The sequence below is a fragment of the Collinsella aerofaciens genome (assembly GCF_015553355.1).
Taxonomy (GTDB): domain Bacteria; phylum Actinomycetota; class Coriobacteriia; order Coriobacteriales; family Coriobacteriaceae; genus Collinsella; species Collinsella aerofaciens_V.
The window spans coordinates 1-40,897 of record NZ_JADNGN010000018.1 but is presented as its reverse complement, the minus strand read 5'-3'; the positions used below and the strand labels follow the sequence as shown (position 1 = coordinate 40,897).

38 protein-coding genes, 2 tRNA genes and 1 riboswitch are annotated in these 40,897 nt (G+C 60.8%); of the genes, 38 read left to right on the top strand and 2 right to left on the bottom strand.

Translation table 11 applies throughout. The features are described 5' to 3' along the window. Positions 1-144: 144 nt before the first annotated feature. The 13 genes from I2D57_RS05840 (at position 145) to I2D57_RS05780 (ending at position 11,937) form a co-directional block, all read left to right on the top strand. On the top strand, positions 145-996 hold the full coding sequence (locus I2D57_RS05840; RefSeq protein WP_195361810.1) for a type III pantothenate kinase: 852 nt from the start codon (positions 145-147) through the stop codon (positions 994-996). A gap of 83 nt (positions 997-1,079) precedes the next feature. Continuing rightward, positions 1,080-1,604 (top strand): deoxycytidylate deaminase, encoded by a 525-nt coding sequence (locus I2D57_RS05835; RefSeq protein WP_195361809.1) that lies wholly within the window; start codon positions 1,080-1,082, stop codon positions 1,602-1,604. 177 nt (positions 1,605-1,781) lie between these two features. After that, on the top strand, positions 1,782-2,060 hold the full coding sequence (locus I2D57_RS05830; protein ID WP_195361808.1) for a NifU family protein: 279 nt from the start codon (positions 1,782-1,784) through the stop codon (positions 2,058-2,060). A gap of 109 nt (positions 2,061-2,169) precedes the next feature. After that, positions 2,170-2,991, top strand: a complete 822-nt coding sequence (gene lgt / locus I2D57_RS05825; protein ID WP_152073369.1) for a prolipoprotein diacylglyceryl transferase — start codon at positions 2,170-2,172, stop codon at positions 2,989-2,991. 142 nt (positions 2,992-3,133) lie between these two features. Then, on the top strand, positions 3,134-5,317 hold the full coding sequence (locus I2D57_RS05820; RefSeq protein WP_324249208.1) for a DUF6020 family protein: 2,184 nt from the start codon (positions 3,134-3,136) through the stop codon (positions 5,315-5,317). A gap of 165 nt (positions 5,318-5,482) precedes the next feature. Beyond that, a complete protein-coding gene (locus I2D57_RS05815) occupies positions 5,483-6,289 on the top strand; it encodes a YebC/PmpR family DNA-binding transcriptional regulator (RefSeq protein WP_152073370.1) in 807 nt (268 codons plus the stop codon). A 165-nt stretch (positions 6,290-6,454) separates the two neighbouring features. Continuing rightward, positions 6,455-7,000 carry an Asp23/Gls24 family envelope stress response protein gene (locus tag I2D57_RS05810; protein ID WP_195361807.1) on the top strand — a complete coding sequence of 182 codons (546 nt, stop codon included), beginning with the start codon at positions 6,455-6,457 and terminating at the stop codon, positions 6,998-7,000. Beyond that, positions 6,993-7,370, top strand: a complete 378-nt coding sequence (locus I2D57_RS05805; protein WP_226814198.1) for a DUF2273 domain-containing protein — start codon at positions 6,993-6,995, stop codon at positions 7,368-7,370. The genes I2D57_RS05810 and I2D57_RS05805 overlap by 8 nt, the downstream gene beginning before the upstream one ends. A 44-nt stretch (positions 7,371-7,414) precedes the next feature. Next, a complete protein-coding gene (locus tag I2D57_RS05800) occupies positions 7,415-7,939 on the top strand; it encodes an Asp23/Gls24 family envelope stress response protein (RefSeq protein WP_195361806.1) in 525 nt (174 codons plus the stop codon). 207 nt (positions 7,940-8,146) lie between these two features. Beyond that, a complete protein-coding gene (locus I2D57_RS05795) occupies positions 8,147-9,169 on the top strand; it encodes a YitT family protein (protein ID WP_195361805.1) in 1,023 nt (340 codons plus the stop codon). A 47-nt stretch (positions 9,170-9,216) separates the two neighbouring features. Continuing rightward, complete coding sequence (locus I2D57_RS05790) at positions 9,217-10,644, top strand: zinc-ribbon domain-containing protein (RefSeq protein WP_324249207.1); 1,428 nt, start codon at positions 9,217-9,219, stop codon at positions 10,642-10,644. A gap of 194 nt (positions 10,645-10,838) precedes the next feature. Then, the gene (locus I2D57_RS05785) at positions 10,839-11,447 is read left to right on the top strand and encodes a DUF4234 domain-containing protein (RefSeq protein ID WP_195361803.1); all 609 of its coding nucleotides are present in this window, start codon (positions 10,839-10,841) and stop codon (positions 11,445-11,447) included. After that, on the top strand, positions 11,440-11,937 hold the full coding sequence (locus I2D57_RS05780) for a DUF2752 domain-containing protein (protein WP_195361802.1): 498 nt from the start codon (positions 11,440-11,442) through the stop codon (positions 11,935-11,937). The genes I2D57_RS05785 and I2D57_RS05780 overlap by 8 nt, the downstream gene beginning before the upstream one ends. Positions 11,938-12,041: 104 nt before the next feature. Here the strand turns inward: I2D57_RS05780 and I2D57_RS05775 are convergent, their stop codons facing one another. Then, positions 12,042-13,505: a M20 family metallopeptidase gene (locus I2D57_RS05775; RefSeq protein WP_195361801.1), complete on the bottom strand. Its 1,464-nt coding sequence runs from the start codon at positions 13,503-13,505 to the stop codon at positions 12,042-12,044. A gap of 168 nt (positions 13,506-13,673) precedes the next feature. Between I2D57_RS05775 and I2D57_RS05770 the strand changes: the two genes are divergently transcribed. From I2D57_RS05770 to I2D57_RS05715, 12 genes are all read left to right on the top strand, one after another. Continuing rightward, a complete protein-coding gene (locus I2D57_RS05770) occupies positions 13,674-15,311 on the top strand; it encodes an amidohydrolase (RefSeq protein ID WP_229055647.1) in 1,638 nt (545 codons plus the stop codon). 506 nt (positions 15,312-15,817) lie between these two features. After that, a complete protein-coding gene (gene groES, locus I2D57_RS05765; RefSeq protein WP_022094351.1) occupies positions 15,818-16,111 on the top strand; it encodes a co-chaperone GroES in 294 nt (97 codons plus the stop codon). A gap of 96 nt (positions 16,112-16,207) precedes the next feature. After that, positions 16,208-17,845, top strand: coding sequence for a chaperonin GroEL (groL, locus tag I2D57_RS05760; protein ID WP_148345185.1), 1,638 nt, complete (start codon positions 16,208-16,210; stop codon positions 17,843-17,845). Positions 17,846-18,237: 392 nt separating this feature from the next. Beyond that, positions 18,238-18,430: riboswitch (FMN riboswitch) on the top strand. Positions 18,431-18,435: 5 nt separating this feature from the next. After that, positions 18,436-19,026: an ECF transporter S component gene (locus tag I2D57_RS05755; protein WP_229055646.1), complete on the top strand. Its 591-nt coding sequence runs from the start codon at positions 18,436-18,438 to the stop codon at positions 19,024-19,026. Then, positions 19,023-20,927 (top strand): energy-coupling factor transporter ATPase, encoded by a 1,905-nt coding sequence (locus I2D57_RS05750; protein ID WP_195361799.1) that lies wholly within the window; start codon positions 19,023-19,025, stop codon positions 20,925-20,927. Before I2D57_RS05755 ends, I2D57_RS05750 begins: the two co-directional genes overlap by 4 nt. Further along, positions 20,927-21,727 carry an energy-coupling factor transporter transmembrane component T family protein gene (locus tag I2D57_RS05745; protein ID WP_195361798.1) on the top strand — a complete coding sequence of 267 codons (801 nt, stop codon included), beginning with the start codon at positions 20,927-20,929 and terminating at the stop codon, positions 21,725-21,727. The genes I2D57_RS05750 and I2D57_RS05745 overlap by 1 nt, the downstream gene beginning before the upstream one ends. A 30-nt stretch (positions 21,728-21,757) precedes the next feature. After that, entirely contained in the window at positions 21,758-22,204 is a 447-nt protein-coding gene (locus I2D57_RS05740) for a pyridoxamine 5'-phosphate oxidase family protein (RefSeq protein WP_156064463.1), read from the top strand. A gap of 177 nt (positions 22,205-22,381) precedes the next feature. Continuing rightward, complete coding sequence (locus I2D57_RS05735) at positions 22,382-22,792, top strand: pyridoxamine 5'-phosphate oxidase family protein (protein ID WP_195361797.1); 411 nt, start codon at positions 22,382-22,384, stop codon at positions 22,790-22,792. Between the two features lie 265 nt (positions 22,793-23,057). Then, positions 23,058-24,128: an N-acetyl-gamma-glutamyl-phosphate reductase gene (gene argC / locus I2D57_RS05730; RefSeq protein WP_195361796.1), complete on the top strand. Its 1,071-nt coding sequence runs from the start codon at positions 23,058-23,060 to the stop codon at positions 24,126-24,128. Positions 24,129-24,262: 134 nt separating this feature from the next. Next, positions 24,263-25,528, top strand: a complete 1,266-nt coding sequence (argJ, locus tag I2D57_RS05725) for a bifunctional glutamate N-acetyltransferase/amino-acid acetyltransferase ArgJ (RefSeq protein WP_195361795.1) — start codon at positions 24,263-24,265, stop codon at positions 25,526-25,528. 81 nt (positions 25,529-25,609) lie between these two features. Beyond that, complete coding sequence (gene argB / locus I2D57_RS05720) at positions 25,610-26,590, top strand: acetylglutamate kinase (RefSeq protein WP_195361794.1); 981 nt, start codon at positions 25,610-25,612, stop codon at positions 26,588-26,590. A gap of 69 nt (positions 26,591-26,659) precedes the next feature. Then, a complete protein-coding gene (locus I2D57_RS05715; protein WP_195361793.1) occupies positions 26,660-27,943 on the top strand; it encodes an aminotransferase class III-fold pyridoxal phosphate-dependent enzyme in 1,284 nt (427 codons plus the stop codon). A gap of 609 nt (positions 27,944-28,552) precedes the next feature. Here the strand turns inward: I2D57_RS05715 and I2D57_RS05710 are convergent. Beyond that, positions 28,553-28,625: transfer RNA gene (locus I2D57_RS05710), tRNA-Val, on the bottom strand. Positions 28,626-28,812: 187 nt separating this feature from the next. Between I2D57_RS05710 and asnB the strand changes: the two genes are divergently transcribed. The 13 genes from asnB (at position 28,813) to lysS (ending at position 40,801) form a co-directional block, all read left to right on the top strand. Further along, positions 28,813-30,693: an asparagine synthase (glutamine-hydrolyzing) gene (gene asnB / locus I2D57_RS05705; RefSeq protein WP_195361792.1), complete on the top strand. Its 1,881-nt coding sequence runs from the start codon at positions 28,813-28,815 to the stop codon at positions 30,691-30,693. A 111-nt stretch (positions 30,694-30,804) separates the two neighbouring features. Further along, positions 30,805-32,367 (top strand): Mur ligase family protein, encoded by a 1,563-nt coding sequence (locus I2D57_RS05700; RefSeq protein ID WP_195361791.1) that lies wholly within the window; start codon positions 30,805-30,807, stop codon positions 32,365-32,367. 109 nt (positions 32,368-32,476) lie between these two features. Next, positions 32,477-33,388, top strand: coding sequence for an HAD family hydrolase (locus I2D57_RS05695; RefSeq protein ID WP_195361790.1), 912 nt, complete (start codon positions 32,477-32,479; stop codon positions 33,386-33,388). Positions 33,389-33,441: 53 nt separating this feature from the next. Continuing rightward, positions 33,442-34,326, top strand: a complete 885-nt coding sequence (gene murI, locus I2D57_RS05690) for a glutamate racemase (protein ID WP_195361789.1) — start codon at positions 33,442-33,444, stop codon at positions 34,324-34,326. 54 nt (positions 34,327-34,380) lie between these two features. Beyond that, a complete protein-coding gene (rph, locus tag I2D57_RS05685) occupies positions 34,381-35,106 on the top strand; it encodes a ribonuclease PH (RefSeq protein WP_195361788.1) in 726 nt (241 codons plus the stop codon). Positions 35,107-35,248: 142 nt separating this feature from the next. Then, positions 35,249-35,890, top strand: coding sequence for an RdgB/HAM1 family non-canonical purine NTP pyrophosphatase (rdgB, locus tag I2D57_RS05680; protein ID WP_022094898.1), 642 nt, complete (start codon positions 35,249-35,251; stop codon positions 35,888-35,890). 3 nt (positions 35,891-35,893) lie between these two features. Next, the gene (gene dtd, locus I2D57_RS05675) at positions 35,894-36,340 is read left to right on the top strand and encodes a D-aminoacyl-tRNA deacylase (RefSeq protein WP_195361787.1); all 447 of its coding nucleotides are present in this window, start codon (positions 35,894-35,896) and stop codon (positions 36,338-36,340) included. 130 nt (positions 36,341-36,470) lie between these two features. After that, a complete protein-coding gene (locus I2D57_RS05670) occupies positions 36,471-36,767 on the top strand; it encodes a Veg family protein (protein ID WP_006234957.1) in 297 nt (98 codons plus the stop codon). Between the two features lie 2 nt (positions 36,768-36,769). After that, positions 36,770-37,666 carry a 4-(cytidine 5'-diphospho)-2-C-methyl-D-erythritol kinase gene (ispE, locus tag I2D57_RS05665; RefSeq protein WP_195361786.1) on the top strand — a complete coding sequence of 299 codons (897 nt, stop codon included), beginning with the start codon at positions 36,770-36,772 and terminating at the stop codon, positions 37,664-37,666. Between the two features lie 49 nt (positions 37,667-37,715). Then, positions 37,716-37,792: transfer RNA gene (locus I2D57_RS05660), tRNA-Pro, on the top strand. A 112-nt stretch (positions 37,793-37,904) separates the two neighbouring features. Continuing rightward, positions 37,905-38,180, top strand: coding sequence for a twin-arginine translocase TatA/TatE family subunit (gene tatA / locus I2D57_RS05655; protein WP_152073393.1), 276 nt, complete (start codon positions 37,905-37,907; stop codon positions 38,178-38,180). A 106-nt stretch (positions 38,181-38,286) separates the two neighbouring features. Next, complete coding sequence (greA, locus tag I2D57_RS05650) at positions 38,287-38,757, top strand: transcription elongation factor GreA (protein WP_152073394.1); 471 nt, start codon at positions 38,287-38,289, stop codon at positions 38,755-38,757. A gap of 79 nt (positions 38,758-38,836) precedes the next feature. Beyond that, complete coding sequence (lysS, locus tag I2D57_RS05645) at positions 38,837-40,801, top strand: lysine--tRNA ligase (RefSeq protein WP_195361785.1); 1,965 nt, start codon at positions 38,837-38,839, stop codon at positions 40,799-40,801. Positions 40,802-40,897: the final 96 nt, after the last annotated feature.

Here is a 40,897-nt window from a genome sequence, read left to right as displayed (position 1 = left end):
AGATTCGACAAGGGGCGACCATTGTGCAATCGCAAGAAGATGACGGGGCGGAATGTCAATCCTGGTCTAACAGAGCCTTTTTAAATCCCCGTCCCAGAATAATCATCGGGATATACTGCTGGGCAGACGAAAGGAGCGCCGACGATGCTTAATGGGTGCGCATATATATTGACGGTCGACGTGGGCAACACGTTCATTCGCTTTGGCCTGTTTGCCGAGGATTCGGCCGCGGTGCAGGAATGCCCGCTTGCGACGTGCGAGATCACGACACCGTCGAGCATCACAGCAGACGAGGCGCGCATGCGTCTCGTGCAGGTCATGGCCGCACTGGCGGCCGACGCAGGCATGCCGGGTGCGCTTGTGCCCGCGGCTGCTGTGCTGAGCTGCGTGGTCCCGGCGCTCGAGCGCCCGTGGAAGGCGGCTCTTTCCCGTACCTGCACGGGGCGCGTGCTCACGGTGGGGCCGGGCCTCAAGACCGGCATGCCCGTGCACTACGATGACCCGGCCGAGATCGGCCCCGACCGCATCGCCGATGCCGTGGCGGCTCGCGCCGTCTACGGCTCGCCGTGCATCGTGATCGACCTAGGCACCACGACCAATATCGAGGTCATCGACGCGCGCGGCACCTTTGTCGGCGGCGTTATCGCGCCGGGTCTGGCGCTCGGCGCCCGTTCGCTTTCGGCGGCAGCAGCGCGCCTACCCCAGGTTGAGCCCTCGGCGCCGACACACGTCATCGGCCGCAACACGCGTGAGGCCATGCGCTCGGGCGTGGTTCTGGGCGAGGTGGCCCGCATCGACGGCATGCTCGACATGGTGCTTGCCGAGATGCGCGCGACCAAGGCCGCGGGGGAGGGCGATGTGCCCATCGTCATTACCGGCGACGATGCCGAGGCGCTTGCGGCCCTTGTCGGCCATAGCCTGACGGTCGACGACGCGCTGACGCTGCGGGGTCTCGCCGAGCTGTACCACATCAACCAAAAGCCCCGCCGCGCGTAGCGATGGGGGCGATGGGACAAAAACGTCTCCACCTTCCACCTGCTACAATGGGTCAAACTATTGCGATTTCGGAGGTGTCTGCCATGTCGGACGATCTTCATCAAACCGCGTCGGGCAAGCGCCGCGACGTTATTAGCTGGGATGAGTTCTTTATGAGCGTGGCCATCGCCGCGCAGCGCCGCAGTAAGGACCCCAACACGCAGGTGGGCGCGTGCATCGCCAACACCAACCACCGCATCCTTTCGGTGGGCTACAACGGTACGCCCTCGGCACTCAACGACGACTTTTTCCCGTGGGGCACGAGCGACGACCCGTTGCAGGATAAGCACAACTACGTGGTGCATGCCGAGGCCAACGCCGTGCTCAACTACCGCGGCTCGCTCAAAGACCTTGAGGGTTCCACGGTCTACGTCACGCTGTTCCCGTGCCACGACTGCGCCAAGATCCTGGCGCAGGTGGGCGTGGGCGAGGTCGTCTACCTGGACAACAAGTATGCCGATACCGACGACGGCCGTATCAGCCGCCGCATTCTTGACTCTTGCGGCATCAGCTACCGCCAGGTTATCGTCGATGTTCATATTGGTACCGGGGGACAAACTCAGCAGTAGCGGCAGCCTGTGTTAGCGTCGGGCGCCGGCAAAAGCAGCTAAAAGAGCCCCGTCCCAAATTGACTGCTCGTGAAAGTCGTGTCCGCACGCATGGATGGCTCGTGAGCGGGTACATGGCTGTAGTAACATAGCCCCTGTCCGCGGGCGTGCCCGCGTTATTGTGAGAAAGGAGCCCCTGTGGCTGTTAACGAAGAGCTGCTTAAGAAGGTTCTTGAAGAGATTCGCCCCAACCTGCAGGCCGATGGCGGCGATATGGAGTATGTGGGCGTTGACGACGAGGGCGTCGTCAAACTGGAACTGCAGGGCGCCTGCGCCGGCTGCCCCATGAGCTCGCTGACCCTGTCCATGGGCATTGAGCGTATCCTGAAGGAGCATGTGCCCGGCGTTACCCGCGTCGAGCAGGTCAATGTTTCCGGTGAGGCCGACGACCTGTACGACGAGTACGCGCCGTTCTAGGATGCGAAGGCTGCGGGCGACATACTCCGCATAGACGTTACGTCCAAATATGCGGCTGCGAGCGCAAGGCCCGCGGCCGCATTTATATGTAGGGAGTAGGAGGGTCGACATGCTCAACGACTTCTACCATATGCTTGATCCTGTCGCGATTTCGGCGGGGCCCATCACGATTTACTGGTATGGTCTGGCCTATGTGGTCGGCGCCCTGCTCACGGCGGTCGTCATGTACCGCACGCAGCGTCGCTGGGGCTTTAACATCACGATTGACGACCTGACGAGTGTCGTGGTCGGCGTGGTCTTTGGCCTCATTATCGGTGCGCGCCTGTTCTACGTCGTCTTTTACGGCGATGGCTACTATTGGACCCACCCGCTCGAGATCTTTGCCACTAACGAGGGCGGCATGAGCTTCCATGGCGGCTTGGTGGGCGGCATTATCGGCGGCATCATCGTGTGCCGCATGTATAAGCTCGACGCATGGACTTTGGCAGACCTTGCCGTCATAGGCGCGCCGCTGGCCCTGTGCCTGGGCCGTTGTGCCAACTTTGTCAACGGCGAGCTGTGGGGCAAGCCGACCGACCTGCCTTGGGGTGTTGTCTTTGGCGGCACCGCGGGCGATATGCCGCGTCATCCCTCCCAGCTCTATGAGGCATTTCTTGAGGGTATCGTGCTCTTTTGCATTCTGCAGGTGCTCAGCCGCAAAAAGCCGCTGCTGCCCCAGGGCACGTTTATGGGCGTGTTCGTGATGGGGTACGGCATCGTCCGCTTTCTCGTTGAGTTCGTGCGCGTGCCCGATGCCCAGCTGGGCTATCTGCTGGGCGGCGTCATCACCATGGGCCAGCTGCTGAGTTTGCCGCTCGTGATCGCCGGTCTGGCGCTCATCATCTTCGCCCGACACCGCAATCGCCCCCAGCGCATCTACCTGGATGCCTAACCACCAAAACCATCAAAAGGGGACAGGCACCTTTGTGGTGGTTCGCTGGGCAACGATGACAAAACCGTAACGTTTTCCCAGATAAAACCTGCCAAAATAAACCTGTCCCTTTTTGGCAGGTTTCTAGAAAGGCTTTCGGACTGTGAAGGATTCCGACCTCTCCACAACGGCTGCGCGCGACGCTGCCCGCATCGTCTGGTTTAAGCGCTACCCCGCCAAGCAGACGCTCATCGCATTTTTGCTCGCGCTGTTGGCGACCACGGCGTTTTCCATCGGTCCCGCCCCGGTGTCGAGCAATGCAGTCTTGGCGATTGACCCCAAGGCGACGGGTGCGCTGTACGTGTGCTACGAGGTGCTCCTCTCGTTTGCCGGCCATACCGACGCGGTCATGCTGCTTGCGCTTGCCTGCCTGCTCACGCTGCCGTTTCGCTACGTATTCTTTGGCCGCGGCGACGCTTGGCGTCCCTCGGTGGTCCTTCCGTCGCTGTTCTTTGCCGTCTGCATGGTGTTTGGCCGCAGCTACGACCTCACCGATTCGGCCGAGATCGTGCTCGGCGACAAGGCCCGCATCATCTGCGCCTGGATCGGCGGTGTGGGCTGGATGCTCTTGGCGGTCGTTGCCTTCTACCTTGCCTTTGAGTGTCTAGATTGGCTGAGCTCTCGACGCATTCCGTTTTCCGAAGCGCACTTTGGCCGCGTATGGCGTGCGGCTCACGCCGCGCTCTCGGTCCATCCCTTTGCCGGGCCCTTTCTGGTGCTTATGATCGCCTGGGCGCCCACGCTCATCGCTTCGCTGCCCGGCCTTTTTATGGGAGATACGGGTGCGCAGATTCGCCAGTGGTTCAACTACCCCAACGGCACGAGTGACTACCTGCGTCTGCTCAATCCCAATGTGTTGCTCAACGGACATCACCCTGTGGTGCACACGGCTATCATCGGTTCGTGCGTCCAGCTGGGGCTTTCACTGTTCAACAGCGCCAACGCAGGTCTTGCCATCTACACCTGCACTCAGTTCGTCATTACGGCCGCCTGCATGGCCTATTCCATCTCGTCGCTGCGCAAACTGGGCGTGAGCCTGCCGGTCCGCGGCGTGATCTTGCTGTTCTTTGCGTTTATGCCCATGTTCTCCAACTACGCGGCCCTGCTTACCAAAGATGTGCTGTTTGCCGACGCGTTTTTGGTGCTGTTGGTGCAGACCGTGAAACTCGTGGCCTGCGGCCTGCCCCGTCGCTATGCCAATGCCGAGCGTGCGGGCGATCCCAGGCCCGTGCTCTTTGCGCGCCATGACTGGCTGCTGCTCGCTCTGGGCGCCATGGGTTCCACGTTTCTGCGCAACGGCGGCCTGGTGTTTCCCCTGGCAGCATGCGTAATCGCGGCGGCGTTTTGCGCATGGGACGCGCATGTGGCCCATCGTGCAGGCAAGCAGGCTGGTGCTGCGCCTTCGGGCGCCATCCCGCGTTTCCGCTGGGTGGGAGTTCTTGCGGTGCTTGCACTCTGCCTTGCCTCTAATATGTACTTCACTAAGGTCTTTATGCCGGCACACGACATCACGCCTGGTTCCAAGCGCGAAATCCTCTCGATTCCGTTCCAGCAGACGGCTCGTTTCGTCCAAAAGCACGACGGCCTCAACTCGGGCGTCAACCCCACGGTTAAGGAGGACGGCACCATCGTGGAGGCTCCTTGCGACGGCTTGGTGACCGATGAAGAGCGTGCTGTGATCGACCGGGTACTCAAGTACGACAATCTGGGCCACCGTTACGACCCGGATAAGTCGGACGCCGTCAAAAATTGCTTTAACGAGTACGCCTCGCAGGAGGACATCAAGGCCTATTTTGAGGTGTGGGCCCAGATGTTTAAAAAGGATCCCGAGTGCTATATCTCGGCGCTCATCAATAACTACTACGGCTACTTTTATCCGAGTGCCCGCGATGCGTGGGTCTACAGCACGGCGCGCAGTGCCGAGATTATGGCACGCCCCGATAATCTCAAGTACTTCGACTTCCATCCGGTCGATAGCAAGGTCGTGCGCTGGTGCGACCACCTGAGCAACCTGTATCGCGTGGCAGTACAACGCGTCCCGTTTATCTCGCTCACCATGAGCTCGGCCACCTATGTGTGGATCATGATCGCCGTGGTGGTCTATCTGTTACGTCGTCATTCGTGGCGCGGGCTGGCCATTTGGGTGCCGCTGCTGGGCGTGCTCGCCGTGTGCCTGATCGGTCCCTGCAACGGCTCGACCTACATGCGCTACCTGTATCCGGTCATCGTCTGCATGCCCTTTGCCATCGGCGCCACCATCACCCGCAGCGACCTCCTCTGGTCCTAATGTGGTGCAAAGGGGATAGGTTACTTGGCACCAAGGGGTTGCATCATCACGACGCCTTCATTTTGGGGTTTATCTCGCAGACCAGTAGGTATATCATAACGACGTTTGTTTATATTGCCCCGGCATCTGCGCTGGGCTTTAGGTCGAAACCGATAGGAGACACGTATGTCCGGACACTCTAAGTGGGCCACAACCAAGCATCGTAAGGGCGCGCAGGACGCCAAGCGTTCCGCCCTCTTCTCCAAGCTGAGCCGCAACATCACCGTTGCTGCCCGTCTCGGCGGTGACCCGCTGCCCGAGAACAACGCCAGCCTCGCCGCTGCCGTTGCCAAGGCCAAAGCTCAGTCTATGCCCAAGGACAAGATCAAGTCCGCTATCGACAAGGCCTTCGGTTCGGGTGCCGATGCCGCCGTCTACGAGAACATCGTGTACGAGGGCTATGGCCCTGCCGGCGTTGCCGTCTACGTTGACTGCCTGACCGATAACCGCAACCGTACCGCCGCCGATGTCCGTTCCGCCTTCTCCCACGCTGGCGGCAACCTGGGCACCTCCGGCTCCGTCGCCTTCCAGTTTGAGCGCAAGGGCCAGATCGTCGTCGCCAAGGAGATCTTGGACGAGAACGCCAAGAAGGAGATCATGATCGCCAACGGTGCTGCCGGTGACGAGGATGAGTTCATGATGGCCATCGCCGAGGCCGGCGGTGAGGACTACGAGGACGCCGGCGAGGAGTGGATCGTCTGGACCGCCGCCAATGACGTCATGGCTGTTTCCAAGGCGCTCGAGGAGCAGGGCGTCCAGGTCAAGGGCTCCGAGACCACCATGGTCCCGACCACCCCGACCGAGGTCTCCGGCGCCGACGCCAAGAAGGTTCAGCGCCTCATCGACCGTCTCGAGGAGCTCGACGACGTCCAGGATGTTTACAGCACCATGGACATGACCGACGAGGTCATCGCTGCCCTCGAGGAGGAGTAGCGCCTGCACGGGTTAAGCCGTGCATATCTGGGCATAATGAAACGAGCATGCAAGTCTCGTGGAATAGATGAGCCGGATCCGCGTGCGTACAGCACCGGACCCGGCTCTTTTATAATGATGCGAATCGTTTTGCATTCTGTGGACCGAAACCTGAAGGGAGCGCGCGTGCGCGTACTCAAACGAGCCCTAGCGATTGTGTATCTTGCCGCCGCCATCGTGGCGCTGGGCACGCTTGTCTGCCAGTTTTGGGGGCCATACACCTATCGCTTTATGCTGCTGATGCGCGATGCTGCGCCGCGTATCGTTGTTACGGTGTGCGGCGGTGTCGTGGCGCTCGGCGTGCTCGTGGGTTTCTTCCGCCTGATGTTTGCTCGTCGCGAGCCGTCCTGTGTGCATCCGGCGGGGGAGCGCAATATCGAGGTCACGCTCGCGGCCCTCTCCTCGTGTGCTCGCGCTGCGGCAGAGCGCGACGACCGTGTGATGATCGAGCATGTCGAGGCACGCGTGCAGGGTTCCGACGAATCGCGCGTCCGTTTTAAGGTCGACGCCATCGCGCTCGATGATAAAGACGTCGCTTCCCTTGCCACCTCGATGCAGCAGCGCATCGAGAAGGCCTGCGACACCATGCTCGGCACGCCGGGCACGACCGCGCGCGTCCGTTTTTTGCCGTCCAAGACTACCGTCCAGACCGTGGAGGTTTCCGGTGAGTGATACCAACCAAGACAAGACCGCCCGCACGCCGCGCTTGACGATCGACCAGAACGCTACGCCGGCAGGCGAGTCCGCCGACCCCAAGCCCGAGGCCGGCGAGCAGCACGACAGCGCCGCCAACGACTTTGACGAGGCCATGGGTCTCATCAAAGGTACGGGCGCTGCCATCTGGAGCTACGCCGTACGCCATCCCAACACCACGCTCGGCGCCGTCGCTGGCTTTATCCTCGCCGTGCTGGTACTTACGTTGGGCCTGTGGGATACGCTCGTCATCGCATTCTTTGTGTTGATCGGTGCCGTGATTGGCCAGATTCGTGATGGCGAAAACGGCATCGTCAACTTCTTCGGGCGCCTGTTTAGCGGCCGTTAATACGTATTCGACTGTCGCATCTGCGGCAGGCATAAGGAGGAACCATGGCTTTTAACACGAAGGTCGATGTAGCCGATACCGAGCTCGAGGCGAACGAGGCCATCGCCGATGCCGGGGACGTGACGCTCGAGGACGAGGAGCTCGTCGAGGCCGAGTCCGATGCGGACGAGGACAACGAGGAGATGGACGAGGAGGCGGACGAGTCCGAGGACTCGCTGACCTATTCCAACGGCGTGATCGAGAAGATCGTCGCCATGGCCACTCGCGAGGTGCCGCACGTTTTGGGCATGAAGGGTAACCTTATGCACTTTGTGCAGGAACAGTTTGGTGCCGAGAACCTGACCAAGGGCGTGACGGTCGAGGTCACCGACGACAACCGCGTGGTCGTCAACATTTCGGTCATCATCGAGTACGGTGCCTATGCGCCCGCAATTTTCGACGACGTTAAGGCACGCGTCACCGAGCGCTTGGCTGCAATGACCGGCCTTGAGGTGGCAGGCGTCAACCTGCGCATCGAGGACGTCATCACCCCCGAGGAGTACGAGCACCGCACCAACCAGCATGAGTAACCTTCCAAAAAGGGACAGGTTTATTTTGGCAGGTTTTATCTGCGGAAATACTAAACGGTCGGCCGCACGGATGCATGTGCGGCCGACCGTTATTTGTATGCCCCCGATGCAGGCATACCGCTCATCTAACTAAGGGTTGCAATCGCTGCGTTCCGCGTTATCCTAATGGGCGCATTGTTTCCACATTGCTAACGAGGGGTTGCCGTAATGGCTGACGAGCACGAAACAGAAAGCGAGGCATGGGCGATAGAGGCCGCCGCGACAGAGGCGGCATCGCGTGCTGCCGAGGAGGCGCATCGTCCTCCCGTGGTGCCGATGGAGTGTGTGGTCGATCGCGCCGATATCGAGCGTGGCGAGCGTGCCGGCCAAAAGCGCAGCCAGGAGCCAGGCTTCCCGCGCTTTTTCGCCGAGCTCAATCTGGGCCTGATTCTTACGGCCTTTGCCATCGTTGCCTTTAAAACCCCTAATCACTTTGCTTTTGGCGGCACCTCGGGCGTGTCGGTTATTCTGTCCACGTTGTTCCCGACCCTGCCCGTCGGCGTCTTTATGTGGATCATCAATGCGGTCCTGGTCGTCTTGGGCTTTATCTTTTTGGAGCGCAAGGCAATCCTGTGGAGCGTCTTCGCCTCGTTTGCGCTGTCCGCCTATGTTTCGCTTTTTGAGCTCTTTATCCCGACCGATGTCTCGATGACGGGCGATATGTGGCTCGACCTGTGTTTTGCCGTCATCTTGCCGGCGCTGGGCAGTGCCATTGTCTTTGACATTGGCGCCTCGACGGGCGGCACGGACATCCTCGCCATGATCCTCAAGCGCCGCACGACGCTTGAGATCGGCCGTGCCCTGTTGCTGGTCGATATCGGCATCGTGACCATCGCGGCTTTCCTGTATGGCCCGCGCGTCGGCCTGTACTGCGTGCTTGGCCTGTTTGCCAAGACGCTCGTCGTCGATAAGGCCATCGAGGGCATCCACCTGCGCAAGGTCTGTACGATTATTTGCGCCGAACCGCTCAAAGTCGAGGAGTTTATCGTCAAGCATCTCAACCGCACGGCAACGATCAGCCGTGGCTACGGCGCCTTCTCGGGCAAGTGCGTCACGGTGATTATGAGCGTGCTGAGCCGTCGCGAGGCGGTACAACTGCGCCGCTATGTCCGCGAGATCGACCCGGGCTCGTTTATCACGATCGTCGATAGCTCCGAGATTGTCGGCAAGGGTTTCCGCGGAACGAATTAGCGGTCGGCTCACTTTAAACTGCTGCGACAGACCCTTTACATTGCCTCATGGCCATTCGGGCACATTTGTCCTCATGTTGGGCGATAATGGTGCAAAACATTGGTTCCGATTTGAGGATTGGCTCAAGATACGAAGGGATGATTTCGATGTTTTGCTCGCAGTGTGGCGCCCCCATGGGCGACAACGATAAGTTCTGCGGCGTGTGCGGTGCTCCCAATACCGCGGCCCCTCGGGCTGCTGCCTCTGCTTCGCAGCCCCAGTTTCAGCCCCAGCCGTTCGTTGCGCCCCAGCCGGTCATGAACGTGCCCAAGGGCTGCATGACACAGGCTTTCAACGACATGATTAAGGTTCCCGGCGCCCTGGTTCGCGTGTGCCAGATCGCCTTTTTGCCGGCGCTCATCTGCGTCGTGTCGGTGCTGGTGCTGTTCATCCCCGTTACCGGTGGCATTGCGGCGGCCATTGGCTTTTTGCTCGCTTACGTGGCAAGCGTGTGCGGTGCCGGCTTTGCTATCGAGTGGGGTCGCGACCTGTCGCTCAAGGATGATGACGGTATGGAGCGTCCGCTGCTGCGCTCGACCTCGTTTGGACTAGGCATCTTCTCGTCTGTCATTACGGGTGTGCTCGAGTTCATCGCGGCTATCCCGGTGATTGGCGGGGTGCTCTCGGTGATTGAGAGCACCGTGATCGGTGCTGTCGGTTCGTATTATTTCTATGGTTCGAGCGGCCTTGAGAGCACCCTCATCGCCTCGATGGGGTGGCTCGTCTTTGCCCTGTTCGTCTCGTTTGTGCTGGGCATCTTCTTTAGGATGTTTGGCGATGCCGCTGTGATGCACTTTGCGGTCGCCGGCCGCATGGAGAGCGCGTTTTCGCTCAAGAAGGTTTGGAAGCCCTACAAGGCCAATTTGGGCAAGTTGTTCTGCGCCTCGATTCTTCCCGAGGTTTTGACGGGCATTGTTTCGAATATCATCATGGGGGTCTTCACCGTCATCTTTGGCTCCTTTGCAGCCCTTGGTCTCAGCAGCTATGGCTATTACGGCTATTACTCTCCTTCGGGCCTCGAGGCGATTTTTAGGGGCGGCGGCATCGTGCTCATCTTGTTCCTGATGATCACTGCCTTTGTCTCGGTGTTTTTCATTGTGTTTGGCAAGATGCTCAAGTATCGCGCCGTTGGCTATTGGGCGGCACGTCATGCCAGTGAGTGGGCCGACGAGGATGCCGACGATGTCCTGACGTTTGTGCTTCCGGGCGAGAAGAAGCCTACACCTACGGGCTTTAATCCCATGGCCGCTGGTGCTGCACCTGCACCCGCACCTGCGCCTGCAACGTCGCCCGCGCCGACGTCTGCTCCGGCACCGGCCCCTACACCCGCACCGGCGCCCGAGGCCACGCCTGCAGAACCCGATTGGAATGCCGTTGCCACGCCGGCGGATGAGTCGGGCGATAACCCTGCTGCCGAAAACAATCAAACCGAATAGTCGGTCGAGGCGCCCTGGGCAACTGAACCCGGGGTGCCTTTTTCTACGGCGAAAGCAAGCAAATGCCTGGAAAACGGTCGCGGCAATATTTCTCGGAAATTGATCAATGTTGCGCAGCAACGTCGCGGCAATTGTTGAGAACATAGACATGTAAGATTTGAAGGCGTGCGACGCCTTAGGAAAAGGAGAAGCTAATGTTCTGTACCACTTGTGGTTCTCCTATTTCGGATGATGCCAAATTCTGCCCTGTTTGCGGATCTGCCGTTGGTGCCGCTTCTGTCGCTGCGGCCCCGCAGGTCCAGCCCGCTCCGGCCCAGGCTATTCAGCCCGCGCCCCAGCCTCAGCAGCAGTACACCGGTCAATACGCCCAACAGTCCGCATCCGCTCCGATGGACTATGGCCCCGTCAAGGCTGACCGCAGCCTGATCGGCTGGCTGCTGCTCTCTCTTGTGACCTGCGGTATCTATTCGTTCTACTTCCTGTATTGCTTGGCCCGCGACATCAATGTCATGTGCCAGGACGACGGCGATTCCACGCCGGGTCTGGCGGCATTCATCCTGCTGTCGTTTGTGACCTGCGGCTTCTACGCGTACTACTGGTATTACAAGATTGGCAACCGCCTGCAGGCCAACGCTCCTCGCTACGGCCTGGTGTTCCAGGAAAACGGCACCACCGTTCTTCTGTGGCAGATCATCGGCGTGCTGCTGTGCGGTCTTGGCCCCATCTTTGCCATGAACATCATCATCAATAATACCAATGCCATGGCAACGGCTTTCAACATCCGTCTTGGCGCTCATGCCTAACAATAAGGGCGGCGTGAACAGCTCCCAGGGACATAAGGGCACGGCGGAGCTCCTTCGCCGCGCCCTTTCTTGCACCGGCGCGCTCTTTGTCGCCTGGCTCGCGCTCTACCTGCTCGACATCGGCTGCATTTTTCGATTGATGACGGGCATTCCTTGTCCGGGATGCGGCATGACGAGGGCGTGGCTGGCGGCGCTGCGCCTCGATTTTGCGGCGGCCTTTGCCTACCATCCGCTGTTTTGGGTGGTGCCGATTGCGTTCGTGCTCGCGTTCGTGCGCGAGGAGGTGGCATCGAGCAAACGAAAGCGTGGTATCGACATTGCGGTCACCGTGTTGTGCGTGCTGGTTGTCGCCGTGTGGATCGTGCGCCTTATCAACCCGGCAGACGCGGGCCTGTTCTTTGGTGGTCACGCTCCCGCCGGAGTTCCCACCGATATCATCCACCTCGAACAACCGCGATGGCTTGCCTTCCTAAGCGCTTGCCTGTCGTGACGGGGGATGAGCTAAAAAAGCTACCGGCACATAAGCGGGGGCGAACGCCGAAGTAGCGTCCGCCCCCGCTTTGTTGTAGCCGGATGGCTGTGGGCGCGCGACGACTACTCGTCGCGCTTCTCCTCGCGGCGGGCGGCAGCGCGGGCGTCGTGAATGCCCTTAATCGCAGCATGGCGGGCGGTGCGGGCATCGTGCATGGCGTCGCGCGCCTCAGCGGCCGTTGCCTTGGCAGAGCGCAGTTTGGCGGCCAAGTCGGGGTTGGTTTCGGCAACCGCGGCGATCGTGGGGCCGTCGAGCTCCTCTTGCGTGGGCTCGGCCAAAAAGTCGATGGCATACTGGGCGGCTACCATGGAACCCTTGGACAGTACCGACTCGTCAATCTTGTAGAAGCAAGAATGTTGGGCGTACGTGGCGCCAATCTGGGGGTTGCGTGTGCCAACAAAGGCGAGCACGCCCGGTACGCGGCGCAGATACTCCGAGAAGTCCTCGCCCGAAAGCGTGCCACGGTAATGGCCTTCGCCGGCCGCACCCAGGCACTTGACCACGGCCTGACGACAACGCTCGCTCGAGGCGGCGTCGTTTTCGACCTTATAGTTGGCGATGGTGTAGTCGGTAAGTTCGGCCTCGGCGCCCAGGGCCGCCGCAGTATGCTCCACGATGCGGCGCATGAGCTCGGGCATTTCCTCGTGCGTCGAATCGCCATAGGTACGCACCGTGCCGGCGAGGTAGGCGGTGCCGGCGATGACATTGCGTGCGGTGCCGCCGTGCAGCTCGCCGACAGTGATGACAGCAGGCTCGTAGGGGCTGATTTCGCGTGAGACGATGGTCTGCAGGGCGTTGACAATCTCTGCCGCCACCATAACGGCGTCGTGGCCGCGCTGGGGCATGGCGCCGTGGCATGAGGTACCGCGAACGTCGATGCGGAACCAGTCGGTATTGGCCATGCGCGGGCCGGGCTCGCAGCTCACGGTGCCGGCATCGACCTCGCTCCAAATGTGCGCGGCGTAGGCGCCGTCGACGCCGTCGAGCACACCCGTGCCGATCATGAGTTTTGCGCCCTGGCCGTTTTCCTCACTGGGCTGGAAGACGATGCGGATCTCGCCGTGGATGTCGTCGGTCATATGGCGCAGGATTTGCAGCGTGCCGAGCATCATGGCGATATGGCAGTCGTGACCGCAGGCGTGCATGCAACCCTCGTTGACGCTGGCGAACTCCTCGCCGGTCTGCTCGGTGACGGGCAGGGCGTCGATATCGGCGCGCAGCAGGATACGGCGGCGCGGCGTGCCGTCCTCGCGATAGGCGTCGGGCGCGGTGCCGCGAAGCGTTGCCACCAAGCCGGTCTTGAGCGGACGCTCGTAGGGGATATTCATGGCGTCGAGCTGGTTGGCGATGTCGGAGGTCGTGCGCTCCTCGGCAAGGCTCAGCTCCGGGTGCTTATGGAAGTGCCGGCGCTGCTTGATGATATAGGGCTCAAACTCGGCGGCGATATCTCGGATGGCCGTGGTGACGTCGTCTGCCGCGCGAACCTCGGTTGCCGCCATAATCTGCTGTGCCTTGGTCTTCGTCATGGTCGATTTGCTCCTTGCTGGGTCGATCGCAAAATCATACAGGCTCATCCAAGTATGCCACCTGCCGCTAGGGCTGGTAAAGTTGCCATTTGCCGCTTGGGGCTTTGTTGCAAGGGCGGGGGAGTACACTCGGGGTTGTTGAATTTCCTACCAGAGATGGGGATGCTCATGCAGCATATCGATCGGATTATCCGCTCCAAGAACGTTTTTACCGCGCAAGACGGCATCGATGCCGCCCGCGAGCTGGCGATTGCCATTGCAGGCGATCGCATCGTCGCGGTCGGTGCGCCCGATGACGTGATTGCCGCCGCCCCTGCCGCCGTGCCGGTTGTCGACTATGGCGAGCAATTCATCTGCCCCGGTTTCCACGATGCGCACCTGCATTTCTTCCATACTTCGGTTGCCTCCTCGCCGTACATGCTCATGGATATGGGCACATCCGAGGCGGCATTGGTGCAGCATGCACGCGAGTTTTCCCAGGGCTTGCCCGATGACGCCTGGGTCGTGACCCAGGGCTGGCGCGATTACCGCTGGGATCCGCCCGAGCACCCTACCAAGGCCTCCCTCGACGCCGCCTTCCCCGGTCGCCCCTGTGTTATGTATTCGGGCGATGGGCATACGCTGTGGCTCAACAGCCGCGCACTCGAAGCCCTCGGCGTGACGCGTGACAGCGAGCCTCCGGCGGGTGGCAGTTACGACAAAGACTCAAACGGTGAGCTTACGGGTATTGCCCACGAGGCAGCTGCTATGCAGCTGCTGCCGCGCTGCCTGGAATGGCTGGGCGAGGACCGCATCGCGAGCGCTTACGGCGACCAGATGAAGCGTATGGCCGAGCAAGGCATCACCTCAATCTGCGATATGTCGCTCATGCCCATGCCGGGCTGCGACTTTATCCGCGACGACGTCTATGGCCAGCTGCAGGCTTCCGGCAGGTTGGGCCTTCGAGCCCATCTATTTCCCACGCTGCTCGACGATCAGTCTCGCTTGGAAGAACTGCAGGCACGTTACGCGAACAGCGCGCTGCTCTCGGCACCTGGTTTTAAACAATTCTTCGATGGCGTGTCGAGTGCACACACGGCATATCTCACCGAGCCGTATACCAATCCGCGCTTCCCGGGTGACCGGGGCCGTCTGACGGTTCCTGTCGAGCGCATGCGCAAACTGGTTCTGGCGGCAGCCGAGCGCGGCCACACCGTGCGCATCCACGTTATCGGCGATGGCGCCATCCATGCCGCACTCGATATCTTTGAGGAGGCGGCAGAGCTCTACGGTCTGCCCCAGCACGGCCATAATACGCTTGAGCATCTGGAGAATTTGCTGCCTCAGGACATCGATCGTCTGCGCAAGCTCAACGTCGTTGCCTCGAGCCAGCCTTGCCACATCACGCTCGACCCGGGTGGCCCGGAGCGCGATCTGGGCTTGGAGCGCAGCCGCATCATGTGGCCGTTTGCGACCTATAAACAGCGCGGCATCCGCCAAGCTTTCGGTACCGATAGCCCCATCACAGCCGTTACCAGCATGAACGTGCTCTACACGGCCATCACGCGCCAAGATCCTCGCAGCCACTGGCCTGAGGGCGGCTGGCTCCCCAGCGAGCGCATTGACGCGGCTACAGCTCTGCGCAACTACACCCTGGGCAGCGCCTACGCGGCAGGCGACGAGCGAGACCTCGGCAGCCTGGAGTCCGGCAAATACGCCGATCTGGTAGTCTTGGATCAAAACCTGCTCACCGTTGACCCACAAGAGCTCCAGGCTACCAAGGTTCAGGCCACCTACCTGGCAGGTAACTTAATCTACGAGCGCTAACCCCACATCCCATCCCTCAGTTGCGGTGAAATAGTCCCTAAAATCGGCCTTCAAGCCCAAAACCAGGAACTATTCCACCGCAACTTAAAAGAGCGCGTCCCAACAACGTGCCCCTATCTTGTGCATTCCATCCGCATCGCCATTTTGCTGCACTGACTTTTCTGAATGCCGGGCCCGATAACGTTAACTCAGCTCCCGTGTGGCGCCGGGGGGGGCGGGATATAAGGTTTATCGCGAGTTCCGCACGAGCCGAAGGCCACTTAATGTGGCCTTCGTGCGAGCAGGACTGCCCGAGCAGGAAACCTTATATCCCGCCCCTCCGGCGCCACACGGGAGCCGCGCACAAGTTATCCCCCGGCATTCAGAAAATCTAAGTGCCAAAAAATAAGATTTTTTGACTCCGTGTTGTATAACCCGCCATTCGTGGGTACCATTCAACGCGTACGCAAACAAAAAGGGTTAACCCGCGCGGCATGACCGCGCGGCCCAAAAAGGAGGAAACAAGCATGTCGTCTTTGAAGCCGCTTGCAGATCGCGTCCTGGTCAAGCCCGACGAGGCCGAGCAGAAGACCGCCTCTGGTCTGTACATCGCCAGCAACGCTCAGGAGAAGCCGCAGCGCGGCACCATCGTTGCCGTTGGCGCCGGCAAGGTCAACGACAAGGGTGAGCGCATCCCCATGGACGTCAAGGTTGGCGACGTTGTCATCTACGGTAAGTTTGGTGGCAACGAGGTCAAGGTCGACGGCGAGAAGTATCTGCTGATGCGCGCCGACGACATCTACGCCGTTGTCGAGGCCTAGTCTCGTCGGAATCTCTGATTCGTCTTTGAACGCGGCCGCCGCATAGGACTCGGAAGCGGCGACGCGAGTCACATTTCTTTTGGAGGATTACCTACCATGGCAAAGAACATTACGTTCAACACCGATGCCCGCGCTAAGCTCGCTAAGGGCGTCAACACTCTGGCCGACGCCGTTACCGTCACCATGGGCCCCAAGGGCCGCTACGTCGCTCTGCAGCGCTCGTTCGGTGCCCCGACCATCACCAACGACGGCGTTTCCGTCGCCAAGGAGATCGAGCTCGAGGACAACATCGAGAACATGGGCGCCCAGCTGGTGAAGGAGGTCGCCACCAAGACCAACGATACCGTGGGTGACGGCACCACCACCGCAACCCTGCTCGCCCAGGCTATCGTTAACGACGGTCTGCGCAACGTCGCCGCTGGCGCCAACCCGCTGGCCATCCGTCGCGGCATCGACAAGGCCGTTAATGCCGCCGTCGCCGAGATGAAGAAGCAGGCCAAGCCGGTCGAGACCAAGGAGCAGATCGCTTCCGTCGGTACTATCTCCGCCGGCGACCCCGAGGTCGGCGAGAAGATCGCCCAGGCCATGGAAGTCGTGGGCAAGGACGGCGTCATCACCGTCGAGGACTCCCAGACCTTTGATATCACCATCGACACCGTCGAGGGCATGCAGTTCGACAAGGGTTACGTCTCGGCGTACTTCGTCACGGACAACGATCGCATGGAGGCCGTGATGAAGGATCCCTACATCCTCATCACCGACCAGAAGATCTCCAACGTCCAGGACATCATGCCTGTTCTCGAGGCTGTCCAGCGCACCGGCAAGGGCCTGCTCATTATCGCTGAGGATGTCGAGGGTGAGGCTCTGCCTACCCTCGTCCTCAACAAGATCCGCGGCGCCCTCAACGTCTGCGCCGTCAAGGCCCCGGGCTACGGCGATCGCCGCAAGCGCATGCTCGAGGATATCGCCGTCCTCACCGGCGGTCAGGCTGCCCTCGATGAGCTGGGCGTGAAGGTTGCCGACATCACCGCCGATATGCTCGGTACCGCCAAGTCAGTCACCATCTCCAAGGACAACACCGTTATCGTGGGTGGTGCCGGTTCCAAGGAGGCTATCGACGCTCGCATCGCTCAGATCAAGGGCGAGATGGAGAACACCACCTCTGACTTCGACCGTGAGAAGCTCCAGGAGCGCCTGGCCAAGCTCTCCGGTGGCGTTGCCGTCATCAAGGTCGGCGCTGCTACCGAGTCCGAGCTCAAGGAGATCAAGCACCGCGTCGAGGACGCCCTGCAGGCTACCCGCGCTGCTGTCGAGGAAGGCATTGTCGCTGGTGGCGGTGTCGCCTTCATGGACGCTGCGCCTGCGCTCGATGCTGTCGAGATCGACGACCCCGAGGAGAAGATCGGCGTCGACATCGTCAAGAAGGCTCTGACCGCTCCGGTCGCCACCATCGCCAAGAACGCTGGCTTTGAGGGCGCTGTCGTGGTCGACAAGGTTGCCGAGCTGCCCGCCGGCCAGGGTCTCAACTCTGCCAACGGCGAGTGGGGCGACATGATCGAGATGGGCGTCCTCGACCCCGTCAAGGTCAGCCGCGTCACCCTGCAGAACGCTGCTTCTGTCGCTAGCCTGATCCTCATCACCGAGGCCACCGTCTCCGATGTGCCCAAAAACACTCAGCTTGAGGATGCTATCGCTGCTGCTACCGCTGGTCAGCAGGGCGGCGGTATGTACTAAGGCCGACAAGGTCTAGAACTTCCACCGGGGATCCGGGGGCGTGACGGGGCTTCTCTCCGGAACGTCCTCGGACATGCAAAGAGGCTCTGCATCGCGCTTCGCGCTGCGGAGCCTCTTTGCGTCCTGCGGAATGTTCCGGAGAGAAACCCCCGTCACGCCCCCGGATCCCCTGCGTTTACGGCCTTGAGGTCGGCGTGGACGGAGATTGTGACTGATAGGGATGCGTATCCCGGTTGCTGTTTCGCGCTTTGCGCGAAAGGCGCACCACTTTGGCTTGAACGGAGAACGTGGTTGTCGTTCCAACTTGTCCCGGGCGTATTTCTGGAGCGTTTCCCCACCATCAATTACCCTTGGCATACTTGCGCGAAAACCTGCTGGTGCTACACTTGCAATTGCTGTTTCAGGGCGGGGTGGAATTCCCCACTGGCGGTAAATCGGACGGTGCCAAAGGGGCGCCGTGGCGCAGGTAAAGTGCCTGCGACCGAGCCGATGAGTCCGCGACCCGTGTGTGCGTTGGTTCACATGCCGGCTGAACTGGTGAGATCCCAGTACCAACGGTTAGAGTCCGGATGAAAGAGGCAGGTGATCTTATGTCTGAACAGTCGCAGCATATCCATTTTGAGAACACGAATAGGTGGAGCACCAAACAGCTCGTTACCATGGCGTTGATGTGCGCCTTGGGAGCGCTGTTTATGTATGTGCAGCTGCCCATCCTCCCCTCGGCGCCGTTTTTGACGTATGACCCGTCGCTGGTGCCGGCGATGGTGTGTGGATTTGCGTATGGCCCTGGTGCCGGCACCGCTGTTGCCGCTATGGCGATCGTTATCCATGCGCTTACCACGGGCGATTGGGTCGGTGCGCTTATGAATTTGGTTGCCACGCTGGGCTATATCCTGCCTGCGGCTATCGTCTATCAGAAGATGCGCACCTACAAGGGTGCCGTGATTGGCCTGACGCTGGGCGTTATTGCCGCTACGGTGCTTTCTATGGTCGCGAATCTGACCATTGGCGTTTGGTTCTGGTATGGCTCGGTCGACGTGATTTTGCCGCTCATGATTCCCGCCGTGCTGCCGTTCAACCTCATCAAGACCGTGCTCAACTCGGTGTTGACGCTGGCGGTGTACAAGGCGGTCTCTAATCTCATCACGCCCAAGAAGGACCAGGTCAAAGGCCGCGCATGATTGAGTGTCGGGGCGTTTCCTTTAGCTATGACGGTGCTGCACCGGCGCTCGATGGCATCGATCTGAACATCGAGGATGGCGAGTTTTTCTGCATCCTCGGCGGAAACGGGTCGGGCAAGTCGACGTTTGCCAAGCATTTGAACGCGCTGCTGCAGCCCGATGCGGGAACGGTGTGCGTCAACGGCATGGACGCGTCCGATCCCGAGCTGGTCTACGACATCCGCTCGACTGCGGGCATGGTGTTCCAGAATCCCGACGATCAGCTTGTGGCGACGCTTGTCGAGGACGATGTTGCGTTTGGTCCCGAGAACTTAGGGGTCGAATCGGCCCAGATCGCACAGCGCGTGCGCGAGGCGCTGAAGGCCGTGGGTCTGGTGGGCTTTGAGCGACACGAGACCCACGCTCTCTCTGGCGGACAAAAGCAGCGCGTGGCGCTTGCCGGCGTGCTCGCCATGGAGCCGCGCGTGCTCATTTTGGACGAGGCGTCCTCGATGCTCGACCCGCGCGGGCGCAAGGGCCTTATGGAGGCCTGTCACGCGCTGCACGAACGCGGCATGACCATCGTGATGATTACGCACTTTATGGAAGAGGCCGCTGAGGCCGATCGCGTTGCTGTCTTCCAAGCGGGCCGCGTTGCCATGCTCGGTACGCCCGAGGAGATCTTGACGCGGGCGGACGAACTCGCGCGGCTGAACCTGGATATGCCGGCATCGTGCTGTCTTGGCAAGGCGCTTCGCGCGAAGGGCGTGCCCATTTGCGCACAGGTGCGCGAGGCGGATATGGTCGCCGATATAGCGCAGGCTTATGCCGAGCGGAGTAGGACAGGCATCGCCGGGCGGCCTCTCGCATCCGATCCTCGTATTCCCGACAACGTCTCCTCTGCAATCGATGGTGCAGACGCGCTGGAGCCCGTCATCGAGATTTCGCACCTCTCGTATAGCTATTCGCTGAGCGCCCGCGAGCGTCGCCGTTGGCACAAGCGCTCGGCCGCCGAGGGTGCATCGAACAAACGGGCCCTCTGGGGCAACGACCCCAGCAGCCCCTGGGCGTTGCGCGATGTGTCGCTGACGGTGCGTCGTGGCGAGTTCCTAGGCCTTGCGGGCCATACCGGTTCGGGTAAGTCGACGCTGGTTCAGCATCTCAACGGCCTGATTCGTCCCCAGGAGGGTTCCGTTTACGCGTTGGGGCTCGACCTGGTAAACAAGAAAGATGCCGCCGCGGTTAAGGCAAAGGTCGGCGTGGTGTTTCAGTATCCAGAGCGTCAGCTGTTTGCCGAGACCGTGGTGCAGGACGTGGCATTTGGTCCGCACAACCTTGGCCTGTCGCAAGATGAGGTTGCCCGCCGCGTTGAGTCATCGCTCGCGCGCGTGGGCCTCGACCTGGCCACGGTGGGCGACAAGAGCCCCTTTGAGCTCTCGGGCGGGCAGCAGCGGCGCGTGGCGTTTGCTGGCGTGCTTGCCATGGAGCCCGAGGTCCTGGTACTCGATGAGACCATGGCCGGGCTCGATCCGGCGGCGCGCAGTGATTTCCTGGAGCTCATCGATCGGCTTCACCGCGATGGCCTGACCGTTGTCATGGTTTCGCACAGTATGGATGACCTGGCCAATTGCTGCGACCGTATCGTCGTAATGAACGAAGGCGCGGTGTTTGCCGAGGGAGCCCCCGCGCAGGTTTTTGTGCATGCGGATGAGCTTAAATCAATCGGCTTGGGTGTCCCCGCTGCCCAGCGCATGGCGCTGGCGCTTGCGAAGGCAGGCGTGCCGCTGCGCTTCGACGGCCTCTATACGGTTGAGTCGTTAGCAGGTGAACTGTCAAGCTTGTTGCTCGGCTGTGCGGATGGCCCTTCGAGCGCTTCTCGTCGGGCCGATTCCAGTGCACCCGCGCGAGAGGAGGGCTGCTAATGGAGGCGTTTTCGTTTGGCAGCTACTATCCCGGCGATAGTGCAATCCACCGCTTGGACCCGCGAACCAAGTTGCTCTTGGGCTTTGTGTTTCTGATCACGGCGCTCACGGTCAGCAGCTTCCGCGGACTGGTCCCGGTCGCAATCTTCGTTGTCCTGATCTATGCCGTGTCCCGGGTGCCGGCTCGTCGCGTCCTGTCATCGATGGCGCCGCTGCTGGCGATCGTCGCGGTGGTCGCGGTGCTCAACTTGTTTACCGATCAGAGTGGGCGCATCCTGTGGCAGCTCGGCTTTTTGCAGATAAGCGAGGGCTCGATGCATTCTGCCGTCTTTATGGCGTGCCGCCTGACCTTGATGATGGCCGGTATGAGCGCTATCACGCTCACTACACCGACGCTCGACCTCACCGCGGGCTTTGAGCGCCTGCTCGCGCCGTTTGCGCGTGTGGGACTTCCTGCGCACGAGCTCGGCATGATCATGGGTATCGCGCTGCGCTTTATGCCGCAGTTTGCCACCGAGATGAAACAGACGGCCGATGCGCAGGCAAGCCGCGGTGCGCGCGTGACGGGAGGTCCGCTCGGCGGCGTGCGTATGCTCGGCAGCGTGGCGATTCCGCTGTTCACGGGCGTGTTTCGTCATGCCGAGACGTTGTCTGCCGCCATGGATGCCCGTTGCTATCATGGCGAGCAGGGCCGCACACGTCTGCATGCACTTGCATTTGGCCGCGGCGATGCGTTGGCGGCGATGGTTACGGCGTTGCTGCTCGTCTGCATCATCGCCATCAATCTTCAACTTGTTTAGGCGCGATTCGAGCGCAGGAAAGGGGCCCCTATGACCGACAACGACCGCACGGCGCAGCTCGAGCGCGCCTGTTCGTATCTTAGGCGTATTCCGGCGTGGTATCTCGCCACGATCGACGTGACGGACGGACATCAGCCGCGCGTGAGGCCGTTCTCGTTTGCCATGGTCGATAATGGCAAACTGTGGTTTTGCACCTCGCGCGATAAGGACGTGTGGGCCGAGCTCAGCGCGAACCCCAAGTTTGAGGTTTCGGGTTGGAAGCCGGGGGAGTGCTGGATTGTGCTGACCGGCGAGGCCGCGCTCGAGGACGACATGGTCGTGAGCGACCGGGTGCGCGAGGCAGGTTTTAAGCATATGCTGGGCATTGGCGAGGAACACGAGAGCGCCAATGACGGTCGCCTTGCGTTTTTCTCGGTGCGCAATATCGTCGCCCGCTTCTGTGATATCGACGGCAGCGAGGAGCGCCTGGAGCTTTAACCCTCACCAATCAGTATTCCGGGGCAGTTAATTTGGGACGGGGCTATTTTAGCTACCCCCATATGCCAGCTGACAATTATCCTGGTCCAAATAATTCATTGGCAGTTAAGGGGTAGCTAAAATAGCCCCGTCCCAAATTAACTGCCCATTCCAAATTAGCGAGCGTCAGGAGGACACATGGACGGATTGAATACGGTGTTGGAGTATCTGACGTCGGTGCCGGCATGGTATTTGGCGACGAGCGTGGATGGGCAGCCGCATGTGCGTCCGTTTTCGTTTGCGCAGATCCAGGACGGCAAGCTGTGGTTTGTAACGGCGCGCACCAAAGACGTGTGGCAAGAGCTGCTGCAAAATCAACGCTTTGAGGCCACGAGTTGGTGGCCGGGCCATGGCTGGCTCATCTTGCGCGGGCATGCGGGTCTGGATGACCGGGCCGCTCCCGATATGCGCGAGGCGGGCTGGAAGCACCTGGAGCGCCTAGGCGAGCATTATGAGGGGCCCAACGACCCCACGCTCGTCTTCTTTAGCGTCGAGGAGCCGGAGGCCTTTATCTGCAACCATGACGAATGGGTGCCGGTCGAGCTCTAAACGAGTCTCTCAGCAAGCTTCGACAATTCAAATTCTCGCATGTCGCGGGCCCCACATTGCAACGTCACCGTAAGGCGCACTGGGCAATATGGGGCCCGCATTTATTTGTCAATTCCTTCGAGTGAATGTGTCGGGACTGTTTCAATGCATGAATATACAAAAGATTTGCGTATATATGCATCTTTTGGTGCTAAAGTTTCAACCCACTTCATAACGACGGCTGCGGGATGCGCATTGGTGCATAACTGCAGACAAGGAGTCTGATATGTCTTTAAAGGTTGGAATCGTCGGTGCGGCTGGATATGCCGGCGCCGAGCTTATTCGCCTCGTCCTCGGTCATCCCGAGTTTGAACTTGCTGCCATTACGTCCAACGCCGATGCCGGCCAGCCGTTGTCTGCGGTGTACCCGAGCTTCACCGGCGTAAGCGACCTTGTCTTCACGACGCATGACGCCCCCGAGCTCAAGAACTGCGACGCGGTCTTTTTGGCCGTGCCGCACACGGCCGCCATGGCACAGGTGCCCGCCCTGCTTGCCGCGGGCGTCTCCTGCATTGACCTCTCGGCCGACTATCGCCTGAGCGATCCGGCCACCTTTGAGGCCTGGTATGCCGCCGAGCACACGAGCCCCGAGCTGCTCAAGACCCGCGCTTTCGGCCTGCCCGAGCTGTTCTGCCAGGATTTGGAGACCGCTGCATCCGACCACGCCGATGGCAAGCCCGTACTGGTCGCCTGCGCCGGTTGCTATCCCACCGCAACGAGCCTTGCCGCCGCACCTGCCGTACGCGCCGGCTGGGTTGCCCAGAGCGGCCCCGTGATCGTTGACGCTATCAGCGGTGTAACGGGTGCCGGTAAGTCCTGCAACGCCCGTACGCATTTTTGCAGCGCGGACGAAAACCTGGAGGCCTATGGCGTGGGCAAGCATCGTCACACGCCCGAAATCGAGCAGATCTTGGGCCTAACCGATCGTGTCGTCTTTACCCCGCACCTGGCACCGCTCAAGCGCGGTCTGCTCTCTACGGTGACGATGCCGCTTACGCCGCAGGCTATCGATACCTTGACCCTTGAGGACGTTGTCGACCATTACCAGCAGTTCTACGCCGGTCGCACCTTCGTGCGCGTACTCGATGCCGGCCAGCAGCCCAAGACGGCTTCGGTCGTCGGCACCAACGCCGCCCAGATCGGCCTCGCGCTCAACAAGCGCGCGGGCGTTCTGGTGGCTACGGGCGCCATCGACAATCTGTGCAAGGGTGCAGCAGGCCAGGCGGTCCAGTGCGCCAACATCGTCTTTGGTTTTGACGAGCGACGAGGCTTGCCCACAGTGGCGTGCCCGGTGTAGCACATTCGATTGTTAACGATTTGGTAGTCGGGCATCGGGTGGGGCGCCACTCTTAAGCTGGTCTCATGATTGTGGCTGGCAGTGCGCACCAACCGATGCCCATTTTTTGTTTGACATAAGGAGTCATAAAGACGATGAATGCAGAGCAGTTCGATATCAAGATTCGTGCCGTAGAGGGCGGCGTAACGGCGGCAGCCGGCTTTAAGGCGGCGGGCATCCATGCCGGATTCCGCAAGAATCCCGAGCGCCTGGATTACGCACTCGTCGTGCCCGATAAGCCCTGTCCCGGGGCCGGCGTGTTTACGACTAACCGATTTTGTGCGGCGCCCGTGCAGGTGAGCCGCGCCAACCTGGGCGGCGCCGACAAGGGCTACGGCGTCATTGCCGGCGTTTCGGTCAATTCTGGCAATGCCAACGCCGCCACGGGTGAGACCGGTCTTGCCTGCGCGCGCGAGACCTGCAACATCGCCTCGCAGGTCATCGGCTGCGAGCCCCAGCAGATCCTGGTCGCCTCCACGGGCGTAATTGGTCAGATTCTGCCGATCGACACGTTTGAGACTGCCGTTCCTGCCGCCTACGAAGCGCTCTCCGCCTACGGTGGCGCCGATGCCGCCCGCGCTATCATGACGACCGACACGCACTCCAAGGAGTATGCCGTGTGTTACCGCAGCGAGGCCGCGGGGCACGCAGGCAATGCCTATACGGTGGGCGGTATGTGCAAGGGCTCGGGCATGATCATGCCCAACATGGCAACCATGATCGCGGTCATCACTACCGATGCCCCCGTCGAGCCGGAGGCGCTCCACGCCCTGTTGCTCTCAACCGTCAAGCAGACCTTTAATAAGGTAACGGTCGACTCCGATACTTCGACCAACGACACCTGCATCATGCTTGCTTCCGGCGCTGCCGCAGATGCCGAGCCTATTGTCGAGGGCTCTGACGCCTTCGACGAGCTGGCCTTTGCCGTGCATGAGGTGTGCGAGAGCCTGGCGCGCAACATCGCCGCAGATGGCGAGGGCGCATCCAAGCTCGTGACGGTTAACGTCACCGGCGCCGTGAACGACGAGGAGGCCGATATCGCCGCCCGTGCTGTCGCCAACTCGCCGCTCGTCAAGACCTGCATCGCCGGCCACGACTGCAACTGGGGCCGCGTTGCCATGGCGCTTGGCAAGTGCGGCGTGCAGTTTAACCAAGAAGATGTGTCCATCGATATGATGGGCATGCCCGTCTGCCGTGATGGCTTGACCGTTCCCTTTGACGAGGACGAGGCGCTGCGTCGCTTTGAGGCGCCCGAGATTGTGATCTCGGCAGACCTGGGCGCGGGGGACGCGGCGACCACCGTGTGGACTTGCGACCTCACGCACGAGTACATCTCCATTAACGGCGACTACCGTTCCTAGACTCCCGATGTGCCGCGCGTCCCGCTGCAATCGCGGGCAACGAGGTACGGCGCGATAGCTACACGAAAGACGAGGCAGACTATGAAGTTCGCACGCGATTGTCGCTCGAGCGAATCCAACGAAGTTACCGCGCAGCTGCTGTTCGAGGCGCTGCCGTGGATTAAGAACCTGACCGGTAAGACGGTCGTTATCAAGTACGGCGGCGCCGCCATGGTCGACGAGCAGCTGCGTCGTGACGTGATGAGCGACATCGTCCTGCTCAAGATTATCGGCATGCGCCCTGTTATCGTGCACGGTGGCGGCAAGGCCATCAACGAGGCGCTCAGCCACTACGACATCCCTGTCGAGTTTAAGAACGGCCTGCGCGTGACTACGCCTGCCACCATGGATATCGTGCGCGAGGTACTGGGCGGCAAGGTCAATCAGGAGCTGGTCGCGGCGCTCAACCACCATGGCAACCTGGCCGTGGGCGTGTCCGGCAGCGACGCCGGTACCCTTATCGCCGAGCCACTCGACCCCGAACTCGGCCGCGTGGGCAAAGTGACGCACGTCAACACCGACTATATCGAGCGCCTGCTCGATAGCGAGTACATCCCCGTTATCGCTACCGTCGCGGCGGGGGAGGACGGCGGTTTCTTCAACATCAACGCCGACACCGCCGCCGGCGCCGTTGCGGCGGCGCTTCATGCGCACAAGGTGATCTTCTTGACCGATGTCGACGGTCTGTACAAGGATTTTAGCGACAAGGATTCGCTTATCTCCAACCTGACGCTCGACGAGGTCAACGAGATGCTCTACGGCGGCGAGGTCGATAAGGGCATGATTCCCAAGCTGCGTGCCGCCGTCGATGCGCTTACCGCCGGCGTGTTCCGAGCCCACATCATCAACGGCACGACGCCGCACTCGCTGCTGCTGGAGCTGCTGACCGATGCTGGCGTCGGTACCGTGATCCACTCCACCGAGACGGCCTACGAATTCGATACGCATCCGCACCCGCTTTCGACGTTTGCGGCGCGCCTGACCGAGAACCTCGACGAGGTCGAGAAGCTCCAGACGGTCTAGCTGACCCGCGGTCGTCGCGTCCCTGCACCCATAGCCCTGCGCCGTACGGCGCCCAACGAAAGGCATCCCATGTCACTTGCAACTCAACAATCGCTCGAATCCCATTACGTTATGCATACCTTTGGTCGCTCTCCGGTAGAGTTTGTCGAAGGCCACGGCATGAAGCTCACCGGCGATGACGGCCGTGAGTATCTTGACTTTCTTGCCGGTATCGGTGTGTGCAGCCTTGGCCACGGCAACCCTGCGGTGCTCTCAGCGCTCGAGGCGCAGACCAAAAAGCTTCTGCATGTGTCTAACTACTTCTACATCGAGCAGCGTGGACAGGTCGCGGCGCTGCTGTCCAAGCTTGCCAACGACGACGTAGATGGTGCGTGCGTGCTGGCCGATGCCATTGCCGCCGGCGATGAGACCACGGCCGCTGCGCTCGGTGCCCCGGCTGCGGACGAGCAGGTATGGGAGACGTTCTTTGCCAACTCCGGTGCCGAAGCCAACGAGGGCTCGATGAAGCTCGCGCGTCTGTACGCCAAGCGTGCTGGTAACGGCGGCAACACCATCGTATGCATGCGCGGCGGCTTCCACGGCCGTACGCTCGAGACCATTGCCGCCACCATGCAGGATTGGCTGCAGGACAGCTTCCGTCCGCTGCCGGGCGGCTTTGTGGCCTGCACGCCCAACGATGTCGATGAGCTGCGCGCAATCTTTAAGCAGCTGGGAAGCGAGATTTGCGCCGTGATGCTCGAGCCGGTTCAGGGTGAGAGCGGTGTGCATCCCATGACCGAGGAGTTTATGACGGCGGCGCGCGACCTGGCGCACGAGGCCGGTGCCGTCCTTATCGCCGACGAGGTCCAGTGCGGTCTGTTCCGCTCCGGCAAACCGTTCGCTTATCAGACCTATGGCGTGGAACCCGACATCATGAGTCTTGCCAAGGGCATCGCCGACGGCGTTCCCATGGGCGCCGTGGTGGCAAAGAAGGAGATAGCCGACGTGTTTAAGCCCGGCGACCACGGCTCGACCTTTGGCGGTAGCTGCTTGGCCGTCGCGGCATGCGCCGCGACGCTCTCCGCGCTCGTGCGCGGCGACTACGCTGAGCATGCTGCCAAGGTGGGCGCCTATATGGAACAGGCGCTGGCCAAGCTTCCGCACGTTACCGAGGTACGCGGTCGCGGCTTGATGCTCGGCTGCGACCTGGATGAGGCAGCGGGCGATGCGCATGATATTGTTGCCCGTGCGCTGGCCGCCGGTGCTGTGATTAACGCTACTGGTGCCCATACGCTGCGTTTCTTGCCGCCGCTTGTCTGCGAGGAAGCTGACGTGGACAGCCTGATTGAGATTTTGTCGGACGTTTTGGCCTAACACAGCGCAATAACTCAATTTGGACCGGGTTCCGGACTGCGGACGTGCCCTATGCGGCACGATTCAGCGGTCTGGAGCCCGTTTTGCCTTAGTTTTGCTAAGGCAGGGAGACCTGCTGGTCAAAAAACATCAAATATGAGTACTGTTACCGATTTGGTAGCAGCAATTTTGGACTAATCAGATCAAATAGCAAGTCGAAATGGCGATGAATGCACGATTCTGGTCCAACTGTTAGTCTTTATAATGGACATATGTTGCGGAACTTAAGCAAATACTATCTTTTTATATGTTGTAACTAAGGTAGCAGTACTCATTTTTGCCATTTTTTGGCCACGGCCTTTGTGACAGACGTGCTGGCGGGTTCGAATCCCATGAAATGGGCCCAAACAAAAACGGTCCCCTTTCGAGGACCGTTTCCAATTCAGTGGTGGGCGATGAGGGATGTCGCGTGCGGCTTCGCCGCCCGCTTCCGCTTCGGGCCTGCGGCCCTCGCGTGCTGCGCTGGAAAACGTTTCGCGTTTTCTCAGCTCCGCACCCTGTCGGGTTCGAATCCCTCTGCGATGGGCGCAAAAAAAGGCCTCCATCACTGGAGGCCTAACAAATCAATAGTGGGCGATGAGGGATTCGAACCCCCAGCCTTGTGCGTGTAAAGCACCTGCGCTAACCGTTGCGCCAATCGCCCGTGCGGAGAGAGTATAGCAAAACAATCGCCCCATTCACCTCATATCCATTAAAGGTAACCGGCGCGTGTCGGCGCGGAGCTGATTCAGTTGAGATTACCTGAACATTCCGTCCCTCTTTACACCCTCGGGTATACTCAAAAGCTACTGATTCGATTTGATACCCAGCAACAGCAGAGGGGATAGTATATGTGCGGTTTTGTCGGTTTTGTCGGTGGGACGGATAACCAATCCGAGGTGCTCACCAAGATGATGGACCGCATCGTCCATCGCGGTCCCGACATGGGCGGTCAGTTTATCGACGGCCGCGTTGCCCTGGGCTTCCGCCGCCTGTCGATCCTCGACCTGACCGAGGCTGGCGCTCAGCCCATGGCCAACGAGGACGGTAGCGTCGTCATTGTCTTCAACGGCGAGATCTACAACTTCCAAGAACTCCGTTCCGAGCTCGAGGCCAAGGGCTATAAGTTCCACTGCGGCGCCGACACCGAGAGCCTCCTGCACGGCTACGAAGAGTGGGGCGAGACCGTACTCGATCGCTTGCGCGGTATGTACGCCTTCGTCATCTGGGACAAGAAGAAGAACAAGCTCTTTGGCGCCCGCGATATCTTTGGCATCAAGCCGCTCTACTACTATCCCATGGCCGATGCGGGCGACGGTGCGCCGGGTGTGCTCTTTGGTTCCGAGATCAAGAGCTTCCTGGACTACCCGCACTTCCACAAGGCGGTCAACAAAAAGGCCCTGCGTCCGTACATGACGCTGCAGTATTCGGCAACCGAGGAGACCTTCTTCGAGGGTGTCTACAAGCTGCCGCCGGCGCACTACTTTACCGTCGATATCCCGACCGGCAAGATGAACATCGAGCGCTATTGGGATTGCGATTACTCCGCCGTCGAGAAGCCGTTCGAGGAGTACGTCGACGAGCTGGATGACGTCGTGCACGAAAGCGTCGAGGCCCATCGCATCGCCGACGTCAAGGTCGCTTCGTTCCTCTCCGGCGGCGTGGACTCCAGCTACATCGCCGCTTGCCTCATGCCCGACAAGACCTTCTCGGTGGGCTTCGACTACAAGAACTTCAACGAGACCAACTACGCCAAGGAGCTTTCCGATAAGCTCGGCGTCGAGAATGTCCGCAAGATGATCACCGCCGACGAGTTCTTTGGCGCGCTCGAGGACATTCAGTATCACATGGACGAGCCGCAGTCCAACCTGTCGTCTGTGCCGCTATGGTTCCTAGCCGAGATGGCCCGCAAGGACGTCACCGTCGTGCTTTCGGGCGAAGGCGCCGACGAACTCTTTGGCGGCTACGCCTACTACGAGGATACGGTTCCGGTGCGCAAGTACAAAAAGATGGTGCCGTTGTCCATTCGCCGCGCGCTCGGTAACTTGGCGCTGCATATGCCGTACTTCAAGGGCCATAACTTTCTGGTCAAGGGTGCCGAGATCCCCGAGAAGTCGTTCCTGGGCCAGGCTTTGGTATGGCCTGAGCGCGAGGTCGACGGCGTACTCAAGCCCGCGTACAACACCGGTGACGGCGCCTTTGAGCTCGCTGCTCCCATCTATGCACGCGTGAAGGGCCAGCCCGAGCTGGTCAAGAAGCAGTACCTGGACATGAACATGTGGCTCCCGGGCGACATTCTGCTCAAGGCTGACAAGATGTGCATGGCGCACTCGCTGGAGCTGCGCGTGCCCTTCCTGGATCGCAAGGTCATGGAGTTCGCCGAGCACATTCCCGACCGCTACCGCATCAACGAGAACGGTAACAAACAGGTACTCCGCCACGCTGCCAACAAGTCGCTGCCCGATGAGTGGGCCACTCGTCCCAAGGTGGGCTTCCCGGTGCCGATTGTCTACTGGCTGCGCGAGCAAAAGTGGTACGACTATGTCAAAGAGTACTTCACCGCGCCGTGGGCAAGCGAGTTCTTCGATACCGACGAGCTCATGCACTTGCTCGATCTGCACTTTGCAGGCAAGGGCGATTTCCAGCGCAAGATCTATACACCGCTCGTGTTCCTGGTGTGGTACAAGCGCTTCTTTATCGACGAGGACCAGCCCGCTGTTCAGGCTGCCTAGCCTCGGCTTACGAACGCCTGCGTGTAACGGCTCCTCCGGGAGCCGTTTTTGCGTGGGTGCGTTTCAGTTACTATAAAACCGTCCCTGCCAAATGGCTGAGAAAGGTGAAAGATGCACCATTCGGATTCCGCGACCGTGACCACGGTCGATACGCTTGCCAAGCTTCTCGATGTGTGCGGCGAGCTGCGCGCATCAGAGCAGGTTGACGAGCGCGCCGTGACCGGCTGCTCGTTTGATTCACGCGCGGTTTCGGCGGGTGACGTGTTCTTTTGCAAGGGCGCTGCCTTTAAGCCCGCGTTTTTGAGCATGGCGCTCGATGCGGGCGCCGTCGCATTTGTGTGCGAAGAGTCGCTGGTCGAGTCTCTGGAACCGCTGGCGCAGGAGAGTGGTGCTGCGATGCTGGTTGTTGATAGCGTTCGCACGGCCATGGCCCTGTTGCCGCCGGAGGTCTACGACCGTCCCGACCACGACGTTAAGATCGTGGGCATCACCGGTACCAAGGGAAAGACCACGGCCGCTTTTATGCTCCAGTCCATCATCAAGGCGGCGGGCGAGTCCTGTGGCATGATCGGCTCGGTGAGTACCGACGATGGTATCGAGTGCTACGAGAGCACCAACACCACGCCCGAGGCCCCCGAGGTCTGGCGTCATATCGCCAACTGTCGTGCGTCTGGTCGCCAGTCCATGGTCATGGAGGTCTCGAGCCAGGCGCTCAAGTACCAGCGCGTCGAGAACCTGCCGTTTGACGTGGCGTGCTTCCTCAACATCGGGCGTGACCACATCTCACCGATCGAGCACCCGACCTTCGAGGATTATTTTGAGAGCAAGCTCAGGATCTTTGATCAGGCTAAGACCGCCGTGGTGAATCTGGGCACCGATGAAGTCGAACGCGTGCTGGAGGCCGCGTCGACGGCCGAGCGCTTGGTGACCGTTGGCGTCGAGCATCCCGAGGCGAGCCTGTGGGCAAGCGACGTCCGCATGGTCGGCTTTAGCATCGAGTTCAACCTGCATGGCCTGAGCGTCGACAAGCCCGAGGCGGGGGAGAAGATCCTGCTGGGTATCGCGGGAGACTTCAACGTGGAGAACGCGCTGGTCGCTATCGCTGCCGCGCGCGAGATCGGCATCGGTATCGATGCCATCAAGAAGGGCCTCTCCAAGCTGCGTGTGCCGGGCCGCATGGAGGTCGTGGAGTCGAAGGACGGCCGCGTGATTTGTGTCGTCGACTACGCGCACAACCAGCTTTCGTTCCGCTCGCTTTTCTCGTCGGTCAAGCGCGCGTTTCCCGCCAGCCCGGTCATCGCAGTGTTTGGCGCTGCCGGCGGCAAGGCGCAGGAGCGCCGCGAGCAGCTTCCGCGCGAGGCCGCACCATATTCCGACCTGATGATCTTTGCCAACGAGGACCCGGCTCACGAGGACCCGATGAAGGTCTGTCGCGAGCTTGCCGAACATGTTCCCGACGATACGCCGAACAAGATCATCCTCGATCGCGAAGCCGCTGTGCACGCGGCGTTCAAGGCGGCGCGCGAGGAGTACGTCAACCCCGATGCTCCCACCATCGTCTTGCTGTTGGCAAAGGGTGACGAGGAGCTCATGCACGTGGGTGATGAGTTCGTACCCATCGAGAGCGATCTTTCGCTTGCCAATCGTTTAATCGATGTTACCCAGTTTGACTAATGAACCATGATGGCGGCGGCGCCCTGAGTGCGCTGTCGCCATAAGCGTGTTCCCTCATGCGAGGCACGCCGCCTAAGACCAGAAGCCCCTTCTACGTAATGGAGTGACCATGTCCCACAATACCCTGCCGACCGTCGCTGAGCTTTCGGGCGAGATGCGTGAGCGTCTTGCCAAGGTTAAGTACGTCTTTACCGACCTGGACGCCACCATGCTCGCGCCCGGCTCGTGCGTGCTGCGCGACAACGACGGCAGCCCCTCGACCAAGCTCGTCGAGGCTGTCGTGGCACTTGCCCGTGCCGGCATCCAGGTGGTTCCCACCTCGGGCCGTAACCGCACCATGATCCACGAGGATGCGCGCGTGCTTGGCCTCAACTCCTATATCGGCGAGATGGGTGGCCTGGTCATGTACGATCTCAAGGCCAACGATTGGGAGTATCTGACCGGCGATATGCCCTACGACCCCGCCTGTGGCCTCACGCCGCATCAGGTGATCGAGCAGACCGGCGTGTGCGAGAAGATTCTCGCTCGCTGGCCGCATAAGATCGAGTACCACAACGACATGGCGACTGGCTACAAATACCGTGAGGTCACCGTCGGCATGCGCGGCGATGTGCCCGACGACGAGGTCCAGGCCATTCTTGACGAGGCCGGCTGCGGCCTGGTCTGGGCCTGCAACGGTCACCTGACGCATCTGTCCAAGCCGACGACGCTCGAGCTCGAGCGCGTCGAGGACGGTCGCGCCTTCAATATCAACCCCGCGGGCCTCAACAAAGGCGTCGCCATTGCGCGCTTCTGCGAGCACCTGGGTATCGAGCGCGAGGAGACGTTGGCGCTCGGCGACTCCGAGTCCGACTTCTACATGGCCGATCACGTGGGCACGTTCTGCCTAGTCGAGAACGGTTTGACCAGCACCGGCGCGCCCGAGTTCCTGGATACCTGCGATAACGCCTACGTCACGCGCGGTAAGATTGTCGACGGCTGGGCGGCAACGGCAGAGCTGCTCGTCGCGGCCCGTTCGTAGTGCGGTCCTATCGCGCTGAGCCATATCTTTTCGAGAGAGAATCTGGTGAGGTCATGTCCGGTATCGAGAATCTGGCAGGTGACACGCGCCCGATTGGCGTGTTCGATTCTGGTTTGGGCGGTCTGACGGTTGCGCGCGCCATCGCGACGGCGCTGCCGCACGAGTCCGTCTACTACTTTGGCGACACCAAGCGCTGCCCCTACGGCACCCGCACCGAGGACGAGGTGCGCTCGTTTGCATTGCAGGCGGGCCGTTGGCTTTCGAAGCATGACGTCAAGATCATGGTCATCGCCTGCAACACGGCGACCGCTGCGGCCTTGCGTCTGGCCCAGCAGGTGCTCGACGTCCCCGTTATCGGTGTGATTGCACCGGGCGCACGCGCGGCAATCAACAGCACCCGCACGCGCCGGGTGGGCGTGCTCGCCACCAACCTCACCATTCGCTCAGGCGCTTACACGCGTGCCATTCAGGACCTGGATGCCGGCGTCGACGTATACGGCTGCCCTGCCTCGAGCTTTGTCGAGGTCGTTGAGCACGAGCTCGCCTCGGGTGCACATCTGCAAGAGCAGTGGCTCGAGAACGAGGACATCTTTGATACGCCTGCCGTACGCGCGCTGGTCGGCGCCACGGTTGAACCGCTGCGCGACCACGGTATCGATACTGTGGTGCTCGGCTGCACGCATTTTCCGCTGTTGGTGGGACCTATCCGCCATGCGCTGGGGTCTGGGGTGCGCGTCGTGAGTTCCGCCGAGGAGACCACGCGCGAGCTGACCGATATCCTCACGCGCCGCGAGCAGCTGGCGGGCGACGCGGCCGAGCCGCAGCATCGTTTTGCAACGACGGCCGATAACATTGCCGAGTTTGCGGTGGCGGGCAGTTTTATCTTTGGCCAGCCGCTCAAGAGCATCGAACATATCGATATCGATGAGCTGAAATAGATGTAAGGCAGCCGCCAAAGCCTTCGCCACATCTTTTGCCGAAAGGATATTTCTATGGAGTATATGCAGGTCAACCGCGCCAACGGCCGCGCCGCCGATGAGTTGCGCCCCGTTAAGCTCACCCGTGGCGTCATGAAGCACGCCCACGGTTCGTGCCTGGCCGAGTTTGGCGATACACAAGTGCTGTGCGCTGCCACCATTGAGGAGGGCGTGCCGGGCTGGCGCAAGGGCGCCAAGGCCGGTTGGGTAACGGCGGAATACGCCATGTTGCCGGCATCGACCGGCAAGCGCTGCAAGCGCGAGCACGCCAACCGCAAGGGTCGCTCCATGGAGATTGAGCGCCTCATTGGTCGTAGCCTGCGCACCGTCGTCAACATGAAGGCGCTCGGCGAGTACACCGTCACCGTCGACTGCGACGTGATTCAGGCAGACGGCGGCACGCGTACGGCGAGCATTACCGGCGCCTGGGTGGCACTGCACGATGCCCTTGCCATGTGGGTCGAGGCAGGCAAGATCGAGCGCATCCCACTTACCGGCCAGGTCGCCGCGATTTCCATGGGCGTTGTCGACGGCAACACCCTGCTCGACCTGGATTATTCCGAGGACAGTCATGCAGAGGTCGACATGAACCTCGTCGCTACCGACACCGGCGAGATGATTGAGCTCCAGGGCACTGGCGAGCAGGCGCCCTTCGACCGCAAGCGCCTCAATGCCCTGCTCGATTTGGGCGACAAGGGTATCGCCGAGCTCATCGAGCTCCAGCGCCAAGCCCTCGCCTAACCTACCAAAAAGGGACAGGTTTGTTTTGGCAGGTTTTATCTGCGAAAACGCTGAAGTATAAGGCTGCCGCTGATAAAGAGGGGAGAGGCCGAGGCCTCGTCGTCCTCAACACGGCATTGCTATGGAGACAAGGAGACCACTCATGGCACTTGAGAAGATCGATATCGACACCCTCGACCCGGCGGCGACCATCGTCGTGGCAACGGGCAATGCCCATAAGCTCACCGAGATCGAGGCCATTTTGGGCAAGGTTATGCCCGAGGTTCGCTTTGTGGCGCTCGGCCAGCTGGGCGATTTTGAGGACCCCGAGGAAAACGGCACGACGTTTTTGGAGAACGCCATCATCAAGGCGCAGGCTGCCGTCGAGGAGACGGGGCTCATGGCCATTGCCGACGATTCGGGCCTGGTCGTCGACGCGCTGGACGGTGAGCCCGGTGTGTATAGTGCGCGCTACGCGGGCGTTCACGGCGACGATGCCGCCAACAATGCCAAGCTGCTCGTGAATCTGGAGGGCGTGGCCGACGAGGACCGCACTGCGCGTTTTATGAGCGTCGTCGCGCTCATCGACACGGACGGTTTGGTCACCTATGGTGAGGGCGCCTGCGAGGGCGTTATCGCACACGAGGGCCGCGGCGATCACGGCTTTGGCTACGACCCGCTGTTCCTGCCGGTCGACACGCCGGGCAAGACCATGGCCGAGCTGACGGCGGACGAGAAGAACGCCATCAGCCATCGATTCCATGCGCTCGAGCACCTATCCGCCAAACTGACGGGCGAGGAGTAGGCCGTGCGTGCGGTGGTGCAGCGCGTGCTCAATGCCGGCGTGACGGTCGATGGCGAGTGCGTGGGCAAAATTGGGCGCGGCTATCTGGTGCTGCTGGGCGTGGGCCACGGCGACACGCGCGTCGAGGCCGATAAGCTGTGGGGCAAGCTCCGGGGCTTGCGCATTAACGAGGACGGGAACGGCAAGACCAACCTGGCACTTGCCGATGTCGACGGCGAGGTCCTCGTGGTGTCGCAGTTCACGCTGTTCGCCGATTGCCGTCACGGCCGCCGCCCATCGTTTACGGATGCCGGCGCCCCCGATGTCGCCAACGAGCTCTACGAGTACTTCCTGACGCTTGTGCGCGGGGACGTCGAGCACGTAGCGCATGGCATCTTCGGCGCCAACATGAAGGTCGACCTCGTCAACGACGGTCCCTTCACCATTGTTCTGGACACAGACAATCTGTAAGTAGTCAATTTGGAACGGGGCGTATTTAGCTACTTGCGTATGGTGGCAGCAGGGTGCTATAGTATTAGAGTTTTGTCTATCTTAGGGGTATTATCCCCTTTTTGAATTGTACCTTCTGGAGGCCCTGTTCATGGAAGAGATGGAAGTCAATCACGTCGACGACATCCACGAGAAGCTGACCGATATGGTGGGCGATCGCGTTAAGGTGAAGGCCAACATGGGCCGCACCCGCGTCGTCGAGCGCATGGGCACCATCAAGAGCGTCCATCCGGCAGTCTTTATCGTCGAGGTCGACGAGCGCCGTGGCCGCAAGTCGCGTCAGTCCTACCAGTATATTGATGTTCTCACCGGCCAGGTCGAGCTGTTCGACCCCGAGAGCGGCGAGCACATTTTTACCCCGCTCGGCAATCAGCTCGAGGAGCACTAGCGGTGACCGATTGGTCCCTGACCCTTTCCGCACCGGCAAAGATCAACCTCTATCTGGGGGTTCATACCGAGCGCGACGACCGCGGCTACCATAAGGTCGATTCCCTGATGGCAGCCGTCGGTCTTGCCGATACCGTGACGGTCACGCCGGCACAGGCGCTGACCGTCCAGACAATTCCGGCATCCGACTTTCCCATGCAAAAGAATACGGCGTATCGTGCGGCTGCTGCTATGGCCGAGCATTATGGTCGCGAAGCCAACGTCTGCATCACGATCGAGAAGCGCATCCCGTTGTGTGCCGGCCTGGGCGGTCCTTCGACGGATGCCGCGGCGGTCATTGTCGCCTTGGTAGAGCGTTGGGGTATCGACCGTGCCGATCCCGCGCTGGACAACATCGCGCGCGGCATTGGCGCCGACGTTCCCTTCTTTTTGCATGCCAGCCCTGCATTTTACGTGGGTGGGGGAGACGTACTGGCAACCGAGTACCCCGCACTACCCGCAACGCCCGTCGTGCTGGTCAAGCCGCGCGAGGGAAGCGTTTCGACAATTGAAGCCTATCGACGTTTTGACGAGACCCCAGCGCCTGCGGACAAGCCCGGAGCGATCGCATCTGCCCTTCGCTCGGGAGACGCAGAGGCGGCCTACGCGCTCGTCCACAACAACCTGGGTGTCATTTCCGCGCAGATAGAGCCGCGGATTCAAACGGTGCTCGACTGGCTTCGTTCACAGGACGGTACTATTGCCGCAAACGTGTGCGGTTCGGGTGCCTGTTCGTTTGCTCTCTGCGATACCGCCGCCACGGCCGAAAGGCTTGCCGACGCTGCCCTGCAAAACGGCTGGTGGTCCTGCGCGACGGAGTTCATTCCCAACACGGTTCGCATTGAAGCGCCAAAGAAGTAAAAATTTCTCTGGCACACGAAGGAGATCTTTGTTACTATAGTCGAGCTAACGGGTTGTGGCTCAGTTTGGTAGAGCACTGCGTTCGGGACGCAGGGGTCGCTGGTTCAAATCCAGTCAACCCGACCAGAGCATGAGGAGGGACCGCTTCTTGCGGTCCCTTTTTTTAGCTATTGTTGTGATACCGCGATACCCGCGGTATACTCATTCGAGCTTGTCTCGCTGTATTGTGGAGGTCTACATGTTTGGACTGAGGGCTCCTGAGCTCATCATTATTCTCGTCGTTGTCCTGATTATCTTTGGGCCTAAGAACCTGCCGAAGCTCGGTAAGTCCCTCGGCTCTACCGTCAAGAATATCCGCGAGGGTATGGAGGGCGACGATAAGGGCGAAACCAAGCAGGCCGAGGACGTTGTGGTCGAGGAGTCCAAGGAGGACAAGGAGATCGCAGAGCTCGAGGCCAAGCTCGCTGCCGCCAAGCAAAAGAAGGCAGAGGACAGCGACGCGGACGCAGAGTAGTCCCATCCCTTTGGGGTGAGCACCTGACCGGCTTGCCCACAGGCTAGCCGGTCTTTTTCGTTTTGTTGACAGTTGATCGTTACATCATAGTTGGGGAGATATCCGTATGGACGCAAGCCAGATCGTACTGACCGCTGAGGGCCGCCAGAAGCTCGTCGAGGAGCTCGCTTGGCGTGAGGGCGATTACGCCAAGGAGATCGTCGAGGACATCAAGGAAGCTCGCGCGTTCGGCGACCTTTCGGAGAACTCCGAGTACGATGCCGCCAAGGACAAGCAGGCCCAGAACGCCGCTCGTATCGCCGAGATCCAGGCCATCCTCGCCAACGCTCAGATCGCTGCCAGCACGGGCGACCTGACCGTCTCCATTGGCTCGACCGTCACCCTGGTTGACCCCAACGGTGAGCTCATGGACGTCACGCTTGTCGGTACCACTGAGACCAACTCGCTCGAGCACAAGATCTCCAACGAGTCTCCGGTCGGCCACGCCATCATCGGTCATGGCGAGGGCGACTCCGTCGAGGTCGTTACGCCTTCCGGCAAGACCCGCATCTACACCATCGCCAAGATCGCACGCTAGACCACGGTCCCGCGTAAAGGTATGTTTTCGCTCCCTGGGACCGAATCCTGGGGAGCGTTTTAGTTTGAGGAGCTAACTTATGGCAGAGAACCAGAACGCCGCCGATCAGGTATCGACGCTCAACGACGAGCGTGCCACCCGCCTGGCCAAGCGCGCCGCCCTGTTCGAGGCGGGCCAGAACCCGTATCCCGAGCACTCCGAGATTGAGGACTACGTCGTCGACATCGAGGCTAAGTATGCTGAGCTTGCCGATGGCGAGGACACCGAGGACGTCGTGAAGATCGGCGGCCGTGTGGTCGCCAAGCGCGGTCAGGGCAAGATCATGTTCATCGTCGTGCGCGACGCGACTGCCGAGATTCAGCTGTTCTGCCGCATCAATGACATGGACGAGGCTGCCTGGAACACACTCAAGGCACTCGACCTCGGCGACATCCTGGGCGTGACCGGCGTAGTCGTGCGCACCCAGCGTGGCCAGCTTTCCGTTGCCCCTAAGAGCGCGACGCTGCTGTCCAAGGCCGTTCGCCCGCTGCCCGAGAAGTTCCACGGTCTCTCCGACAAGGAGACCCGCTATCGTCAGCGCTATGTCGACCTGATCGCCAACGACGACGTTCGCGAGACCTTCCGCAAGCGCTCGCAGATCCTTTCCACGTTCCGCCGCTTTATGGAGTCCGATGGCTACATGGAGGTCGAGACTCCTATCCTGCAGACCATCCAGGGCGGAGCTACTGCCAAGCCGTTCATCACGCACTTCAACGCGCTCGATCAGGAGTGCTACCTGCGTATCGCCACCGAGCTGCACCTCAAGCGCTGCATCGTCGGCGGCTTTGAGCGCGTGTTCGAAATCGGTCGTATCTTCCGCAACGAGGGCATGGACCTTACCCACAATCCCGAGTTCACCACGATGGAGGCCTACCGCGCCTTCTCCGATCTCGAGGGCATGAAGGCGCTCGCCCAGGGTGTCATTAAGGCCGCTAACAAGGCTATCGGCAACCCCGAGGTTATCGAGTACCAGGGCCAGACCATCGATCTGTCCGGTGAGTGGGCCAGTCGTTCCATGACCGATATCGTTTCTGACGTGATTGGCAAGCCGGTCACCATCGACACGCCGGTTGAGGAGCTTGCTGCCGCCGCACGCGAGAAGGGCCTGGAGATCAAGCCCGAGTGGACCGCCGGTAAGATCATCGCCGAGATCTATGACGAGCTGGGCGAGGACACCATCGTCAACCCCACCTTCGTGTGCGATTACCCCATCGAGGTTAGCCCGCTTGCCAAGCGCTTTGAGGATGACCCGCGCCTGACCCATCGCTTTGAGCTGGTCATCGCCGGCCACGAGTACGCGAACGCGTTCTCCGAGCTCAACGACCCGGTCGACCAGGCCGAGCGCTTCGCTGCCCAGATGGCCGAGAAGGCCGGTGGCGATGATGAGGCCATGGAGTACGACGAGGATTACGTGCGCGCCCTCGAATACGGTATGCCTCCCGCGGGCGGCATCGGTATCGGCATCGACCGCGTGGTCATGCTGCTCACCAACCAGGCTTCCATCCGCGACGTGCTGCTGTTCCCGCACATGAAGCCCGAGAAGGGGTCTCAGTCCGGTGCCGCCGCTGCCAAGGCGGCCGAGGCCGGCAGCACCGCGAGCCCCTTCGTCAAGCCGCTCAAGCCCACGGTTGATTATTCCAAGATTGCCGTCGAGCCGCTGTTTGAGGAGTTCGTCGACTTTGATACCTTCTCCAAGAGCGATTTCCGTGCCGTGAAGGTCAAGGCATGCGAGGCCGTCAAGAAGTCCAAGAAGCTGCTGAACTTTACGCTCGATGACGGCACCGGCACCGACCGCACCATCCTCTCCGGTATTCACGGTTATTACGAGCCCGAGGACTTGGTCGGCAAGACCTTGCTTGCCATCACCAATCTGCCCCCGCGCAAGATGATGGGTATTCCCAGCTGCGGAATGCTGATCAGCGCTATCCACGAGGAGGAGGGCGAGGAGCGCCTCAACCTGATCCAGCTCGACGCTTCCATCCCTGCCGGCGCAAAGATGTGCTAACTGGTTACGCGGTTCTTCGAACCGCGTAACGGCTCGACGCTGCGCGGGCCGCATTTGGACAATCTGACGTTCAACTTCAAGGGCGCGACCAGAAGG

Excerpts from the sequence above, each read along its gene's own strand:
- I2D57_RS05840 (WP_195361810.1), top strand. The coding sequence starts at position 145 with ATGCTTAATGGGTGCGCATATATATTGACGGTCGACGTGGGCAACACG.
- I2D57_RS05835 (WP_195361809.1), top strand. The coding sequence starts at position 1,080 with ATGTCGGACGATCTTCATCAAACCGCGTCGGGCAAGCGCCGCGACGTT.
- lgt (WP_152073369.1), top strand. The coding sequence starts at position 2,170 with ATGCTCAACGACTTCTACCATATGCTTGATCCTGTCGCGATTTCGGCG.
- I2D57_RS05815 (WP_152073370.1), top strand. The coding sequence starts at position 5,483 with ATGTCCGGACACTCTAAGTGGGCCACAACCAAGCATCGTAAGGGCGCG.
- I2D57_RS05800 (WP_195361806.1), top strand. The coding sequence starts at position 7,415 with ATGGCTTTTAACACGAAGGTCGATGTAGCCGATACCGAGCTCGAGGCG.
- I2D57_RS05795 (WP_195361805.1), top strand. The coding sequence starts at position 8,147 with ATGGCTGACGAGCACGAAACAGAAAGCGAGGCATGGGCGATAGAGGCC.
- I2D57_RS05790 (WP_324249207.1), top strand. The coding sequence starts at position 9,217 with ATGGCCATTCGGGCACATTTGTCCTCATGTTGGGCGATAATGGTGCAA.
- I2D57_RS05785 (WP_195361803.1), top strand. The coding sequence starts at position 10,839 with ATGTTCTGTACCACTTGTGGTTCTCCTATTTCGGATGATGCCAAATTC.
- I2D57_RS05780 (WP_195361802.1), top strand. The coding sequence starts at position 11,440 with ATGCCTAACAATAAGGGCGGCGTGAACAGCTCCCAGGGACATAAGGGC.
- I2D57_RS05775 (WP_195361801.1), bottom strand. The coding sequence starts at position 13,505 with ATGACGAAGACCAAGGCACAGCAGATTATGGCGGCAACCGAGGTTCGC.
- I2D57_RS05770 (WP_229055647.1), top strand. The coding sequence starts at position 13,674 with ATGCAGCATATCGATCGGATTATCCGCTCCAAGAACGTTTTTACCGCG.
- groES (WP_022094351.1), top strand. The coding sequence starts at position 15,818 with ATGTCGTCTTTGAAGCCGCTTGCAGATCGCGTCCTGGTCAAGCCCGAC.
- groL (WP_148345185.1), top strand. The coding sequence starts at position 16,208 with ATGGCAAAGAACATTACGTTCAACACCGATGCCCGCGCTAAGCTCGCT.
- I2D57_RS05755 (WP_229055646.1), top strand. The coding sequence starts at position 18,436 with ATGTCTGAACAGTCGCAGCATATCCATTTTGAGAACACGAATAGGTGG.
- I2D57_RS05750 (WP_195361799.1), top strand. The coding sequence starts at position 19,023 with ATGATTGAGTGTCGGGGCGTTTCCTTTAGCTATGACGGTGCTGCACCG.
- I2D57_RS05745 (WP_195361798.1), top strand. The coding sequence starts at position 20,927 with ATGGAGGCGTTTTCGTTTGGCAGCTACTATCCCGGCGATAGTGCAATC.
- I2D57_RS05740 (WP_156064463.1), top strand. The coding sequence starts at position 21,758 with ATGACCGACAACGACCGCACGGCGCAGCTCGAGCGCGCCTGTTCGTAT.
- I2D57_RS05735 (WP_195361797.1), top strand. The coding sequence starts at position 22,382 with ATGGACGGATTGAATACGGTGTTGGAGTATCTGACGTCGGTGCCGGCA.
- argC (WP_195361796.1), top strand. The coding sequence starts at position 23,058 with ATGTCTTTAAAGGTTGGAATCGTCGGTGCGGCTGGATATGCCGGCGCC.
- argJ (WP_195361795.1), top strand. The coding sequence starts at position 24,263 with ATGAATGCAGAGCAGTTCGATATCAAGATTCGTGCCGTAGAGGGCGGC.
- argB (WP_195361794.1), top strand. The coding sequence starts at position 25,610 with ATGAAGTTCGCACGCGATTGTCGCTCGAGCGAATCCAACGAAGTTACC.
- I2D57_RS05715 (WP_195361793.1), top strand. The coding sequence starts at position 26,660 with ATGTCACTTGCAACTCAACAATCGCTCGAATCCCATTACGTTATGCAT.
- asnB (WP_195361792.1), top strand. The coding sequence starts at position 28,813 with ATGTGCGGTTTTGTCGGTTTTGTCGGTGGGACGGATAACCAATCCGAG.
- I2D57_RS05700 (WP_195361791.1), top strand. The coding sequence starts at position 30,805 with ATGCACCATTCGGATTCCGCGACCGTGACCACGGTCGATACGCTTGCC.
- I2D57_RS05695 (WP_195361790.1), top strand. The coding sequence starts at position 32,477 with ATGTCCCACAATACCCTGCCGACCGTCGCTGAGCTTTCGGGCGAGATG.
- murI (WP_195361789.1), top strand. The coding sequence starts at position 33,442 with ATGTCCGGTATCGAGAATCTGGCAGGTGACACGCGCCCGATTGGCGTG.
- rph (WP_195361788.1), top strand. The coding sequence starts at position 34,381 with ATGGAGTATATGCAGGTCAACCGCGCCAACGGCCGCGCCGCCGATGAG.
- rdgB (WP_022094898.1), top strand. The coding sequence starts at position 35,249 with ATGGCACTTGAGAAGATCGATATCGACACCCTCGACCCGGCGGCGACC.
- I2D57_RS05670 (WP_006234957.1), top strand. The coding sequence starts at position 36,471 with ATGGAAGAGATGGAAGTCAATCACGTCGACGACATCCACGAGAAGCTG.
- tatA (WP_152073393.1), top strand. The coding sequence starts at position 37,905 with ATGTTTGGACTGAGGGCTCCTGAGCTCATCATTATTCTCGTCGTTGTC.
- greA (WP_152073394.1), top strand. The coding sequence starts at position 38,287 with ATGGACGCAAGCCAGATCGTACTGACCGCTGAGGGCCGCCAGAAGCTC.
- lysS (WP_195361785.1), top strand. The coding sequence starts at position 38,837 with ATGGCAGAGAACCAGAACGCCGCCGATCAGGTATCGACGCTCAACGAC.